40 protein-coding genes and 1 pseudogene (2 of these 41 only partly in view) are annotated in these 57,671 nt (G+C 41.3%); 31 read left to right on the top strand and 10 right to left on the bottom strand.

Annotation, left to right across the window (positions count from 1 at the left end; all coding sequences use genetic code 11):
- Window positions 1-464 carry the start of a uracil-xanthine permease family protein gene (locus GFH30_RS10350; RefSeq protein ID WP_153372376.1) on the bottom strand. It extends 907 nt beyond the left edge of the window, so 464 of the gene's 1,371 nt are visible here — the first part of the coding sequence; the start codon lies at window positions 462-464; its stop codon lies off the left edge, out of view.
- 174 nt (window positions 465-638) lie between these two features.
- On the opposite strand from GFH30_RS10350, the gene typA reads away from it, so the two are divergent.
- Window positions 639-2,474, top strand: a complete 1,836-nt coding sequence (typA, locus tag GFH30_RS10345; protein WP_153372374.1) for a translational GTPase TypA — start codon at window positions 639-641, stop codon at window positions 2,472-2,474.
- 185 nt (window positions 2,475-2,659) lie between these two features.
- Window positions 2,660-3,091 (top strand): large conductance mechanosensitive channel protein MscL, encoded by a 432-nt coding sequence (gene mscL / locus GFH30_RS10340; RefSeq protein ID WP_153372372.1) that lies wholly within the window; start codon window positions 2,660-2,662, stop codon window positions 3,089-3,091.
- Window positions 3,092-3,270: 179 nt separating this feature from the next.
- Here mscL and GFH30_RS10335 read toward each other — a convergent pair whose 3' ends face one another.
- On the bottom strand, window positions 3,271-3,552 hold the full coding sequence (locus GFH30_RS10335; protein WP_153372370.1) for a peptidylprolyl isomerase: 282 nt from the start codon (window positions 3,550-3,552) through the stop codon (window positions 3,271-3,273).
- Window positions 3,549-4,409, bottom strand: a complete 861-nt coding sequence (gene mutM / locus GFH30_RS10330) for a bifunctional DNA-formamidopyrimidine glycosylase/DNA-(apurinic or apyrimidinic site) lyase (protein ID WP_153372368.1) — start codon at window positions 4,407-4,409, stop codon at window positions 3,549-3,551. Before mutM ends, GFH30_RS10335 begins: the two co-directional genes overlap by 4 nt.
- 365 nt (window positions 4,410-4,774) lie before the next feature.
- On the opposite strand from mutM, the gene GFH30_RS10325 reads away from it, so the two are divergent.
- The 3 genes from GFH30_RS10325 to GFH30_RS10315 all read left to right on the top strand — a co-directional run bounded on the left by GFH30_RS10325 (window position 4,775) and on the right by GFH30_RS10315 (window position 8,245).
- Window positions 4,775-6,034, top strand: coding sequence for a carbohydrate porin (locus GFH30_RS10325; protein WP_153372366.1), 1,260 nt, complete (start codon window positions 4,775-4,777; stop codon window positions 6,032-6,034).
- Window positions 6,035-6,123: 89 nt separating this feature from the next.
- On the top strand, window positions 6,124-7,236 hold the full coding sequence (locus GFH30_RS10320; protein WP_153372365.1) for an NADH:flavin oxidoreductase/NADH oxidase: 1,113 nt from the start codon (window positions 6,124-6,126) through the stop codon (window positions 7,234-7,236).
- A 76-nt stretch (window positions 7,237-7,312) separates the two neighbouring features.
- Window positions 7,313-8,245 carry an AEC family transporter gene (locus GFH30_RS10315; RefSeq protein WP_153372363.1) on the top strand — a complete coding sequence of 311 codons (933 nt, stop codon included), beginning with the start codon at window positions 7,313-7,315 and terminating at the stop codon, window positions 8,243-8,245.
- Between the two features lie 61 nt (window positions 8,246-8,306).
- Here GFH30_RS10315 and GFH30_RS10310 read toward each other — a convergent pair whose 3' ends face one another.
- On the bottom strand, window positions 8,307-9,113 hold the full coding sequence (locus tag GFH30_RS10310) for a tetratricopeptide repeat protein (RefSeq protein ID WP_153372361.1): 807 nt from the start codon (window positions 9,111-9,113) through the stop codon (window positions 8,307-8,309).
- 251 nt (window positions 9,114-9,364) lie between these two features.
- On the opposite strand from GFH30_RS10310, the gene GFH30_RS10305 reads away from it, so the two are divergent.
- On the top strand, window positions 9,365-9,616 hold the full coding sequence (locus tag GFH30_RS10305; RefSeq protein WP_153372359.1) for a hypothetical protein: 252 nt from the start codon (window positions 9,365-9,367) through the stop codon (window positions 9,614-9,616).
- A gap of 47 nt (window positions 9,617-9,663) precedes the next feature.
- Here GFH30_RS10305 and ygfZ read toward each other — a convergent pair whose 3' ends face one another.
- Window positions 9,664-10,389 (bottom strand): CAF17-like 4Fe-4S cluster assembly/insertion protein YgfZ, encoded by a 726-nt coding sequence (gene ygfZ / locus GFH30_RS10300; protein ID WP_153372357.1) that lies wholly within the window; start codon window positions 10,387-10,389, stop codon window positions 9,664-9,666.
- Between the two features lie 264 nt (window positions 10,390-10,653).
- Between ygfZ and acnD the strand changes: the two genes are divergently transcribed.
- The 11 genes from acnD to GFH30_RS10245 all read left to right on the top strand — a co-directional run bounded on the left by acnD (window position 10,654) and on the right by GFH30_RS10245 (window position 21,217).
- Window positions 10,654-13,269 carry a Fe/S-dependent 2-methylisocitrate dehydratase AcnD gene (gene acnD / locus GFH30_RS10295; RefSeq protein WP_153372355.1) on the top strand — a complete coding sequence of 872 codons (2,616 nt, stop codon included), beginning with the start codon at window positions 10,654-10,656 and terminating at the stop codon, window positions 13,267-13,269.
- Between the two features lie 139 nt (window positions 13,270-13,408).
- Window positions 13,409-14,659 (top strand): AAA family ATPase, encoded by a 1,251-nt coding sequence (locus GFH30_RS10290; RefSeq protein WP_153372353.1) that lies wholly within the window; start codon window positions 13,409-13,411, stop codon window positions 14,657-14,659.
- Window positions 14,659-14,901, top strand: coding sequence for a zinc ribbon-containing protein (locus GFH30_RS13530; protein WP_406565750.1), 243 nt, complete (start codon window positions 14,659-14,661; stop codon window positions 14,899-14,901). Before GFH30_RS10290 ends, GFH30_RS13530 begins: the two co-directional genes overlap by 1 nt.
- A gap of 125 nt (window positions 14,902-15,026) precedes the next feature.
- Window positions 15,027-15,605 (top strand): DUF4126 domain-containing protein, encoded by a 579-nt coding sequence (locus GFH30_RS10280; protein WP_153372349.1) that lies wholly within the window; start codon window positions 15,027-15,029, stop codon window positions 15,603-15,605.
- A gap of 82 nt (window positions 15,606-15,687) precedes the next feature.
- Window positions 15,688-16,398, top strand: coding sequence for a hypothetical protein (locus tag GFH30_RS10275; RefSeq protein WP_153372347.1), 711 nt, complete (start codon window positions 15,688-15,690; stop codon window positions 16,396-16,398).
- A 129-nt stretch (window positions 16,399-16,527) separates the two neighbouring features.
- Window positions 16,528-16,776, top strand: a complete 249-nt coding sequence (locus tag GFH30_RS10270; protein ID WP_227551492.1) for a hypothetical protein — start codon at window positions 16,528-16,530, stop codon at window positions 16,774-16,776.
- A gap of 568 nt (window positions 16,777-17,344) precedes the next feature.
- On the top strand, window positions 17,345-18,010 hold the full coding sequence (locus GFH30_RS10265) for a pseudouridine synthase (protein WP_153372343.1): 666 nt from the start codon (window positions 17,345-17,347) through the stop codon (window positions 18,008-18,010).
- A 593-nt stretch (window positions 18,011-18,603) separates the two neighbouring features.
- Window positions 18,604-19,545, top strand: a complete 942-nt coding sequence (locus GFH30_RS10260; protein ID WP_153372341.1) for a hypothetical protein — start codon at window positions 18,604-18,606, stop codon at window positions 19,543-19,545.
- 153 nt (window positions 19,546-19,698) lie between these two features.
- Window positions 19,699-20,079, top strand: coding sequence for a ribonuclease E inhibitor RraB (locus tag GFH30_RS10255; RefSeq protein WP_153372339.1), 381 nt, complete (start codon window positions 19,699-19,701; stop codon window positions 20,077-20,079).
- A 276-nt stretch (window positions 20,080-20,355) separates the two neighbouring features.
- Complete coding sequence (locus GFH30_RS10250; RefSeq protein ID WP_153372337.1) at window positions 20,356-20,694, top strand: zinc ribbon domain-containing protein YjdM; 339 nt, start codon at window positions 20,356-20,358, stop codon at window positions 20,692-20,694.
- 145 nt (window positions 20,695-20,839) lie between these two features.
- Window positions 20,840-21,217, top strand: a complete 378-nt coding sequence (locus GFH30_RS10245) for a 5-carboxymethyl-2-hydroxymuconate Delta-isomerase (RefSeq protein ID WP_153372335.1) — start codon at window positions 20,840-20,842, stop codon at window positions 21,215-21,217.
- 66 nt (window positions 21,218-21,283) lie between these two features.
- Here the strand turns inward: GFH30_RS10245 and GFH30_RS10240 are convergent, their stop codons facing one another.
- Window positions 21,284-22,051, bottom strand: a complete 768-nt coding sequence (locus GFH30_RS10240; protein ID WP_153372333.1) for a hydroxymethylpyrimidine/phosphomethylpyrimidine kinase — start codon at window positions 22,049-22,051, stop codon at window positions 21,284-21,286.
- Between the two features lie 98 nt (window positions 22,052-22,149).
- On the opposite strand from GFH30_RS10240, the gene GFH30_RS10235 reads away from it, so the two are divergent.
- The 9 genes and pseudogenes from GFH30_RS10235 to GFH30_RS10170 all read left to right on the top strand — a co-directional run bounded on the left by GFH30_RS10235 (window position 22,150) and on the right by GFH30_RS10170 (window position 46,245).
- On the top strand, window positions 22,150-22,797 hold the full coding sequence (locus tag GFH30_RS10235) for an HAD-IA family hydrolase (protein ID WP_153372331.1): 648 nt from the start codon (window positions 22,150-22,152) through the stop codon (window positions 22,795-22,797).
- 528 nt (window positions 22,798-23,325) lie between these two features.
- A pseudogene (locus GFH30_RS13375) lies at window positions 23,326-34,071 on the top strand (Ig-like domain-containing protein); the annotation flags it as partial.
- Window positions 34,072-34,251: 180 nt separating this feature from the next.
- On the top strand, window positions 34,252-35,904 hold the full coding sequence (locus tag GFH30_RS10200) for a poly alpha-glucosyltransferase (protein WP_153372329.1): 1,653 nt from the start codon (window positions 34,252-34,254) through the stop codon (window positions 35,902-35,904).
- A gap of 11 nt (window positions 35,905-35,915) precedes the next feature.
- Complete coding sequence (locus tag GFH30_RS10195; RefSeq protein ID WP_153372327.1) at window positions 35,916-36,716, top strand: serine hydrolase; 801 nt, start codon at window positions 35,916-35,918, stop codon at window positions 36,714-36,716.
- Entirely contained in the window at window positions 36,713-37,774 is a 1,062-nt protein-coding gene (locus GFH30_RS10190) for a YheC/YheD family protein (RefSeq protein ID WP_153372325.1), read from the top strand. The genes GFH30_RS10195 and GFH30_RS10190 overlap by 4 nt, the downstream gene beginning before the upstream one ends.
- A 35-nt stretch (window positions 37,775-37,809) precedes the next feature.
- Window positions 37,810-39,318, top strand: coding sequence for a glycosyltransferase (locus GFH30_RS10185; protein WP_153372323.1), 1,509 nt, complete (start codon window positions 37,810-37,812; stop codon window positions 39,316-39,318).
- Between the two features lie 528 nt (window positions 39,319-39,846).
- Entirely contained in the window at window positions 39,847-41,106 is a 1,260-nt protein-coding gene (locus GFH30_RS10180; RefSeq protein ID WP_153372321.1) for a carbohydrate porin, read from the top strand.
- A 163-nt stretch (window positions 41,107-41,269) separates the two neighbouring features.
- A complete protein-coding gene (locus GFH30_RS10175) occupies window positions 41,270-43,672 on the top strand; it encodes a glucose/quinate/shikimate family membrane-bound PQQ-dependent dehydrogenase (protein ID WP_153372319.1) in 2,403 nt (800 codons plus the stop codon).
- Between the two features lie 386 nt (window positions 43,673-44,058).
- Window positions 44,059-46,245 carry a TonB-dependent receptor gene (locus GFH30_RS10170; RefSeq protein ID WP_153372317.1) on the top strand — a complete coding sequence of 729 codons (2,187 nt, stop codon included), beginning with the start codon at window positions 44,059-44,061 and terminating at the stop codon, window positions 46,243-46,245.
- 61 nt (window positions 46,246-46,306) lie between these two features.
- Here the strand turns inward: GFH30_RS10170 and GFH30_RS10165 are convergent, their stop codons facing one another.
- The 3 genes from GFH30_RS10165 to GFH30_RS10160 form a co-directional block, all read right to left on the bottom strand.
- Window positions 46,307-47,590 (bottom strand): ribonucleotide-diphosphate reductase subunit beta, encoded by a 1,284-nt coding sequence (locus GFH30_RS10165; RefSeq protein ID WP_153372314.1) that lies wholly within the window; start codon window positions 47,588-47,590, stop codon window positions 46,307-46,309.
- A 141-nt stretch (window positions 47,591-47,731) separates the two neighbouring features.
- Window positions 47,732-47,863: a hypothetical protein gene (locus tag GFH30_RS13505; protein ID WP_264766834.1), complete on the bottom strand. Its 132-nt coding sequence runs from the start codon at window positions 47,861-47,863 to the stop codon at window positions 47,732-47,734.
- Between the two features lie 414 nt (window positions 47,864-48,277).
- Window positions 48,278-51,112 carry a ribonucleoside-diphosphate reductase subunit alpha gene (locus tag GFH30_RS10160; protein WP_153372312.1) on the bottom strand — a complete coding sequence of 945 codons (2,835 nt, stop codon included), beginning with the start codon at window positions 51,110-51,112 and terminating at the stop codon, window positions 48,278-48,280.
- Window positions 51,113-51,680: 568 nt separating this feature from the next.
- Between GFH30_RS10160 and bfmR the strand changes: the two genes are divergently transcribed.
- Window positions 51,681-52,397, top strand: a complete 717-nt coding sequence (gene bfmR, locus GFH30_RS10155; RefSeq protein WP_153372310.1) for a response regulator transcription factor BfmR — start codon at window positions 51,681-51,683, stop codon at window positions 52,395-52,397.
- A 43-nt stretch (window positions 52,398-52,440) separates the two neighbouring features.
- Window positions 52,441-54,114, top strand: coding sequence for a sensor histidine kinase BfmS (gene bfmS, locus GFH30_RS10150; RefSeq protein WP_153372308.1), 1,674 nt, complete (start codon window positions 52,441-52,443; stop codon window positions 54,112-54,114).
- Between the two features lie 46 nt (window positions 54,115-54,160).
- Here the strand turns inward: bfmS and GFH30_RS10145 are convergent, their stop codons facing one another.
- Window positions 54,161-54,517 carry a hypothetical protein gene (locus GFH30_RS10145; RefSeq protein ID WP_153372306.1) on the bottom strand — a complete coding sequence of 119 codons (357 nt, stop codon included), beginning with the start codon at window positions 54,515-54,517 and terminating at the stop codon, window positions 54,161-54,163.
- A 406-nt stretch (window positions 54,518-54,923) separates the two neighbouring features.
- Between GFH30_RS10145 and ndhC the strand changes: the two genes are divergently transcribed.
- The 3 genes from ndhC to nuoC form a co-directional block, all read left to right on the top strand.
- Window positions 54,924-55,469: an NADH-quinone oxidoreductase subunit A gene (gene ndhC, locus GFH30_RS10140; RefSeq protein WP_153372305.1), complete on the top strand. Its 546-nt coding sequence runs from the start codon at window positions 54,924-54,926 to the stop codon at window positions 55,467-55,469.
- A 6-nt stretch (window positions 55,470-55,475) separates the two neighbouring features.
- Window positions 55,476-56,156 (top strand): NuoB/complex I 20 kDa subunit family protein, encoded by a 681-nt coding sequence (locus GFH30_RS10135; protein ID WP_153372303.1) that lies wholly within the window; start codon window positions 55,476-55,478, stop codon window positions 56,154-56,156.
- An 87-nt stretch (window positions 56,157-56,243) separates the two neighbouring features.
- A protein-coding gene (gene nuoC / locus GFH30_RS10130; RefSeq protein WP_153372301.1) for an NADH-quinone oxidoreductase subunit C/D crosses the window boundary here: on the top strand, window positions 56,244-57,671 show its 5' portion. The gene runs 360 nt beyond the window's last position; the window shows 1,428 of its 1,788 coding nt (coding positions 1-1,428); it begins with the start codon at window positions 56,244-56,246; its stop codon lies off the right edge, out of view.

The following is a 57,671-nucleotide window of genomic DNA, read 5'->3' as shown; positions in this document are numbered from 1 at the left end:
ACCAATGGTGTAATCAGTTTTTTTACCCAAGGCAAAATACGCGAAACGCCCATTTCAATGAAAGCACCTGCAATCACCACGCCAAAAATAGAGGCCATTACTGCTTCAACAGGGGTACCTGCGGCAACCATCGCTGAACCAATCCCGATGATGGGACCGATAAAGTTAAAACTTGTGCCTTGAACAATAAGAAGACCTGCGCCAAACGGTCCGACTTTTTTACATTGCAGGAAAGTTGCGATACCTGAGATCACCAATGACATGGATAAAATCATGTTGGTGTCTTCTTTAGAGACGCCCAATGCGAGGCAAATAAGTAGCCCGGGTGTAACAATAGGTACAATAATGGCAAGTAAATGTTGGAATGCAGCTAAAAAAGCGACCAACGGTTTTGGACGATCTTCGAGTCCATAGACCAAATCGAGTTCATCTTTTGACTGAGGAGATTGATTAAAATCAGACATGTGTGCATGCAAATTAAGGCTGGGTGGCGCTATTCTAATCTGTTTACACGCCATTACAAAAGCAAAAGCAAGCATTCATGAAAAAAAATCGACAATCACCACAAACTGTCACTGTCCAAACTTTGTATTTTTCTGTATAATTTGCCCTCAAATTTAAAGCGTATTGAATTATACATGTCAGATATTAAAACTCTCCGTAACATTGCCATTATTGCGCACGTCGATCATGGTAAAACGACTCTTGTAGACAAACTTTTACAGCAATCAGGTGCTCTTGGCGATCGCGCGGGCGAGATCGAACGTGTGATGGATTCGGGCGCTATTGAGTCTGAACGTGGTATTACCATTCTTGCAAAAAACACTGCAATTAAATGGACTGATGCTCGTACAAATACTGAATACCGTATCAACATCGTGGACACCCCGGGACACGCCGACTTCGGTGGTGAAGTTGAACGTGTACTTTCTATGGTTGACTGCGTATTGCTTCTTGTCGATTCACAAGAAGGTCCAATGCCACAAACTCGTTTCGTAACGCAAAAAGCGTTCGCACGTGGTTTGAAACCAATCGTAATTATCAACAAAGTTGATAAACCAAGCGCGCGTCCTGATTGGGTGATTGACCAAGTATTCGATTTGTTCGATAACTTAGGCGGTACTGACGAACAGTTAGACTTCCCAGTTGTTTATGCATCTGGTCTTCGTGGTGTTGCCGGTCCTTCTCCAGAAGAACTTGCTGATGACATGACACCATTGTTCCAAACAATCGTAGACATCGTTGAGCCACCAGCAGTTGACGTTGACGGTCCATTCCAAATGCAAGTGTCTTCACTTGACTATAACAGCTTCGTAGGTGTTATCGGTGTTGGTCGTATTCAACGTGGTTCAGTAAAATTGAACACACAAGTGACTGTTATCGATAAAGACGGTAAGACTCGTAACGGCCGTATCTTAAAAATCATGGGTTACCATGGTCTTGATCGTGTTGACATCGAAGAAGCAAATGCAGGCGATATCGTTTGTGTAACAGGTATTGATGAACTTCATATCTCTGACACAATTTGTGATCCGAAAAATGTTGAAGCACTACCTGCATTGTCTGTAGATGAACCAACTGTATCGATGACATTCCAAGTAAACAACTCACCGTTTGCTGGTAAAGAAGGTAAGTTCGTAACTTCACGTAATATCCGTGAACGTCTAGATCGCGAATTAATTCATAACGTTGCATTACGTGTTGAAGATACTGATAGTCCAGACCGTTTCAAAGTATCTGGTCGTGGTGAACTTCACCTTTCAGTATTGATCGAAAACATGCGTCGTGAAGGTTTCGAAATGGGCGTATCTCGTCCACAAGTAATCTTGAAAGAAATCGACGGTCAAATGCAAGAACCGTATGAAAACGTAACCTTTGACGTTGAAGAACAACACCAAGGTTCTGTAATGGAACAATTGGGCTTCCGTAAAGGCGAAATGACCAATATGGAAGTTGACGGTAAAGGCCGTATCCGTATTGAAGCAACTGTTCCTTCACGTGGCTTAATCGGTTTCCGTTCTGAATTCTTGACCATGACTTCTGGTACAGGGATCATGACGTCTAGCTTCTCGCATTACGGTCCAATGAAACAAGGTACTGTTGCGAAACGTCAAAACGGTGTATTGATTTCTATGGTTCAAGGCGTATGTCTTGGCTATGCGTTATTCACACTTCAAGACCGTGGTCGTCTATTTGCGAAACCACAGTTAGAAGTATATGAAGGTATGATCGTTGGTATTAACTCACGTTCAGACGACATGGCTGTAAACCCAACTAAAGCAAAACAGTTAACAAACGTACGTGCATCTGGTACTGACGAAGCGTTAACACTTGTTCCTGCAATTGAATATACGCTTGAACAAGCGCTTGAATTCATCGAAGATGATGAATTAGTTGAAGTAACACCTAAATCAATCCGTATCCGTAAACGTTGGTTGACTGAAAACGAACGTAAACGTAACCGTGGTAAATAATTTTTAAATTATTTATAGGTGAATGAAAAACCGCAATCTTTTCGAAGATTGCGGTTTTTTTGTATCAAAAATGCGCAATAATATTGGAAAATATTTTAAAAAGCGTAAATTAGAACGAAATGATATCCCTAATAAATAATGTATAATTCGTCACATATTTTGGAAAAATAAATACGAGGAAACCCATGAGTATTATTCAAGAATTTAAAGAATTTGCTGTTAAAGGCAATGTTATGGATTTAGCAATCGGTGTCATCATCGGTGGTGCTTTTGGTAAAATCATTGATTCAATGGTGAAAGACATCATCATGCCATTGATTAGCTGGATTTTAGGCGGTGAAGTTGATTATTCAAATTGGTTCTTAGTTCTTGGCGATAACCCAAACAATGTGACTCAATTGGCTGCTGCACAAGAAGCAGGCTTAAACGTCTTTGCTTATGGTAATTTCCTCACCATTTTAATTAACTTCTTGTTATTGGCATGGGTAGTATTCTTGCTAGTTAAAGTCATGAACAAACTACGCCGTAATGCACCAGAAGAACCAGCACCAGAAGCAACACCTGAAGATATTGAATTGCTTCGCGAAATTCGTGATGAATTAAAACGTAAAGGTTAATTCTTCTTATTAAAAAACGGCGCTATATGCGCCGTTTTTTTTAATCCTGAAGTTCCCTCTCCTTATAGGAGATGAGAAGCACTGCTTCGCAAGGGGAGAGGTTAAGCTATTTAAAAATAACCTCCCTTTACTAAAGGAGGAGAAGTCCTCCTTTAGTAAAGGGGGACTTAGGGGGATTATTAATCCATCCGAAATTTAATTTCCACCAAATGAAAACCAAACTGACTTTTCACAGGTCCATGCAAAACACGTTCAGCAGCAGTAAACACTAATTTATCAATGACAGGAACAAGTTGCCCTTTTTTTACTTCGCCAAGTTCTCCACCGCGTTTAGCAGAGTTACAGGTCGAAAATTGTTTGGCTATTTTGGCAAAGTCAGCGCCAGCTTGGATCTTTCTTTTAAGCTGTTCACAAGTCTCTTTATCTTTAACTAAAATGTGACGGACGATCGCAGATTTCATGATTTTTTGCCTCGCGTTTTAGCTAATTTTTTCACAGTTAATGCTGATTTTTTCAATGGTTGGCATTCCGGACAAAACACCGATGCACGTTGTCCCAATTTAAGATTTTGCAAAGTAGTTTCACAGTTCACGCACATTTCACCTGCACGACCATAGGCAAGTAAGGTTTGTTGAAAATAGCCATTTTCCCCCATAGCATTGGTGTAGTCGCGTAAAGTTGACCCACCTAAATCAATGGCTTGCTTTAAGATTCGCTTAATCTCAACCACCAATTGTTGAATTTGAGCAAAGCTTAAATCTGATGCCGGTTGTGCGGGATGAATACCTAAATTAAATAAACTTTCAGTCGCATAAATATTACCCACACCAACCACGACATGGTTATCCATAATAGCAACTTTAGTGCCAACCGATTTATTCTTCAATTTATCAAACAGATACTCTGCATTAAACTGTTCGCTCAAGGGCTCAGGGCCGAGCGTATCGAGTAATTTGCTTTGAGATTGTGCATCTAACCAGAGAATACAGCCAAAACGGCGAGGGTCATGATAACGCAGCTCAATATCTTCAAAGGCAATGACCAAATGATCATGTTTGCGTAAAGGCTCATTGGATTGACATAAGCGAAAACTACCTGACATCCCTAAATGCCACAGCATTGTGTCTTGTTCAAATTCTGCCAAAATATATTTTGAGCGGCGTGTCAGCTTCACCAGACGTTGACCTTTAATTTTGGTAATATCATCTGGAATTGCCCAGCGTAAACTTGATTGATAAACAGTGACTTTTAATACCTGCTGATCAATTAAAGGTAATAAACTGGTTTTTGTCGTCTCAACTTCGGGTAATTCAGGCATAGAAAAAAGATATAGTAAGGATGATGCATATATGGGGGAAGATGATCTTCAATACAAGTATGTAGCCTCGTTTCATCTCGGTTTATTTTATTATATCTAGCCGATCGATGACCAAACTTTAGTCTTATTTCATTATTGTTTGAATAAACTAAACGAATTTTTATCTTAAAAATAAATTTATAATAATCATAATCTTAAAATATTATAAATAATAAAAAGTGTAGATAAAATAATTTTATATAACTTAAAGTTTAATGAATGATAAAAAATAGACCGACATGATGTATGAAAATTTATGTAATTTATTAAGCTAAATGTAAATCAAAAAAATTGGTTTCACGTCTTATTCTGCATTTAGGTTTCTTATGAAAAATTTGCATCTGGCTTTATTGGCTTTAATTACTGGCTCCACTCAAATTCATGCTGAATCAGCATTTGATCCTCAAGGACAATATCTTTTTGGGGATTGGAATGGCAAACGTACAGAGCTTGCAAATCAAGGGATCAAGTTTGAAGCAAACCTGATGTCAGATACTGCGTATTTAGCGCACGGTGGTCGCGATGATGGTCAAGATCCGTTGACATCTGCACAACTATGGTTAGGTACTCAGTTAGATATGGGTAAACTTGTCGGCTGGAATGATGTGACTGTTCGTGCAGTGATGACAGCGCGTCAAGGTCAAAGTACCTCAATTCGTGATTTACAAGATCCGACTGCACCTCAACTTGCCAATGTCCAGGGTACTTTTGGTCGTGGTAATCAAGACAGTCGTTTAAGCGAATTATCAATCGAAAAGAATTTTAAAGAACAAGGCATCAGTGTAAAAGCAGGTCGTTTAGGTCTAGGTATGGACTTCAACGTAATGGCGTGTGACTTTGCCAGTACAGCATTTTGTGCCGCACAAATGGGTAAATGGCAGGGTACGATTTGGATGAACACACCTGTTGCGCAATGGGGCGGACGGGTAAAATACCAAATGAATCCTGAACTTGCTGCTCAAGTTGGGGTGTATGAATACAATCCTGATAATGGTCGTGGCAATGCTGAAGGTCAAGGTTGGAGCTTAGATACCGACAATGCTGATGGTGTAAGCATTCCTGTTGAAGTAATTTGGTCACCAAAACAAGCTGTAAATGGTTTGCCGGGTAGCTATCGTGTAGGTGGAATGTATAACACCGCAGATAAACCTGAAAACCAAAAAGATATTGCCACAGGCGCGCCAGAAGATCGTACATTTGGTGGTTGGATTGCAGTAGAGCAACAATTGACATCAACAGGTACGGGGCGTCAAGGTCTACATGGCTTTGCCAACTTTACATGGCATGATCGTGTGACCACCAAAGTCGATAATTCTCAACAAATTGGTGTGAAATATATTGGTTTAGTCGCTGGTCATCCAAATGATATTTTAGGTTTGGCTGCAAACCGCGTACATGTGAATAATCGTTTGAATCAAAACACGTTCGATGCAAGCGCTGAATATAACGTGGAGTTGAACTATAGCTATAATGCGACACCATGGCTCATGCTTCGTCCAAATGTACAATATGTGGTGAATCCAGGTTCAACCAACCGTGTAGATGATGCTTTCGTCCTTGGTTTAACCAGTCGAATTGTCTTCTAAATTAAAGACATTCTGGTAATAAAAAACAGGCTGAAAAGGCCTGTTTTTTGTGTCACATTAACGGACTTATTTGATTCGAGGGACGACAGATGGCTTTATTATTCAAACCGATTCATTTCGCCTCATTAACGCTGAGCAACCGCATTATTATTGCACCGATGTGTCAGTATTCGGCAACAGATGAAGGTGAAGTGACCTATTGGCATCAGCAGCAATGGGCAAATTATGCGCTCTCTGGTGCAGGTCTCTGTATCGTTGAAGCTACCGCCGTTCAAGCCAATGGACGTATTAGCTATGCGGATTTAGGGCTTTGGAATGATCATCAGGCTGAAAAAATCAAAAACCTACTCAATAAAATAAAAACCATTTCACCGATGCCTTTTGCAGTCCAACTGGCGCATGCCGGTCGTAAAGCTTCTGTAGAAAAACCGTGGGCAGGCGGTGGGCAAATTTCATCAAGTGACGCAAAGGGTTGGCAAACCGTGTCAGCCAGTGATCAAGCCTTTAAGCCTGAAGAACAGCCACCACATGCATTGAGCTTAGATGAGATTCAGCAGCTCATTCAAGACTTTGCAGCCAGTGCAAAACGTGCGGTGGAAGCAGGCTTTGAACTCATTGAAATTCATGCAGCACACGGTTATTTACTACATCAATTTTTATCACCACTATCGAATTTGCGTGAAGATGAATATGGTGGATCACTTGAAAACCGTATGCGTTTGGTGCTGCAAGTGGTTGAAGCGATCAAGAAAGTTGTGCCACAAGGTTATCCAGTCGGGATTCGTATTTCTGCAACAGACTGGATGGATGATCAAGCGAGCTGGGATTTAGAATCTTCAATTCAATTGTCAAAAGCTTTAGAAGCGTTGGATATTGCCTATATTCATGTCTCAACTGCGGGTTTACACCCAGATCAGCAGATTAAGGTTGGCGCGAGCTATCAGGTTGCTTATGCAGCCGCAATTAAAAAAGCAGTGAATATTCCTGTAATTGCTGTAGGTCTGATTACAGAGCCAAATCAGGCTGAAGGTATTTTGCAAAGTCAGCAAGCAGATGCCATTGGGCTTGCGCGTGCCATTTTATTTAACCCACGTTGGCCTTGGCATGCTGCAGCAAAATTAGGCGAGCAGATTCGCGTTGCCCCGCAATATTTACGCTGTGAGCCACATGAGTTGAAAAACTTATTACAGCCATTTTCTTAAAGCCATGCAGAGCGAAAGCTATGCCAAAAATAGTCAAGGATAGTGCGATGACATCGGCTCAAGGGCATTAATTTCGATGCTACTCAGTATATTATTTCCCATTTGTGCCATTGTTTTACTCGGGTTCTTGGCAGCAAGGACAGGTTTTATTCAGCCAAGCCTCATTACAGGCATGAGCCAATTTGTGATTAAAGTGGCTTTGCCTGCTTTTTTATTACAGGCATTGGCATCGAAAAATCTCAGTGAGATTTGGCATCCCCGCTATTTTATGGCCTATGCACTCGGCTCATTGCTGTTGTATGCCTTGGCGTTTTTCATTTGTCGTCGCTACTTTAAATCCAATTTGACTGAAGCGAGTGTTTTGGCAGTTGGTGCGTCCATGTCCAATACGGGCTTTATTGGAACCGCTGTTTTAACTTTACTGATTGGATCACATGCCGCGGTTTATTTATCGTTAACCTTGATTATTGAAAATTTACTCATTGTGACTTTAATGATGGTACTTGCTGAACGTGGTCTGCAAACAGGTTCAGCGCAAACATCACCGATACTGCGTGACACCCTAGTCCGAATTATTAAGAATCCGCTGATTTTAGCGATCGTGTTAGGAATGGCGTGTGTATTATTGGATGTACAACTGCCGAAAGTCCTTGCACATACCTTGACGATCCTTGGGCAAACGGCCTCACCCTTGGCATTGTTTGTGATTGGGGCTAGCTTAATGGGTATGACCGTCAAGTCGGTTAATACACATAGTTGGGTTTTGGTGCTGATCAAAGGACTGCTGATGCCTGCGGTCATATTTATATTGTTGTGGAGCTTTGGCGTAAATAACGAAACCTTGTACGTGGGAACGCTCATTGCAGCTTTACCGATGCCGATCGCTTTTGGAATTTTTGCCCAGCATTATGGTGTGCATGGCAAAGCCCTCGCGCCTTTGGTGATGAGTACCGTGTTTGGATTTGTGGTAACAGCGATTTGGTTGATGCAATCAGTGCATTATCTATAAATGATTTCATATAAAAAGCCCCAGAGATGGGGCTTTTTAGGCTGTATGATTTGCTTTTGAACTAACTCTTTTTCTGTGCTGCTGTACGACTAGGTGCTTTGGCTTGTTCTGCGATCATTTTATCGACAGCTGCTAAAGATTCTCGCGCTTGAGGCACGTTTTCTTTCGCTAAAGCTGCAAAGATTTTTTTCGCTTCAGGTAAGTTTTGCGGCACGATGTTGCCATTGGCAAAGATATTCCCAATGGCCATCAGGGCAGGGGTATAGCCTTTCTTCGCTAAATCTTGAATGCCATTTAAGCCTTTTTGTACGCTTTTTTCATCTTTATTTTTGAAGCCTAAACTAATGTCATATAAGGCTTTAACATGCATCGCTTGATAGTTGCCTTTTTTAATCAAAGGCTCAATTTTTCTGAGTGCCAACTTGTCAGATTCAGGCTTTGACTCAGCAAATAATAAGACAGCTAAATCAACGGTTGCATCATCGAAGTTCGCAGCAGAGGCACGTTCCAAATATTGTTTTGCTTTGGTTAAATCCTGCGGAAGCCCTAGTGAGCCTGCGGTGTAGTTTTTACCTAAAACATAGTTTGCAACGGGATAACCCAGTTTGGCTGCTTTTTCATAAAGCTCGATGGCTTTCTTTTCATTTTTGGCTGTCCCTTGACCGGTTTGCATCAAATAGCCTAAGTTATATATCGCTTGTGCATTGCCTTGTTGCGCCAGTTTATCTAAAGCATCATACGCGCCTTTAAAATTTTTCTGGGTCACCAATTGCTCAATTTTAGCAAACTGTGGGTCAACATCAGCAGGTGCTGCAAGTGTGATCTGGGTTGAAGCAGCAAGAAGTGCAGCAATGATTATTTTTTTCATGGTTCCAAAACCTATTATGAACAACACCTGATTCCATGGTGTTGTTTGAGTCTATTGTTTAAATCAGAGTCCATTACATCATAAAACGATTTTAGACTTTGTAAATATCCATTTTGTGACCGATGCAGCGCTCAGTCAACATTGCTTAACTCCAAATCATCAAAGGTCGTGTTATGAAAGCGAATACAACACTTTGCTTCGCGACGTTTCTCTGATTTAATCGCATTTTTGTTTTCAGTGAAGCTTGAGCCATGTTTATTAAAGGCATTAAACGTGCATACAATCAAATTAGTCAGGATGACAGCATTCCTGATGAAGATAAATTTGATGCATTGTTAATGGAATTGGGCAAAAACTTTTTGGTAAGCAATGAAGATCGCGTTTATATCTTTGAACATGAAGGAAAAACAGCACGCATTGATGCCAAACATGCACGCGCTTTTCATTTTAAAGATTACGTGATTAAAGATATGAACAAACTCTTTCACGATTTTAATTTGTAATTTAAAAAGCCTCCAATTTTGGAGGCTTTTTATGAATCTTTTATTTTTTAAGACTGTGGACGCGCGACATCACCGCTTAATGCTTCAGGCAAGGCAAGCACAGTCACGCCAATTTCCTCTAGCGCTTCAGGTTTTGCAACCACCAAGGCTTTATAGCCGCCCTCAATCGCAATGCTATTGACGACTTGCACATTATTATGGAGTTGTGCGCCAACATTTGGTGCAGCATCTGAGCCTTGAATCACATGTAACCATGCTTTTGGTTTTGCTTTAAACCATAAACGTGCAATGACTTCTTGACCCAAGTAGCACCCTTTGTCGTAGTGAATGCCTTCACGTTGATGTAATCGCAGTTCTTGTGGTTGGAACAATTTTGAACTTGCTGCTTGAATAAAGGCTTGACCAGACGCAATGGCAGCCAAACTCCATGCATGAATATCGGTTGCTTTAGCACTAAATGTCGTTTGATGACCATCAATATTTGGATATACCGTACCTGTATCTTCAAGCTTCATTTTTGAAAATGCACCAAACTTTTTCATATGTTTGGCAAAGTCTTCTGCTTGATCGCTTGTGGTCACAATCTCAAAGCTTTCGCTATTGATTTTGGTCAGCCATAAGCCAAACAAAATGCGACCTTTCAAATTACAAATCGCAGTATAACGTGTTGTATTTTCAGCAAGTCGTTCCACATGAAGTGTTACTTGACCTTGTAAAAATTTCTGTGCGTCTACACCGTTTAGCGTAAAAGAGGAGAAAGCTAATTCGCTCATGAATGACCTATTCGTATATGTTTTAAGACTAAAGAATGAGATCAATTTTGCGCTATTTTTCAAAAAAAATCACATTTTGCAGCCCAAATTATCCCAATGAACAACAAAATAGGCTAAAAAAATTCAAATACACTAGTAACCATATGATAAATAAAAGATTTGGGAAATGGTGTTTTGACAGTGTACTATGCCTGAACAAACAGGGTGAAACATCCATAAAAAACAGCGACAAAGAACAAATTGAATGACTCAGGCAGGAACGCTATGAACAATAACTACCGTAAACCACTCCAAGGAACCGAGCTTGAATATTTTGATGTGCGTCAAGCCGTTGAAGATATTCAGTCAGGCGCGTATGCGAAACTTCCATATACCTCAAAAGTGCTTGCAGAACAGTTGGTACGCCGTTGTGACCCTGCTATTCTAGAGCAGTCATTACGTCAATTAATTGAAGTCAAACAAGAGCATGATTTTCCGTGGTATCCAGCACGTGTGGTCTGTCATGACATCCTAGGTCAAACGGCCTTGGTTGACCTTGCGGGTTTACGTGATGCCATTGCTGAACAAGGTGGCGATCCATCTAAAGTCAATCCTGTGGTGCCGACACAGCTCATTGTTGACCACTCGCTCGCAGTTGAATTCGGTGGTTTCGACCCCGATGCCTTTGCAAAAAACCGTGCTATTGAAGACCGTCGTAATGAAGATCGTTTTCACTTTATTGAATGGACGAAAACCGCGTTTGAAAATGTCGATGTGATTCCTGCGGGCAACGGCATCATGCATCAAATTAACTTAGAGAAAATGTCTCCTGTCATTCAAAACCGTGGTGGTATTGCGTTCCCTGATACCTGTGTGGGTACAGATTCACACACACCACATACCGATGCATTGGGCGTGATTTCGATTGGTGTCGGTGGCTTGGAAGCTGAAAACGTCATGCTCGGTCGTGCATCATGGATGCGTCTACCCGATATTATTGGGGTTGAACTCGTTGGACAACGCAAGCCGGGCATTACCGCAACCGATATCGTATTGGCTTTAACCGAATTCTTGCGTAAAGAACGTGTGGTTGGTGCTTATCTTGAATTCTTTGGTGAAGGTGCAGACAGCATGTCGGTGGGGGATCGTGCGACCATCTCCAACATGACCCCTGAATATGGCGCAACGGCTGCAATGTTCTATATTGATCAAAACACCATTGATTATTTAACACTGACAGGTCGTGAGCCTGAACAAGTAAAATTGGTTGAAACCTACGCCAAAGAAATTGGGCTTTGGGCAAGTGATATGACAGCGGCACAGTATCCGCGTGTGCTTCGTTTTGATTTATCGACTGTGACCCGTAACATTGCAGGACCGTCAAATCCACATGCACGTGTGTCAACATCGGACTTAAAAGCGAAAGGTATTGCAGGCAATTTAGAGGCAGCACGTGCGCAAGAAGCTGAAGGTTTAATGCCCGATGGCGCAGTGATTATCGCAGCGATTACCTCATGTACCAATACTTCCAACCCGCGTAATACGGTTGCGGCAGGCTTACTTGCACGTAAAGCCCTTGAATTGGGTTTAACGCGTAAACCGTGGGTGAAATCATCATTTGCACCAGGTTCTAAAGCGGCAGCATTGTACCTAGAAGAAGCAGGTGTTTTAAAAGACTTAGAGCAACTCGGTTTTGGTATTGTGGCGTATGCATGTACCACTTGTAATGGTATGTCGGGCGCGCTAGATCCAAAGATCCAGCAAGAAATTATTGACCGTGATTTGTATGCCACTGCGGTACTGTCGGGTAACCGTAACTTCGATGGGCGTATCCATCCACAAGCGAAGCAAGCGTTCTTGGCATCTCCGCCGTTGGTGGTCGCTTATGCCATTGCCGGTACAATTCGTTTTGACATTGAAACTGATGCGTTGGGTACAGACAAAGCAGGCAATCCAATTTATCTCAAAGACATTTGGCCATCTGATGAAGAAATTGATGCACTGGTAAAAGTCGCAGTGAAGCCTGAACAGTTCCGTCAAATTTACATTCCAATGTTTGATTTGGGCGTGAATGAGAAGGCAGCAAGTCCACTGTATGACTGGCGTCCGCAAAGTACTTATATTCGCCGCCCGCCGTATTGGGAAGGGGCATTGGCTGCACCGCGTACTTTAGCCAATATGCGTCCATTGGCAATTTTGGGCGACAACATCACTACAGATCATTTATCACCATCTAATGCGATTGTGCTTGATAGTGCATCGGGTGAATATTTGAAAAAAATGGGTTTGCCTGAAGAAGACTTTAACTCGTATGCAACGCACCGTGGCGATCACTTGACCACGCAACGTGCCACTTTTGCCAACCCGAAATTGTTTAATGAAATGGTGGTTCGTTCTGACGGTACGATTAAGCAAGGGTCTAAAGCACGTGTTGAGCCTGAAGGCGAAGTGATGCGAATGTGGGAAGCCATTGAAACCTATATGAACCGTAAACAGCCTTTGATTGTGATTGCAGGGAAGGATTATGGTCAGGGTTCAAGTCGTGATTGGGCGGCTAAAGGTGTACGTCTTGCAGGTGTGGAAGCCATTGTTGCGGAAGGTTTTGAGCGTATTCATCGTACAAATTTGGTCGGTATGGGGGTGTTACCGCTTGAGTTTAAAGCAGGTGTTGACCGTAAAACGTTAAAACTCGATGGTACGGAGCTGTATAGCGTGATTGGGAACATTGCACCACGTTCGACCTTAACTTTAGTCATTGAGCGTTCAACGGTTGACGGCAAGAATGAAATTGTAAAAGTGCCTGTCACTTGTCGTTTAGATACCGAAGAAGAAGTGTCTGTGTATGAAGCGGGTGGGGTGTTACAACGCTTTGCACAGGATTTCTTGGAAGGGAATGTTTAAGAATCTCCCCTAACCCCTCTTTACGAAAGAGGGGAAACCCCCTCCTTTTTTAAAGGAGGGTTGGGGAGGATTAAAGTTATTGATATTGTTTAAAAAACACTCTAATGTGAATTGGAGTGTTTTTTATTTGGGGGAGTGTATGAATGAAGTGATAGTAAATTTATGTGATGCTTTAGATGAGCTTTCAGAACATGTTTTAGGATGTTGGAATGATGATCGGGTATTAAGAGATGTATATGGATGGGCACATCCTCCATTAACAAGGCATGATTTAGCAGATATCCCTTTTAAAATAGCAGAAAGTATTCGAGCGTTAAAACTAACTAATATTGATGAAGAAACTCAAAAACAGTTAGAGGAATTACCATCTCGATTGCAGTTGATGTACAGTGAGACTGTGCCACATATGTTCAATGGCAATGGACCGCAAGCAATCCCTGTTTATTTTTCTACACTTGATTGGATTAGACAAATCATCTCACCTTTAATGAGTTGGGAAACATTACAAGATAACAAAGCACTGCCAAAAGCATTATCGAGTCGTTTAAGAAGTATTCAAACAGAGTTAGATAACTTAATTCCAAATAAAGATTTATTATCTGATCAAATACAATTAATAAAGGATGCTACAGAAGCGGCAGAATCATTACCTACAGACTTACATAATCTGAAAGAAGCAAGAGCAAAAGTTACAGAAATTCATGAGGATTCATCTTTTGATAGAAAGAAAATTACAGAACATAAAACTTCTGTAGAGGCTCAGTTAAAATCTATTATTGAACTAAATGAACAAGCTAAACAGTTGATAAAAAATTGTGAAGAGGCATATCGTATTACAACGACAAAGGGCTTGGCTTTAGCTTTCGATCAAAGGGCTTCAAGTTTAAAATGGTCAATTCGTTTATGGGTAGGTGGATTATTATTTGCATTAGGCGTTGGAGCTTGGATTGGTCATCAGCGTATTCAAGTATTAACTACGTCACTTACTGAACCAAATCTGAATTGGGGGATTATCTGGATTCAAATAATTTTATCTCTTACTAGTGTTTTAGCTCCATTGTGGTTTGCTTGGTTAGCGACTAAACAGATTAGTCAGCGCTTTAAACTTGCTGAGGATTATGACTTTAAAGCATCTGTTGCCAAGGCATATGAAGGCTATAAAAAAGAAGCAGCAAAAATTGATCCAGAGTTTGAAGCTAGACTATTTAATGTGGCGCTTACTAGACTTGAAGAAGCACCCTTAAGGTTAATGGATTCAAATAATCATGGTAGCCCAACTCATGAGATTATCGACAAAACTGGTTTAAATAAAGTAAGTGAAAAGATTATTAATAAGGTTGAAGATGTTATTGATTCTATAACACCTGCGAAAGCGAGTAACGATAGTTAATCTTTTTCGCCCAACTGCCACAATCCCATAACAAAAAGGTCAATCTAAGTTACAGACGACTTGTCTATACTCGTTCAACCATTTCTAAAACAACATGGAGAACGAAAATGGTAATAGCTGGCTCTAAACCCGGAACAGGCTTCTATTTTTGTATTCAGTGCGGACGCCGCGCTTATTTAGAAATTGGTACAGACCGTTTACCCCCGTGTACCAAGTGCCATGGCAATGAATTTAAAAAATAATATTGCCTAAGCCACACAACAACTAAAACAGACACCCCCTGTTTTAACCAAAAGCCCTATTACTCCATAGGGCTTTTTTGTTAGCCTAATATCATAAAATTCATAACAATGATGGGGCGCGTAGCATGGAAACAATCTTAGGTTTATGTATTGGTATTGGACTGAGTGCAGCCTGCGGTTTTCGCGTATTTGTGCCTTTACTGGTCATGAGCGTGGCATCCTTGGTCGGTTGGTTTGAACCCATGAAAGGTTTTGAATGGCTTGCGATACCATCGGTATGTATCGCATTAGCGGTGGCAACAGTCTGTGAAATTGCTGCGTACTATGTTCCTTGGGTCGATAACATCTTAGATACGGTTGCAACACCTGCGGCAATGGTGGCAGGCACATTAACCACCATGGCAGTGAGTAGCGGGGAAATGTCTCAGTTTGCCAGTTGGGCAGCAGCAATTATTGTCGGGGGCGGAACAGCAGGCGCAGTGCAAATGAGTACCGTCGCGGTTCGTGGTTTATCGACGGCAACAACAGGCGGTTTAGCCAATCCTGTGGTGTCGACAGGCGAATGGATGGGCGCATTGCTGCTTTCAATATTGTCCTTTTTAGTGCCGGTTTTAGTGGTTATTGTGGCTGTCATCGCACTGATTTGGGCGGTACGTTGGATACGCATCAAGAAACAACAAAATCTCAATCATTCAGTGAGCTAAAGATTAATCTCATCTTGAAGATAACATTGATATGCCGCTTAAGCTGTGCCAAGACCATTAAAAATCAATAAGGAATAACAAGATGATGAAAAATAAAATGAGCGGCATCATGATGGTGATCATGCTCGGACTTTTGGCACAAACAACAACAGCAAAAGAAGTGCTCAGTGCTGAACAAATCCAATTACAAAAGGACACTGCGCGTTTTCAAAGTTATATTCCAAAATATTACAGCCTATTTAGTGCTGTACATGGCGATTTAAACAAAGATGGTCTTAAAGATACGGTACTCATTGTGAAAGCAGCTGACCCGAAAAAGGTGGTGCGCAATCGCTTTGATGAAGTCGTAGATCGTAATCGCCGTGGCATCATTGTGCTGTTGGGGCAGAAAAATAAAATCGCATATCAAACGCTGGTCAAAAATTTAAACTGTTTTAGTTCCGACCAAGAAGACGGTGGGGTGTATTTCGCGCCGGAGTTATCTTCTGAAATTAAAAACGGCATTTTAGAACTTCATTATGGACATGGTCGCTACGGCTATTGGGGCTATAAATTCCGTATTGAACACAATGATATGCGATTGATTGGTTATGACCATTCAAGCAACTACGGACCTATGGTCGAGTCATTCACCAGTCTCAATTTCATAACGGGCAAAAAACTGTATAAAGACAATATTAACAAAATGAATCCAGAGCAGCCTGAACGCTTTAAAGAAACATGGTCGAATATTCAAATCGCACCGATGTATTTATCAAAGATTAAAGACTTTGATGAAATTTCATTTGAATAACGCCGTCGTGCAACATTGGCGCAAAAATTGCTAAATAGATCTAAAGCACAGCATGATCTTTATCCAGTGGGATATTTTGATGCATCACAGTGCATATTTGAGTAATTAAAAGAGAGCCGCAGCATGGACATGACACATCAAAGCGCAGAATCCAACACATTGACGAAATCCTCGCACCTCTATGCAGCATGGCCGTTGTTGTTTGTGCCTTTTTGTGGTGTCGTGGGTTTAGCTTATTTTGCACTCGCTTATGTCATTAATATTAAGGTACTCAGTTCGCCACTTTCAAAAATGAACAAAGTCCTTGCAACCATCATGTCGGGGATGTGTGCATTAAGTGGTTGGTGGTTTACCGCACAGTGGTTACAGACCTTATAAAGGCACATTTTTTGGATAAAAATTTCCAAAAAGATGTCTTTTTAAGAAATTAAAAAGCTTAAATAAAGCAGTTTGATCGTATTTTTTCATTTACACCTATGTTTAAGAAATAATTTTTCAAAAATAGTCAAAATTAAAAAAACAAAGGAAATTAATCCCACAGCGCTTTGGCTACTATAGATCTCAAGGGTGTGATGGGATCGAAAAGAGTAGCATGCTGTGAGCGGCGCAAAACGCGAGTGCAGTACGAACCCAAAAGGTCTCGATTCGGCTTAGGACGCTATAGACCACAAGTTTATAGGCTATAAGATCAAGTCTTACCAAGATTGATAGTTGAAGTAAACCATAATCAGTTTTCCCAACCCCTTAAAAATTTCTTGATAGAATAATAAAATAAAACAGACTTTCGAATAATATGCACACTTTCTTATGATGTTCATCATTCAAAACCCATCCTGATCGTCTTCATCTTGTCATTCATCTCTCTAAAACTGAAAAATTCAAAGCACGATTGACAGCCTGCATTCACCTTGTTATTTTGCGCTTTTTCGCCCATAGCGCATCTCCCATGCCATTAGATAAAAGCTTTGTTTATACGCCACCGCAAGGCGCCTTAAAGATTCTGTTTGAAGATGATGATTTACTGATTATTGATAAACCTGCAGGATTATTGTCAGTGCCAGGACGTTTGCCAGAACATCATGACAGTGCTTATTTACGCGTACTCGCTCAATATCCGAATGCCAAAATTACCCATCGTTTGGATATGGCAACCTCAGGCATTCTCATGTTTGCCAAACATCGTGATGCAGAAGTCGCGATTAGTAAAATGTTCCAAGCACGCGCGGTCTCTAAGCAATATATTGCATTGGTGCAAGGGCATGTCATTGAGTCGGGGAGTGTGGATGTGCCTTTAATCACGGATTGGGAGAATCGTCCGCGACAAATGGTGCATTTTGAATTGGGCAAGCCCTCTAAAACGTTGTATCAACCACTGACATACGATGCCGAAGATGACATCAGTCGGGTTTTGCTTACGCCCATTACCGGACGTTCACATCAGTTGCGGGTACATATGATGCACATTGGACATCCCATTACAGGTGATCAGATTTATCATCCTGAACCCTATAAAAGTCAGCTAAAACGTATGGCACTGCATGCAAGTTCTTTAAGCTTTCAACATCCGATGTTAAAACAAGCAATTGATATTCGAGCCAATCCTGAGTTTTAAGATGTGAACTTCAGTTTTGCATAAAAACAGTTGAAGTTCGCTCCGATACCATTCAGCCTTTATTTTTGTTATTGCAGCAAAAATGGCGATTTAAGTGTGAGTAAATGTTACAAAAGACAGGGTGAAAACTGCTATGAAGATCACTCTTTTTTCAATAAATTTATCTTAAATAAGCAAAATTTCTGCTTTATGTTGTGTTGTGTAACTCATGTGTAAATTAAAACAGTAAGAATGATAGCGAGTACTGAAGGTAAGGTTTTGGGTGAATTTATCTTGTTCTATTTATTTTGGTTTTAATGAAAACGTTGAGTATTCGATGTTTTTAGTTTCATTTAAACGCTGTGAACCGCTTTTAGATCAGACATTGTGTGCATTCACTGAATGAATAATACGTTGATGCTATTCCTTTTTTAGTAATACTTTAAAAACAAGAATAATCATTTAAATGTTAATGTATTACTGAAAGAAACATCAGATGATTGGCTTTGAGCTGAGCGCATAGACTGTGTCAAAATTGTAAGATTCATCATGTCACTTTATTTTTACATGGTGCTTTTTTCTTTTTGGGTTTCAATTTTAAATAGGAACGAAGCATGTTGAGTATGGGTTTATTCGTTCTCGTCATTGTGCTGATGATCGCACTGGTTTGGGTGCTTGCTCGGACAAATTCTTGGCGAACTAATCATAAAGTTTTACAAGAAAATCTCGATCACGCACGTATAAAACTGGCCGAATACGAGGCGAAAACCGATGATCTCAATTATGAATTGACGCAACTGCGTGTACAAAGCAGCGGGCTTAAGACTGAACTCAATAAATTCAAAAAATACCAAGATATTTGCGATATTGAACAGTACGTTATGAGTCGACAACTGCAAGCCGACAACTTTGTTGAAGTGACCAAACTGAATGCTTCAATTATGATCGAGGATATTAAAGCTTACATTGAACGGGTCAAAGACTACGTAAATCAATACCAAAAACAAGCTTTATTCGATGTAGATGAGCAGGCAAGAGTAAAATTACAAAGCTATTATAAGCAAGCTGAAGAACAACATCGCTTACAAGAAGTTGTTGCTGCTTTAGAACATAAAGTGCATGGCTACCCGACTGTATTAAATGTATCGGGAAATACTTTAGTCCATCAATTAATTGAAAATTATAGTGAACATGATGCTGCACATCGTCTGGCTCAAATTCGTGCACAGATTCAAACTGCTCAGGATCACAATCAAGTGGCAAGCTGTAATTATGTTGATGATAGCCGCCGTCATAGCACCATTGAGTTACTCAGCATGGCATTTAATACGAAAGCGGATTTATATTTAGCACAGTTAAATGGGCATAACTTGGCTGAGATGTTGCAAGCGCTACAAGATGACTTTGTTTTGATTAATTATAAAGGGATTGATTTAAGCCAAGCTATGATTCAGCAGTCGTATTTAGATTTGCGTTTAGAAGAATTAAAATTCACCGCCATTCTTAAGCAGTTACAGCAGCAACAGACAGGATCAAAACAGCGACAACATGCATAGATATTGTATTCAATCATTGAGCATATTCACACTTCATTATGTATTCAAGCCAAAATTATTTTAATGGCTTATCTCGAATAATCTAAAAAAATACGTTAATCTGAATTGTAGAAAAAAACAGCACTATAATTTTAATAGAACAGGGATTCGCACATGTCTCGTGATTATGAACAGTTTCCAGAAGATGAAAATGGTGAAGTACTTTGGCAAATGCACAAAGATGGTGATGATTTAACAGAACCACATGAAATTGAGTTTTCAATTGCATTTACCACCGAAGAAAATGCCGACCGTTGTGCCTTACATTTACTCAAAGAAGAGCAAAAAATTAGCTTGTTTCAAGATGAGGAGAGCGATCGTTTAGAGTGGGTCATTACGATTTATGTTTATTTAGAACCGTGCTATGAAGATATTGTAGATTTAGAACAATGGTTCACGAAAATTGCCAGTGATTTCCAAGGTGAATATGATGGTTGGGGCTGTATGGCGTATGTCTATGACGATATTGATGATGAAGATATCTTGACGAGTTAATACGATGGATCATAAAAGCTCAGTGCGCTGAGCTTTTTTTGTACCGATCAGAATGCCGCTGATCACTTATGTCATTCGCTTTTCGAGCTTTTCACACCTTAAATGATTGGATTGAAAACGCTCATTTAATTTTTGCCTGCATTTCTCTTGTACAGATAATCATTTTTTACCTATTTATTCTGTTTAGTACGCGTCGAAACTTTAGGTCATTCATTCAACTGATCTAAAAATGTTATAGTCGATCTTTGTACTTATTTTAATTTTTTGAGAATTTTTATGTCCTTACCACACTGTCCAAAATGTACTTCAGAATACACGTATCAAGATGGTGATTTATTGATTTGCCCAGAATGCGCGCATGAATGGAAAGAGGGCGAAGACACCGAAGTACAAGTGGTGATTAAAGATGCCCATGGCAATGCGCTTGCTGATGGGGATAGTGTGACTGTCATTAAAGACCTCAAACTGAAAGGGTCATCTGCTGTGGTCAAAGTAGGCACTAAAGTCAAAAGTATTCGTTTATTACCTGATGCAACGGATGGTCATGATATTGATTGTAAAGTTGAGGGCATAGGTGCAATCAAATTAAAATCAGAGTATGTGAAAAAAGCTTAAATTCACCCTAAAAATGCCTGTGATTATAAAAGGAGACCTCGGTTCTCCTTTTTTTGATTAAACTATAAAGAACCAGCATGTTGAATCGCAGTCTTGGTTGCTTATCTATGATATAAAAATAAAAAATTTCTGCTGAAGATTCACGATGCCGCATATCCACTTAGAATATTCTGATAATTTAACTGAACTTGATCCCAAGCCTTTACTAACCGCCATCCATGAAAAAATGCTAGCAGGCCATTTTGTCCAATCGGCAAAAGAGCTGAAAAGCCGTGCGATTAAACAAAGCAACTATCTGATTGGTTTAGGTGAAGAAAATGATGCGTATTTACATGCCAAAGTTTCAGTTTTAAGTGGTCGTGATGAACCTACTAAAATTGCGATTTCGCAGGAAGTGTTAACTGCGATACAAGAAAGTTTTACACAACCTGAAAATCTGAATGTGCAAATCTGTGTTGAAATCATTGAAATGCCAAAATCAACGTATAGCAAAGTAGCGTTGAGCGCGAAACATTCTATTTAACAGATAAAACAGCCTGAAAATATTCAGGCTTTTTTCATTAAGATCATCTTTACTTGAGCAAAAAAATTAAAACCGTTTAGGGATCTTTTGACCATTTTTCACAGGTGATTCAGCTCGCTTGAGTACCCCAAATAACCACGTTTCTGCATGTTGCACAGCGGTCTTTAAGTTGTCACCAAGTGCTAAACGACCCGCAATGAAACTGGCTAATGAACAACCTGAACCATGATATTCGCCTTCTAAACGTGGGCAACGTGTCTCACTGATTAATTCACCTGAAATATATAAGCGATTTTGAATATAGTCTGGCGTATCTTCATGTCCACCTTTGACCAAAACCGCTTGAGCACCCATTGCAAATAACTTTTGTGTCGCTAATTCCAAATCTTCAATGCCTGTCAAAGCCCGTAGTTCAACCGTATTTGGCGTAATTAAGCTCGCATAAGGAATCAGCGTTTCAAATGCTTTGACCAACGTAGCTTGATGACCTAATGAGCCACCACTGTTTGCAACTAAAACAGGATCAAGCACATAAACATAATCAGGATGTTCTGACAGAAAACCTGCTAAAGCAATAATATTGTCTGTCGTACCCAACATGCCTGACTTTACACAGCGAATAGGCAAATCATTGACCACGGCATTGGCTTGAGCCAGCAGCAAATCTTTTGGAGTCGGTTCAAAGCCGAAGACTTGCTGTGAATTTTGTATGGTCAGCGCCGTGCAAGCAATTGCAGCATGTGCACCACTTTGTCCAACGGCTTCAATGTCTGCTTGTAATCCCGCTCCACCGGAAGGATCTAAACCTGAAAAACACAATACTGTCGGGCGCAAAACCATATCCTTGATTGAATAAACTCGGCTAGTATAGGCAAAATTTTGGTAACACTCGATACTCGTAGAATATTTGAGTGCAGATAAGGTGGAGCACAGTGATAAAAAATCTTTTGATTGATTTAGATGGGACATTAACAGATCCCAAAGTTGGTATTACCACCTCAGCGCGATACGGTTTAGCGAAAGTAGGCTTTCCGATTGCAGATGATGTGAATATTGACTGGATCATTGGTCCACCACTCAAAGCATCGTTGGCACAACTCCTTAATGTTGATGCTCAGGATCTGTTAGCTGAGCAGGCTTTATTAGGATATCGTGAGCGTTTCGCGGTCACAGGTTTATACGAAAATCAGGTTTATCCAAACGTTGCAGAGACTTTGCAAGCGTTGAAAAAACGAGGTTACCGTCTATTTATTGCCACGGCAAAACCAACCATTTATGCGGTACAAATTTTAGAGCATTTTGAACTTGCGCAATACTTTGATCATATTTATGGAAGTGAACTGAATGGTGAACGAACCAATAAAGGAGAGTTAATTCAATATCTGCTTGAAAAAGAAAATCTTAATGCAAATGAATGCTTAATGATTGGTGACCGTGAGCATGATATTTTAGGTGCACGCCGTAATGGTATTGAAACGATTGCAGTGACTTATGGCTATGGTACAGTCGAAGAACATGAGCAAGTAATGCCGAAGCACAGAATTAATGCCTTTAATCAATTACTTGAATTTTTAAAATAATAAATTTTTAGAGGTTGTTATTAATATAGTAATAACCTCTAATTTTTTTAAATATTAATCAGAATATGTATCTAAATATTATCAATGATTATACAAATATGTTAACTATTCACTTAAAAAATGAAATGATTGTTTTGGTTGTGTTGCCTTGTTTGTTTCTATAGTAAATGCTTGAGTTAATATGGGTTAATTTTGTGTAAGTTTATGTGTTTAAATTACAATTTAATATTAAAAATATATGCCACGTGTACAAATATTTAAAATGTTCTATTTCAATAATATACAAAATTAAAAATTTTATAATCCATCTAAATGTAGAGTTATAAATACTTATATAAATTATTCACTTAATTTTTAAATCAATGAGTTATCGTATTTAAAATCAAAATAAGAATAAACAGTGTTGAATGAATCACAGTTTGCTGAGGGTTTTATCGACTACTCCTTGCTGTTAATAATAATCGATGCGTGCCTAGCATTTGATCATTATAACAAACAAGCATCGGAGTTTTCCCTATGACGCAGGTAGACATAATATCCAAAAATAATGGGGGGGTACTCGAAAGTACCACCTCGAATAAAAATATTACCCTTAATCAGGAGTCGGTTGTAAAAATTAAAGCCAATATTGAGGATGTGGAAAGTATTACACGCCAAGGTAATGCGGCTGTTGTTACACTCAAAAATGGCGAACAAATTATTGTAGATAATTTTTTTGTAGATAATCCAAATGCCAATCTGCTTGTATTCGAAAGTGAAGGGAAGCTGTACTGGGCAGAGTTTGTCGACGGTGCAGATCAACTTTTAACGACAATTACCTATCATCCGTTAGAGGGTGATTTGGTTGCATTGTTGGGCACTAGTGCAAGTGCCGCTTTACCATGGGGTGCAATACTGGGTGGTCTATTGGGTGTTGGAGTAGTCGCAGCGGCTGCTCATAATAGTTCAGATAATAATAATTGGCAAGGCGATAAAACTCCTCCAGCAGCACCTATTGTTAACCCAATCAATCAAACAGATCCGATCACAGGTACAGCAGAACCTGGTTCTAAAGTTACAGTAACGTTCCCAGACGGTTCAAAAGCGGAAACAACAGCAGGTCCTGATGGTAAATGGTCAGTACCAAATCCAGGACTAGAAGATGGCGATGTAATTAAAGTCATTGCTACAGATCCTGCGGGTAATCCATCTGCTGAAACGACATCTACTGTAGATGGCAAAGCTCCAGATGCACCAAGCGATGTTGTAGTGAGCGAAGATGGCTCAACTGTGACAGGTAAAGGAGAGCCGGGCTCAACCATAACGATCACTGACAAAGATGGCAATGTAATTGGTGAAGGCACTGCTGATGAAAATGGTGACTTTAGTGTTGAACTTGATAAGCCATTAACCAATGGTGAAGAAATCAATGTTACAGCGAAGGATCCAGCGGGGAATGAATCAGATCCAACAATAGTTAATGCACCAGACACAACTGCACCAAATGCACCTGAAGTCACTGGTTTTGATGGTAAAACCGTCGTGGGTAAAACTGAGCCAAATGCCAAAGTCACCATTAAGGACCAAGATGGTAATGTAATTGGTGAAGGCACAGCCGATGCCAATGGTGATTTCAAAGTTACTTTAGATACGCCTGTTGAAGATGGCACAGAAGTTGAAGTTACTGCAACAGATGCTGCGGGTAATGAATCTGAACCAGCGATTGCAGTTGCAGATACCTCTACAGACACTACGCCACCAGAAGCGCCAAGTGATGTTGTAGTCAGCGAAGATGGCTCAACTGTGACAGGTAAAGGAGAGCCGGGCTCAACCATAACGATCACTGACAAAGATGGCAATGTAATTGGTGAAGGCACTGCTGATGAAAATGGTGACTTTAGTGTTGAACTTGATAAGCCATTAACCAATGGTGAAGAAATCAATGTTACAGCGAAGGATCCAGCGGGGAATGAATCAGATCCAACAATAGTTAATGCACCAGACACAACTGCACCAAATGCACCTGAAGTCACTGGTTTTGATGGTAAAACCGTCGTGGGTAAAACTGAGCCAAATGCCAAAGTCACCATTAAGGACCAAGATGGTAATGTAATTGGTGAAGGCACAGCCGATGCCAATGGTGATTTCAAAGTTACTTTAGATACGCCTGTTGAAGATGGCACAGAAGTTGAAGTTACTGCAACAGATGCTGCGGGTAATGAATCTGAACCAGCGATTGCAGTTGCAGATACCTCTACAGACACTACGCCACCAGAAGCGCCAAGTGATGTTGTAGTCAGCGAAGATGGCTCAACTGTGACAGGTAAAGGAGAGCCGGGCTCAACCATAACGATCACTGACAAAGATGGCAATGTAATTGGTGAAGGCACTGCTGATGAAAATGGTGACTTTAGTGTTGAACTTGATAAGCCATTAACCAATGGTGAAGAAATCAATGTTACAGCGAAGGATCCAGCGGGGAATGAATCAGATCCAACAATAGTTAATGCACCAGACACAACTGCACCAAATGCACCTGAAGTCACTGGTTTTGATGGTAAAACCGTCGTGGTAAAAACTGAGCCAAATGCCAAAGTCACCATTAAGGACCAAGATGGTAATGTAATTGGTGAAGGCACAGCCGATGCCAATGGTGATTTCAAAGTTACTTTAGATACGCCTGTTGAAGATGGCACAGAAGTTGAAGTTACTGCAACAGATGCTGCGGGTAATGAATCTGAACCAGCGATTGCAGTTGCAGATACCTCTACAGACACTACGCCACCAGAAGCGCCAAGTGATGTTGTAGTCAGCGAAGATGGCTCAACTGTGACAGGTAAAGGAGAGCCTGGGTCAACGATCACGATCACTGACAAAGATGGCAATGTAATTGGTGAAGGCACAGCCGATGCCAATGGTGATTTCAGCGTAGAGCTTGAAGATCCATTAACCAACGGTGAAGAAATCAACGTCACTGCCAAAGATGAAGCAGGCAACGAATCTGATCCAACAGTAGTTAATGCACCAGATACCACAGCACCGGATGCGCCTACAAATGTAGCGGTAAGTCAAAATGGTCTAGAGGTGACGGGTAAAGCTGAACCTAATTCAATTGTCACTGTAAAAGACGAGGATGGTAATACCATTGGAACGAGTCAAGCTGATGCTAATGGTGACTTTAAAGTTACCTTAGATAGTCCATTAGTAGATGGTAATGCGATTGATGTGACAGCAACTGACGCAGCAGGCAATGCATCTGATCCAACGAATCTAATCGTAGACTTTGGTGATGCCGATGCCGATGCCGATGCTGATGCGGATGCGGATGCGGATGCCGATGCTGATGCTGATGCCGATGCTGATGCCGATGCCGATGCGGATGCTGATGCTGATGCTGATGCTGATGCTGATGCTGATGCTGATGCTGATGCCGATGCGGATGCGGATGCGGATGCCGATGCGGATGCTGATGCCGACGCGGATGCCGATGCTGATGCTGATGCCGATGCGGATGCTGATGCCGACGCGGATGCGGATGCCGATGCGGATGCCGATGCCGATGCCGATGCGGATGCGGATGCCGATGCCGATGCCGATGCTGATGCCGATGCCGATGCCGATGCTGATGCCGATGCCGATGCCGATGCCGATGCGGATGCGGATGCCGATGCTGATGCTGATGCTGATGCTGATGCTGATGCCGATGCGGATGCCGATGCGGATGCCGATGCCGATGCCGATGCTGATGCCGACGCGGATGCCGATGCTGATGCCGATGCCGATGCTGATGCTGATGCTGATGCCGATGCTGATGCCGATGCTGATGCTGATGCCGATGCCGATGCGGATGCGGATGCGGATGCGGATGCCGATGCTGATGCGGATGCTGATGCCGATGCCGATGCGGATGCCGATGCCGATGCGGATGCGGATGCCGATGCCGATGCTGATGCGGATGCGGATGCGGATGCTGATGCCGATGCTGATGCCGATGCGGATGCCGATGCTGATGCCGATGCCGATGCCGATGCCGATGCGGATGCGGATGCGGATGCCGATGCCGATGCTGATGCGGATGCTGATGCCGATGCGGATGCCGACGCTGATGCGGATGCGGATGCCGATGCCGATGCTGATGCGGATGCTGATGCCGACGCGGATGCCGATGCCGATGCCGATGCGGATGCTGATGCGGATGCCGATGCTGATGCCGATGCCGATGCGGATGCTGATGCCGATGCGGATGCTGATGCCGATGCTGATGCCGATGCCGATGCTGATGCGGATGCCGATGCGGATGCTGATGCCGATGCGGATGCTGATGCCGATGCGGATGCCGATGCCGATGCGGATGCCGATGCAGATGCGGATGCCGATGCTGATGCCGATGCGGATGCGGATGCGGATGCCGATGCGGATGCGGATGCCGATGCTGATGCGGATGCCGATGCGGATGCTGATGCCGATGCGGATGCCGATGCCGATGCGGATGCCGATGCAGATGCGGATGCTGATGCGGATGCCGATGCGGATGCTGATGCCGATGCGGATGCCGATGCGGATGCGGATGCTGATGCTGATGCCGATGCGGATGCCGATGCCGATGCTGATGCCGATGCCGATGCCGATGCTGATGCCGATGCTGATGCCGATGCGGATGCCGATGCGGATGCAGATGCAGATGCCGATGCGGATGCTGATGCCGATGCCGATGCCGATGCGGATGCGGATGCCGATGCCGATGCGGATGCGGATGCGGATGCTGATGCCGACGCGGATGCCGATGCCGATGCCGATGCCGATGCCGATGCGGATGCCGACGCGGATGCGGATGCGGATGCTGATGCTGATGCCGACGCTGATGCCGATGCCGATGCTGATGCCGATGCTGATGCCGATGCTGATGCCGATGCGGATGCGGATGCAGATGCCGATGCGGATGCTGATGCGGATGCCGATGCCGATGCCGATGCCGATGCCGATGCGGATGCGGATGCCGATGCTGATGCTGATGCCGACGCGGATGCCGATGCCGATGCGGATGCTGATGCCGATGCCGATGCCGATGCCGATGCCGATGCGGATGCTGATGCCGATGCGGATGCCGACGCAGATGCCGACGCTGATGCCGATGCCGACTCTGATTCCGACAGTGACTCTGACTCAGACAGCGACAGCGATTCTGACTCTGACAGCGACTCTGACTCTGATAGCGACAGCGATTCTGATTCTGATAGCGATAGCGACTCTGATTCTGACAGCGATTCCGACTCTGATTCTGACAGCGATTCTGACAGCGACAGCGACTCTGACTCAGACAGCGACAGTGATTCCGATTCTGATAGCGACAGCGATTCCGACTCAGACAGCGACAGTGACTCTGATTCTGATAGCGATAGCGACAGCGACTCCGACTCTGACAGCGACAGTGATTCTGACTCTGATTCCGACAGCGACTCTGACTCAGACAGCGACTCTGATTCTGATAGCGACTCCGACTCTGATAGCGACAGTGATTCTGATTCTGACAGCGACTCTGACTCCGATAGCGACAGCGACTCTGACTCAGACAGCGATAGTGATTCCGACTCAGACAGCGACAGTGACTCAGACAGCGATAGTGATTCTGACTCCGATAGCGATTCTGACTCTGATAGCGACAGCGATTCCGACTCTGATAGCGACAGCGATTCTGACTCTGACAGCGACTCTGACAGCGACTCTGATTCTGATAGCGACAGCGACTCCGACTCTGACAGCGATAGCGATTCCGATTCTGACAGCGATAGCGATTCCGATTCTGACAGCGATAGTGACTCTGATTCTGACAGCGATTCTGACTCTGACAGCGATTCTGACTCTGATAGCGACAGCGATTCTGACTCTGATAGCGATTCCGACTCTGATAGCGATTCCGACTCTGATAGTGACAGCGATTCCGACTCTGACAGCGACAGTGATTCTGACTCTGACAGCGACTCCGATTCTGACAGCGACTCCGATTCTGACAGCGACTCCGATTCTGACAGCGACTCCGATTCTGATAGCGACAGCGATTCCGACTCTGATAGCGACAGCGACTCTGATTCTGATAGCGACAGCGATTCTGACTCTGATAGCGACAGCGACTCTGACTCAGACAGCGATTCTGACTCTGACAGCGACTCCGATTCTGATAGCGACAGCGATTCCGACTCTGATAGCGACAGCGACTCTGATTCTGACAGCGACAGCGACTCTGACTCTGATAGCGACAGCGATTCCGACTCTGATAGCGACAGCGATTCTGACTCTGACAGCGATTCTGACTCTGATAGCGACAGCGATTCTGACTCTGATAGCGATTCCGACTCTGATAGCGATTCCGACTCTGATAGTGACAGCGATTCCGACTCTGACAGCGACAGTGATTCTGACTCTGACAGCGACTCCGATTCTGACAGCGATAGCGATTCCGACTCTGATAGCGACAGCGATTCTGACTCTGACAGCGACTCCGATTCTGACAGCGACTCCGATTCTGATAGCGACAGCGATTCCGACTCTGATAGCGACAGCGACTCTGATTCTGATAGCGACAGCGATTCTGACTCTGATAGCGACAGCGACTCTGACTCAGACAGCGATTCTGACTCTGACAGCGACTCCGATTCTGATAGCGACAGCGATTCCGACTCTGATAGCGACAGCGACTCTGATTCTGACAGCGACAGCGACTCTGACTCTGATAGCGACAGCGATTCCGACTCTGATAGCGACAGCGATTCTGACTCTGATAGCGACAGCGACTCTGATTCTGATAGCGACAGCGATTCTGACTCTGATAGCGACAGCGATTCTGACTCTGATAGCGACAGCGACTCTGACTCAGACAGCGATTCTGACTCTGACAGCGACTCCGATTCTGATAGCGACAGCGATTCCGACTCTGATAGCGATAGCGACTCTGATTCTGATAGCGACAGCGATTCTGACTCTGATTCCGACAGCGACTCTGATTCTGATAGCGACTCCGACTCTGATAGCGATAGCGACTCCGATTCTGATAGCGACTCCGACTCTGATAGCGACAGTGATTCTGATTCTGACAGCGACTCTGACTCCGATAGCGACAGCGACTCTGACTCAGACAGCGATAGTGATTCCGACTCAGACAGCGACAGTGACTCAGACAGCGATAGTGATTCTGACTCCGATAGCGATTCTGACTCTGATAGCGACAGCGATTCCGACTCTGATAGCGACAGCGATTCTGACTCTGACAGCGACTCTGACTCTGACAGCGACTCTGACTCCGATAGCGACAGCGACTCTGACTCAGACAGCGATAGTGATTCCGACTCAGACAGCGACAGTGACTCAGACAGCGATAGTGATTCTGACTCCGATAGCGATTCTGACTCTGATAGCGACAGCGATTCCGACTCTGATAGCGACAGCGATTCTGACTCTGACAGCGACTCTGACTCTGACAGCGACTCCGACTCTGATAGCGACTCCGATTCTGACAGCGATAGCGATTCCGACTCTGACAGCGACTCTGACTCTGATAGTGACAGCGATTCTGACTCAGACAGCGATAGTGATTCCGATTCTGATAGCGACTCTGACTCTGATAGCGACTCCGACTCTGATTCTGACAGCGACAGCGATTCTGACTCTGATTCTGACAGCGACTCTGATAGCGACTCCGATTCTGACAGCGATAGCGATTCTGACTCTGATAGCGACTCCGATTCTGACAGCGATAGCGACTCCGACTCTGATAGCGACAGCGATTCTGACTCTGACAGCGATTCTGACTCTGACAGCGATTCTGACTCTGACAGCGATTCTGACTCTGACAGCGATTCTGATTCTGATAGCGACAGCGACTCTGACAGCGACAGCGATTCCGACTCTGACAGCGACAGCGATTCCGACTCTGACAGCGACAGCGATTCTGACTCTGATAGCGATTCCGACTCAGACAGCGACAGCGATTCTGACTCAGACAGCGATAGCGATTCCGACTCTGATTCTGATAGCGACAGTGATTCCGACTCTGACTCAGACAGCGACAGCGATTCTGATTCCGATAGCGACTCTGATTCTGACAGCGATAGCGACTCTGATTCTGACAGCGACAGCGATTCTGACTCAGACAGCGATTCTGACTCTGATTCTGACAGCGACAGCGATTCTGACTCTGACTCAGACAGCGACAGCGATTCTGATTCCGATAGCGACTCTGACTCTGACAGCGATAGTGACTCTGACAGCGACTCTGACTCTGATGTGGAATCAGACATCGATGCAGTTGACGACCTAGATTCAGTGAATTTAAGTGACGCTACTGTAGTCAACAATATACTTATGACAGGCAGTTCATCGGCATTCTTAGAGCTTGATGCGCTTGCAGAAATAATTAATGTGAGCTTGTTGCCAACAAATAATCCTCTTAACTTTACTGTTGCCCCAAATTCAACGCAGGACATAACTGTTGATGTGACGGGCCAAACCGGTTCTGTAAGTATTGAGGCTTTAACAGGAATAGTCGATGGATTATTGAGCTCATTGTTATTTGGTCAAAGTCCTAGCACTTTTGCCGACCTTCTTATTATCGATCGTGATACTGGTGATATTGTGGCCGTTGCACAGGATGCAGTAACCTTAACTCCTCAGCTTGTTGGTAATGGAGGTCTAGTTACAACTACAATTACAGCCAACCAAGTTAATTTTGAAGGTTTACCTCCAGGTAATTACACAGTTGCACTTTCTTCAACTGAAGTAGGTGGTTTATTAACTGCTTTAACTGGTCTTGTTGCTGGTACAGGTTTGTTATCTGGACTGGAAATGGAGATTTCAGCATCTCTTCAACATAATCAGATTCAAACGCAAGGTAATGTATTTGAAAATGGTGAAAATGGTTCTGGACAAGATGACATTAATGGAGAGTTACATGATGCGACTGCAACATTAGTGGCAATTACATCAGAAGTCGTGACAGCTCCAGTAACAGTCAATGAGTCAGGAACCGCCATTCAAGGTCAGTATGGTACTTTGACGATCTTTAGTAATGGTTCATACACTTATGTCTTAGATCCATTGTCGGGAGATGTAACTGGTAAAGTAGATACCTTCACTTATACGATTGATGATGGTCTGCACACAGATACTGCTAATCTAAACATTCGTATCACCAAAAATGGTGTCACAATCGATTGGAATGAGAATGATCTAAGTGCGGATGGTGTAATTCCAGAAGATATTGCAGCAGTGGATGATCTATATACAGCAGTTGCTTTCGATGAGCAGGATAATCTAAACGGTAAAACTGGGGATATTTTCGCCTTAGGAGCAGTTTCTGTTTTAGGACAAACCATTGATGTGAAATTATTACCTAGAACGACTGCACTGACGTTTGAAGTTAAAGAGAATTCATTCCAAGATATTACTGTTAGAGTGGATGGTAGTCTGACAGATCTTGGTTCTCTTGTAGGTTTACTAGATGGGGCTTATACAGTTGACCTAAATGTCATTGATATTGTTACAGGTGAAATTGTAGCGATAGCTCAAGATGCAGTAACATTTACTCCGCAAGGTCTAAACACAAATATCTCTGCGATAAATGTACAGTTTAATGACATACCAGCAGGTCTATATACTCTTGCGCTTGCTCCACCTGAGCCAGGACCTATTACAGATTTGTTAACCAGTTTACTGAATGTAGGTGTGTTGAGTAATACTGATATCACGATCACAGATTCAACTTTACATGATTATGGTCGTGTAGAGGGCAATGTATCTTTAGACAATAACGGTATAGGTGCTGATGATTGGGTTGCTGAGGCACATGGTAGCACTGCGGTATTAACCCAAATTGCTTCGGAAACAGGTACGACAGCATCTGTCACTGCAGCAGGAACAACAATTGAGGGTGCACATGGTACGCTCACCATTAAACCTGATGGTTCATTTAGCTATGTAGGTAATGGGCAATCATCTTCTTATGGCAAGGTAGATAGCTTCACCTATACCATTGATGATGGCTACCATACTGAAACTGCAGTCCTTAATATTCGTGTTGATGCTGATGGTACTGAAATTGTTTGGGATGATGCAAATCCTGCACAAGACGGTACAGTGACGGTTGTTGAAGCAAATCCTGATGTGAATGCAGTAGCAGTCTTGACCAATGATCGTTATGATTTTATTGATCTCACCTTTGCTAATAGTGTTAGTACTGCAACCACTTCAGGGCAAGCTTCAGGCGGTGGTTCAACATCATTTACATTAGGAAATGAGATAAGTAATGCAACGCTGACCCTTGAGACATCAGGAGTAGTTAGTTCAGCAACTATCACGGTTACGTATCGTTTATTGAAAGATAACGTTGCTGTACAAAATGCTAATTTTGGTGGTACCTATAATGCTAGTACGGGTTATTATACGAAGGTACTCACTACTTCAGAAAAAACTCTTGGAGCTTCTTTAATAGATATTGACCTATCTACTTTAGAGGCAGGTAATTATAGTTTTGACTATAATATTCAGAAGGGTTCAACGACATTGAGTTCTTCTGCTCCAAATCTGCAAGTAGATATTACTGGTAGTACTTATGTTATTGCGGATGTAGTGACTAAATCACATCCAACAGTAACAGGTAACCTGTATGATGGTGCAGGGGCTGACATCACAAGTGGTGGCTTTACTAAATTGACCATTGGTGGCGTTACTCTAGGTAGACATGACACAGAGACCATTGAAACAGCACAAGGCTTCTTGACCGTTTCTGGTAATGGTGACTATAGCTATACCAATAAAGTAGGTGTAAATGTTGCTGATGTTGCTGATGATGTAATTGCTTACACCATCACTGGTATTGATGGAAGTACATCAAGCTCAACGCTCAGCATTGACATTACAGCGACTAAAGAAGGTCAGTTTGTATTCAGTACATCTGCTAATGATACCTTTACCACAGGCCTAGGCGCAGATACGGTGATCTATGATCTGTTGGCGAATACTAGTAGTGGAGGTAACACCAGTACATTGGGTAACGATGTATGGACAGACTTTAATTTCGCACAAGGCGATACCCTAGATCTGAGAGGCTTACTCAAAGAGAGCGGTGTTGATGCAGGTAATATTGAAGACTTCGTAACAGTTACTCAAAGCGGTGCGAACGCTGTAGTTAGAGTAGATTTAGATGGCCCAGGCTTACTAAGTGGCGCTGCTACTAACTTGGTTGTTTTAAACAATACAACGGTAAGTCTTGCTGATTTACTTGAAAACAATCAGCTGCTCTATTAATTAGTAAATTGACAGTAAAAGAGAGAGGCCCCTAGGGGCCTCTTTTTTATGCGCTTTATTTTGACTCGAATATAGATATACATAAATAAACAAAACATACATAAAATAACATCGCCAAAAAAAATAAGTCATGTTAGCTTTTAATTACAAAATTCTTTAAAAAATAGACATGTACAGGTCATGAAAATCACTACTCAAAGTCAATATTTAAGCTTTAAAGAAAAATTAAAAGATTGGTTGAATCAAGAGCTCATCACAATTGCACAAGCACCTTATGTGGTGTTTATTTCTTATGGTGAACCGACTACACGTTGTAAAGTATGGAGTACGAATGCACCCGATGCTAAAACAGCATTAAATAGAACGCTTAATTTTTTGGACAAAATGTACGATAAAAAAAGAGGTCTACCTGAGTATTTAAAGTTTGATATCGCTGTGAATATTAAGCAAAAGTCATGGCAAGATGTTAAACAAACACTGAACACCCAAATGCATAATAATCATTTTAGGAAAGGTGTAAGTTTCGATTCAAAGTTTGAGATTTGCTTCTTAGAGCAAGAGCTATATGGAAAAGCGTTAATCCGGGGCATTGTCTACAATCAGCCTACCTTTTGGGATCAAGACAATGTAAATCGCGCACTTCATTCTAAGTATCCAACAATCACTAAAAATTTAGAATTAGATCAACTTAAGCACGTTTGGTTATTTGATACAGTTTCAGCATTTTATGAAGATGAGAAAATGCTGAACTTGCAAAGTACAGGACCAGTTAATGGTGTGCGTGAGCTAGATTCGGACTTAAAAACACATATACGTTCTTTAGTTCTAGAAAATGCCACGTTTTTACATAATGAACTTCAAGAAGATGGGAGGTTTATTTATGGATACTTCCCAGCTTATGATCGCGAATTAAAAAGCTATAATACGGTGCGCCATTGCACGGCAGTCTATGCTTTGTTAGAAACGCTAGAAGTTGATGATAAGGAAGAATATTTAACAAAAATCCGACTTGCAATCGAATACGCCATTCAAGTTTTCTACAAAGAAGAAAAGTCATGTGGGTTTATGATTGATGGTGAAGATGAAGCTGAAATCAAGCTTGGCTCAAACGCAGCTGCCATCTTCATGTTTGCTAAATACCAAGAGATTACGCAAGACGCTCAATATCAATCTGTTGCAGAGAAGTTGGCTGAAGGCATTTTGTATATGGTTGATGATCAGGGTAAAACCACCCATGTTCTCGACTATCCGAGTTTAGAAACTAAAGAGCAGTTCCGTATCGTTTACTATGATGGAGAAGCAGCTTTAGGACTGCTAAGACTGTATCAGATTAATCAAGATGCCACATTACTTCAAACTGTAAAGTTGATGTTTGAGCATTTTATAGAGAAGAAATACGATAAATATCATGATCATTGGTTAAGTTATTGCACCAATGAACTTACAAAAATATGCCCAGAAGAAAAATATTTTGAATTTGGGTTAAATAATTATTTAAAACATATGAAGTTTATTGCAGAGCGCAAAACAGCTTATGCGACTTTTTTAGAGATGATGATGTCTGCATACAAAATGGTGATTCGTATGCGAGAACAAGGATTTGATGAGCTCTATGAAAAATCAAAATTTGAAGAGCTTAAGAAGCTCATTGAGCAACGCGTCGAATTCCAAAGAAGTGCAGGCTATTTCTATCCTGAAGTTGCTATGTATATGGCAAAACCTGAAAAAATATTAAATGCCTTCTATGTTCGCCATGATCGCTTTAGAACACGTATTGATGATCAAGAGCATAATTTGTCTGGCTACATTGCTTACTTAAACTATTTTGAGTGAGTGCTTAGTAAATGCAGAATATTCCATTAATCGAAAAAATGGCTAGACTGTCAGATAGTTTGAATCAGTCACTTACAGGCAAGCATATCCTCATTAGAATGTATGAAAAGGGTGGGAATTTTACCTTGTATCAAAAGAATATTGATCGAAAGGTGGTGCCTGCTTCAACAGCTAAAATTTTTCTGCTCGATAGATTACTCAATAGTAATATTGATATGGATGAATATCTGGAAGTCACTGAAGATGATGTAAGAAAAGGCAGTGGTAATAACCTAAAAGTAGGTGAGCTGTACCGTGTTCAAGACTTAATCAAAAATTTAATGATTGCTTCGAGCAATACATCGGCTGCGGTCTTAAGGAAATATTTAGAAAAAGTCCAAGACTATAACTTTATAAGCTATATCAATCAGTACAATAGCACGCGTGGAATGATAAATACCCATCTTGTCAATGAGCATGGACTTGCTGATCGACTGCAATATACAACTTTATCAGATTTAAAAATTATTCTTGATGCGAAATTAACGGATGCTCGATTTCAAGCAATGTCTAACATCACGGAACATGTATTTTATTCTAAAAGTGGTGATGAGATTCGGGTGAAAAATACCTATGAATCTGAGCTGAAAAATAAGATAACGGCTGTTAAAACAGGAACCCTCGTTCCAGGTATTTTTAACATATTAATATTTTTCAAATTAGAAAAATGTAAAGGTTATATTGTTGACTTCTATAATGAAAATATAGAGTTGAGAAATAAAGATATTACAAATGCTTTAATGATAATTCAGAAATGGAGCGATGAAAAATGATTTTTGGTGTATTAAAACCGAATATGGTGATAACCGATATAGAGAAAATTTTTATTTCAGTTGCTCAGCAAAAAAAACATGAAGCTTATGTATTCATTGCAAAAAATATTGATTTTAAGAATAAGAGAATTAAGGGCAAAACTTTAAGGAATAATAAAGTTGTTGAAGAGATTTTTGATTTTCCAGATGTTGTGCAGAATCGTTTGGCTGTGAAAGAAGAGGATATGGAAAGCTACTTAAAGTTAGCAGAGCTTATTCCTTTTGCAAATAATCGGATTGGTACGAAGGAAACGGTTTATAAAATTATGAATAAGGTTGAACCGTTGAGGAAGTATTTAATCGAGGTTTTAGAGCTTAATGATTTTTCAGTGATTAAAAATAGCCTAAATAAATATAGCAAGATTATTTGTAAACCCGATGCAAGTAATCAGGGTAAGGGAATTGTTACAATTAAAAAGAATGCTGATGTATATATAGTAAAACAAATGCAAGAACAGCATGAATATAATTTAAGTGAATTAGAAGAATTTACAAAAAAAAATCTCAAAAGAGGTTATACAGTTAGTCCATTTCTAAAAAGTGAAACTCATTTAGGACAGACGACTGTTTTTAGAATGCATATTACACGTGGGAAAGAGGGCAAATGGCAGCTCATTAAATTTTTCCCTTACGTGAATCTAAACAAAGAGATTGATATTACAAATGGTATGCTCGGGGCATTAATCACCACTCGAGAACAGCTATTTTTAGAGCAATACTACCCAAGTAGCGTGGATAAAATTAATCTAGGTATCAGACAGTTATTTGATGATTTTAATCAAAATTTCCAAAAACAATTTGCGTGGAGATTGGATTCAATTGGGCTGGACCTTGGGATTACACAAGATGGAGATATCTATATTTACGAGGTTAATGTTGGGCCTGGTGTTGGCTTTATGGCATATTCCGTTGCATGTGCGCAGGTCGATTATTATGAATGGTTAGCAATTAAGGCTCAACCACCGTATAAGAATAATTTTTTACCGCAAAACTTACGTAAAAAAATTGCCAAGATATAGTGTTGTTTTTAGATAAAAATCTATATGGATACATAATGAATATGAGCAATAAAGAAATATTTATGCTTTACCCTAAAATATCAGAAAATAAGACAGGTATTGTAGTTTCAATGTTGCGTCGAGCAGAGTTACTCGCAAATTATGGTTACAAAATAAAAATTTTAACCATTGAACACGATTTGAATACACGTGCAAATTTTGAAAAATTATATAGCGATTGTTTATTAAAAAATACAAAAAATATCGAATTGATTAATCTTTTTTCATATTACCAAAAGAAGTCATCCGATTATTTTTGTTCAATCGCCGCATGTGTTGAAAATGGTGTTGAATTTGATTCAATCAATAATCGTATATATAAAGATACATCGGGTAGAACCAAACGCTATGAAGTATTTAAATCCTCTAAGCTCATTCATATCAACTTTTTTGAAAATGGACAAGTCGTAAGTCGTAGTCGTTACGATGACTATGGAAAGCTATGTTCAAATCAAATTTTGAATGAAAAAAAAGTTATTGCTGAGAGTTTTTTTGATGTGAATGGCAAACTCGTTATCCAAGTTCATTACGGCTATAACAAGGATAAACGTGTGATTCAGAATCTACATTTATTCGATGAACACGGGATGGTCATCCAAAGTTGTCAGAGTTTGATCGAATTGGCTCAATATACAATTCAGCGAAAATTATGTATTGACCCGCGGAAGAAATATCTTTTCTTGATCGACCGTATAAATGTTTTTAATCTTTTACTGAAGGATAATATTCCTTCGAATTTCTTCATGTTTGGTACAATTCATGCAGCGCACTATAATAATCCAAATGATATAAAAAGTTCACCGAATAAAAATTACACACCATATTTTAGGCATATCGATAAATTATCTGGTTTGATCATTTTGACTCACCGACAGAAAAAGGATATTGAAGAACTTTATGGTGCACATAATAACTATAAAGTGATTCCACATGCATTGGCGCATAGACCTGATGATTATTATCTTACATTTGATCCCTATAAATTCGTTTCTTTGGCACGGTATGACAAAGTAAAACGCTTAGATTTACTCATTTCAATTTTTGAACGTGTAGTTACGCATCATCCACAAGCGACCTTAGATTTATTTGGTTTCGGACTAGAGTATTCGAACTTAAAGAAAATGATTAAAGACAAAAAACTTGAAAATCATATTTTCTTAAAGCCCTTTGTTTCGGATGTAAATCAAGTGCTCCAAGAAGCTTCAATGTTGTTATTAACCAGTCAGAGTGAATCCTTTTGTTTGGTGATCATGGAAGCGCTTGCTAATGGCTGTCCTGTGACTTCATTCGATATTCGTTATGGACCAAGTGAAATGATTCAACATAACCAAAATGGCTATTTGATTGCAGATGGTGATGTAGAGCAATACGCTCAAAAAATTATTCAATACTTGAATGATCAACAGAATATGAGTCATATTCGCGAACAAGCCAAATTACTGAGTCAAAACTTTTCTAGTACTAGTATTCTAAAAAAATGGGTAGAGCTCTTTGAGTCTATTTAGATGAATAAAAGGTCTAAGGGTGCAATATTTGGCAGCTCAAGTCGCTTCAATAAGACACAGTGTTTAGTTTACCAGAAGTTTAATAGAAAAATCCTACTCAGAGGGAGCTTGATGTAATAGATTTTATTTTTTGAAATTAAGTAATACTTAATATTTATGTTAAATAATGATATATGGGCATAAGCTTACAAGGCTGTTTTTTTAGCTAAGTTAAGAAAAAAGAAGTAACTAGCAATCTTTTTAAATTCAAGATTTTTGGTGAATTTCATAATAAATTTTTATTGGTTATATAATTAAAATTTATATTAAATTTATTATTTATCTTTATTTTATATAATTGATTTGAGAGTCGCTATCTTTTAAAAATAGCTGAATCAATGAGATGTGTATTTACATAAAACCACAAACTAGATAACTTTCTTATAAGAAAACCACATATGTTTAATACTTATTATCTATTATTTACATCAAAATGAAAAAAAAGGTGTACTATAAGCATACTTAGAATGTGTTTTAGGCAATCTTTTAATGAATCTCTCCCCATTAACCAAAGCGGTGTACACCTCTTTGGCGGCTTTGCTATTGTCAAATACTGCTACACATGCTGCAGATGCATTTAGCGCAGAAAGTCCATGGATGCTTGGTGACTGGAATGGTCAACGTACTGAGCTGCAACAAAAAGGTGTTGATTTCAGCTTTGGTTATACAGGCGAAATGGCAACTTTACTTGATGCAAAAAAATCATCAAGCCATGGTACTGAATACGCTGACCAAATCGCACTTGGTGCACATTTAGACCTCGAAAAAATCGCAGGTTGGAAAGATACCGAAGCACAGATTACAGTGACTGAGCGTAATGGTCGTAACCTGTCAAATACTTCTGATGCTTTAAATGGTCATTTGAGTTCTGCTCAAGAAGTGTGGGGCCGTGGTCAAACTTGGCGTTTAACTGATTTTTGGATTAAGAAAAAATTCTTAGACCAAAAATTAGACGTTAAAGTGGGTCGTTTCGGCGAAGGTGAAGACTTCAATAGCTTTGATTGTGATTTCCAAAACCTTGCACTTTGTGGTTCACAAGTGGGTAACTGGGTTGGTGATGAATGGTATAACTGGCCAGTATCACAATGGGCTGCACGTGTGAAATACAACATCACACCTGAAGTTTATGCGCAAGTGGGTGCTTATGAAATTAACCGTGAGAACTTATCACGTGGTAAAGGTTTCAACCTTAGCACTGATGGTTCTGAAGGCGCGATGATTCCTGCAGAAGTGGTTTGGACACCGAAACTTGGTGCACAAAAACTTCCTGGTGAATACCGTGCTGGTTACTACTACAGTACTGCTGATGCAAAAATCTTTGATGGTGTAACACCTCAAGAACTTCAAAATCAAACTGATCATCATCAAGGTGGTTGGGTTGTTGCGAAGCAACAATTGACTGCACATAAAGGTGATGCTTCTCGTGGTTTAACAGGTTTTGTGAACGTAACTGTTCATGACTCTAAAACTAACGAAAAAACTGACATGCAAAACTTGGGTCTTGTTTATAAAGGCGCAATGGATTCTCGTCCTAAAGATGAAATCGCTGTCGGTGTTGCACGCATCAATATGAATGATGATGTACTTGGCAATCGTAGCCAAGAAATCGATGCAGAAATTTACTACGGTTTACATGCAACCAACTGGTTAACGATCCGTCCAAACGTTCAATATGTTCGTCATGTTGGCGCGTATAAAAACGGTGAAAATGCTTGGGTTGGCGGCATTAAATTCAGTACAGCGTTCTAATTTAAAGTTACATGTTGCAAATACACTATTGAATCTTTAAGCATTTTGATGCATTGATAATTGATGCATGCTGAAGGTATTGCTGTATTTACAACTAAAACAATATGGTGCCTATGAGTCTCCCACTCATGGGCTTTCAAAGAATCTAAAATAGGTGTTCGATATGAATACTTCATCATCAGGTTCGGTACTTAAAACGATTGTAGCGGTTGTTGCCGTTATTTTTGGTTTGGTACTACTGATTGGAGGGATTTATCTTGCAGTGCTTGGTGGGTCTTGGTACTACATCATTGCAGGTATTCTCTTTATTGCTACGGCAGTATTATTACAAAAGCAAAAAAGCAACGCGCTGGTGGTCTACGCTGTTCTCATGTTGGGTACAGTGGTGTGGGGCCTATGGGAAGTTGGTTCTGACTTCTTCGCGCTTGCGCCTCGTTTAGACATCCTAGGTGTCTTTGGTTTAGTGTTACTTATCCCTGCGGTTACTCGTGGTTTCGATAATACTAAAACTGCGAAAATGGCTTTAGGCGGTTCATTAATTATTACGATTTTAGTAATGATTTATGCTGTCTTTAATGACCCACAAGAAATTCGTGGCGAATTAAAAACTCAACAACCTGAAAAACATCAAGCAATTGCTGGTGTGGCTGATGAAGATTGGCCTGCATACGGTCGTACACAGTCTGGTCTACGTTATTCACCGTTAAAACAAATTAACTCTGAAAACGTTAAAGATCTTCAAGTGGCTTGGGAATATCACACTGGCGAATTCAAAACTGAAAACGACTCAGGTGAGACTACAAACCAAGTAACACCAATTAAAGTGGGTAACAACATGTACATGTGTACTACCCACCAAAAATTGACTGCACTTGATCCTGCGACTGGTAAAGCAAAATGGACTTACGATCCTGTATTAAGAGCAGATAACACATATCAACATTTAACATGTCGTGGTGTGTCTTACTTTGATGCAAACAACACTGTTGGTTTCGAAACAAGTCTTGCTGCTAAGAAAACTGTATCTGCTGAATGTCCACAGAAAGTGATTCTTCCTGTGAATGATGGTCGTCTTGTTGCGGTAAATCCAAACACAGGTAAACCATGTTCTGACTTCGGTAAAAACGGTGAAGTTGATCTACAAAAAGATATGCCATTCCCTTATCCAGGCGGCTATATCCCAACTTCTCCTCCAGTGATTACTGGTACAACAATTGTTATCGCAGGTTCTACTACCGATAACTATTCTACTGAAGAACCATCTGGTGTGATCCGTGGTTATGACGTAAACACTGGTGAACTTCTATGGGTATTTGATACTGGTGCTGAAGATCCAAATGCGATCCCTGCTCCTGGTCAAAAATTCGTACACAACTCACCAAATGCTTGGGCACCTTTAGCATATGATGCTAAATTGGATATCGTATATATTCCAACGGGTGTAGGTACTCCGGATATCTTCGGTGGTCACCGTACTGAGTTAGATGAACGTTATGCAAACTCTATGCTTGCGTTAAACGCGACAACTGGTAAGTTGGTTTGGAACTTCCAAACAACACATCACGATTTGTGGGATATGGACGTACCGTCACAACCTACATTGGCTGATATCAAAGACAAAGATGGTAAAACTGTTCCAGCAATCTATGTATTGACTAAAACAGGTAATGCCTTCGTTCTTGACCGTCGTAACGGTAAAGCAATTGTACCTATTACAGAAAAACCAGTTCCACAATCTGTGAAACGTGGTCCTCAGACTAAGGGCGAGTTCTATTCTAAAACTCAACCATTCTCTGACTTTGATATGGCACCAAAAGAGAAATTGACTGACAAACAAATGTGGGGTGCCACTATGTTTGACCAATTGATCTGTCGTGTATCATTCCATAAATTGAACTACGATGGCATTTATACGCCACCATCTGAAAACGGTACTTTGGTATTCCCAGGTAACTTAGGTGTGTTCGAATGGGGCGGTATGTCTGTAAACCCAGACCGTCAAATTGCTGTAATGAACCCAATTGGCTTGCCATTTGTAACTAAATTAATCCCACAAGATCCAAACCGTCCGCAAACTGCGAAAGGTGCGGGTACTGAAGCGGGTGTTCAACCAATGTATGGCGTGCCTTACGGTGTTGAAATTAGTGCGTTCTTATCTCCATTCGGTTTACCTTGTAAACAACCTTCATGGGGCTTCGTGGCTGGTGTTGACTTAAACACTCACGAAACTGTATGGAAACGTCGTATTGGTACAATTCGTGACAGTATGCCTGGTATTCCATTACCTCCGTTCAAAATGGGCGTTCCAATGTTGGGTGGTTCTATCTCAACTGCGGGTAACGTAATGTTTGTTGGTGGTACTCAAGATAACTATATCCGTGCAATCAACGTAACTAACGGTGATGAGCTTTGGAAAGGTCGTCTTCCTGCAGGTGGTCAAGCGACTCCTATGACTTATGAACAAAATGGTAAACAATACGTTGTTATCATGGCGGGTGGTCACGGTTCGTTCGGTACCAAAATGGGTGACTCTGTTGTTGCTTACGCATTACCAGATCAAAAATAATTGAGTTTTTAACTCAGTTTAAAAAAGCCTGATTCGTCAGGCTTTTTTATTATCTTGTTTCTTATATTGCCCATTTTATGGTTCATAGAGAAATGATGTGAATTTGTTGCTGAAGCATCAATTTTGTTCAGGTCATATTAAAATAGTCATTGATATATGGCTGATTTTTATTGCCATTTAAACCAAGCCAACAATTCGTTTAAATGTTGGTGATACAGAATTTTAAAGCCAAATCCGAATGATAAATGGTGTGATCTAAACATTGTATTGAGATACATCTTTTTAATGCTCGATGATAAAAATCAAGACGTTGCAGCATGAGTTGTGAATGGCATCTCGTTGATGTACTCAGTGAATTAAACTATTTTTAAATAAGGTTTGTCCCTATGTCGCAAAGCCCGAAATTTCCATTTGTAAGAACGACCTTGTCTTGCTTAATCGCTTGTATTGGTCAACAGGTATATGCAGAGAATGAAGCGCAAGCAGTTCAAACGCTAGATACAATTGTGATCGAAGCGACTCGTACAGATCGTGATGTGATGTCAACACCTGCATCTGCTTACTATCTGACCCAAGAGCCGCAAAAAGGCATGAATGTTAACCTGTCGGAAACCTTAAAAGGTGTGCCAGGTTTACAGCTCAATAACCGCGAAAACTATGCACAAGACTTGCAAATTTCAATGCGTGGCTTTGGCGCACGTTCAAGCTTTGGTGTGCGTGGTGTGCGTTTATATGTCGATGGTATTCCGGCAACCATGCCTGATGGTCAAGGTCAAACCTCAAATATTGATTTAAATAGTTTAGATCATATTGAAGTTTTAGGCGGTGGTTTATCTTCACTGTATGGTAACTCATCGGGTGGTACAATTTTGACTACAAGTCGTGAAGGGCAAGGGAATGACTCGATTACCCTTGGTTACTCGGGCGGCAGTGAAAATAAAGGGCAAGCCAATGTTGTCCTGCAAGGTGGCGCGAAAAATGCCAATGAACCGAGTTATATCTTAAGTTCATCTTATTTTGATACCGATGGCTTCCGCGATCATAGTGGTGCAAATAAAATTTTGAGTAATGCCAAGCTCACTTGGGATTTGGATGATGGCTCAAAAATTAATTGGATTAATAACTACGTTAAAATTGAAGCAGATGATCCGGGCGGCTTAACACGTGCCCAATGGAAAGAAAATCCAAAACAAGTTGTTGGAAATGTGACTAAATACAATGCACGTAAAGAAATTGAACAGGTGCAAACAGGTTTAACGTGGAATAAACCAATCAATGATCAGAATGACATTTATGCGATGGTCTATGCAGGACAGCGTTCTGTGACACAGTATCAGTCAACGCCTAAATGTGCTTATGTTGATGAAACGGATATTTGTAAGCCAAATACGGTTCAACTCGGTAAGAAGCATGCCGGTGGTGTGATTGATTTTGATCGTAATTTTTACGGTACCGACATTCGTTGGACAGGCAAAGAAGTTTTACCAAATTTAAAATTGATCGCAGGTGTTGCCATTGATGGAATGAGTGAAGAGCGTAAAGGCTTTCAAAACTTTATTGGCGATACACAATATGGTGTTAAGGGTGAACTACGCCGTAATGAAGATAACACTTTATGGAATTTAGATCCCTATTTACAAGCGTCTTATGCTGTGAATGATGCTGTAAATGTGGATGCAGGCTTACGTTATAGTAATGTACATTTTAAATCAGAAGATCATTATATTACTAAGGATAATGGGGATAACTCGGGTAAAAATGATTATCAAAAATTATTGCCATCTTTAGCAATCAGTTGGAAAATCTTACCTGAGCTGATGGCATATGCAAGCTATGCACAAGGTTTTGAAACACCAACCTTTACTGAAATGGCATATCCTGCTGATACTGATTCGGATCAAAATTTTAATCTTAAAGCTGCCGAAAGCGATACTTACGAGCTAGGATTAAAATCTTCAAATATGCTTGGAGACTTTACTGCAGCAGCATTCTATACAAAAACTCAAGATGATATCGTCGCAGCAGCGAGTGATTCTGGTCGCTCAACATTCCGTAATGCAGATCAAACTGTAAGACAAGGTGTAGAGTTGTCTTGGAACAAAAATGTATGGCGTGATTTAACCGCACAAGCAAGTTATAGTTATATTGATGCAAAATTCGATGCGGATATTCCAGAAATTTTAGATAAAGATGGCAAAGTAACTGTAGCTGAAATCCCGAATGGAAATTATATTCCGGGGATTGCGAAGAATCAGGCATTCTTAAGCTTGGGCTGGAAACCTGAAAATGGTTTACGTGCGGGTGTAGATGTTCGTTATAGTGATAAAATTTACGTTAATGATGGCAATTCAGATGCAGCACCAAGCTATGTCGTTGCAGCAGCCAATATTGGTTATAACTGGACGGTCAATGATTGGGCATTCAATACTTTTGCTCGAGTGGATAATTTGTTTGATAAAGATTATTCAGGTTCTGTAATTGTGAATGATTCAACTAAGCCTATTGGTCGTTATTTTGAGCCAGCAGAAGGGCGTAACTGGAGTGCAGGTTTGAGTGTGACCAAAGCATTTTAAGTCTTATGTCTAGATAAAAAAAATCCCGCTACTTGAGCGGGATTTTTTTATCATCTTTCGATTACCAGCTTAACGCACCACCAGTTTGGTAATCCGTAACACGAGTTTCGAAGAAATTCTTCTCTTTACGTAAATCCATCATTTCTGACATCCACTGGAATGGATTATTCACACCAGCAAATTGTTCAGGTAAGCCCAATTGACTTAAACGACGGTTTGCAATGAATTTTAAGTATTCTTCCATCATTGCAGCATTCATACCAAGTACACCGCGTGGCATCGTGTCACGTGCGTATTCGATTTCTAGCATTGTACCTTCAAGAATCATTTGAATGATTTCTTCTTGGAACTCAGTTGTCCACAGGTTTGGATTCTCGTTCTTGATTTGGTTAATCATATCGATACCAAAGTTCAAGTGCATCGATTCATCACGTAAAATGTACTGGAATTGCTCAGCAACACCATTCATTTTGTTACGACGACCCATCGACAAGATTTGTGAGAAACCACAGTAGAAGAAGATCCCTTCAAGTACACAGTAGAACGCGATCAAGTTGCGAAGCAAGATTTGGTCATTTTCAGGTGTGCCTGTCTTGAAGGTTGGATCGCTTAACTGTTGCGTATATTTCAGACCCCAAGCTGCTTTACGTGCAACTGATGGAACTTCACGGTACATATTGAAGACTTCGCCTTCATCCATACCTAATGATTCGATACAGTATTGGTACGCGTGCGTATGAATTGCTTCTTCAAAGGCTTGACGTAAAATGTATTGACGGCATTCAGGGTTGGTAATGTGACGGTAAATCGCCAATACCAAGTTGTTTGCAACCAATGAATCGGCAGTCGAGAAGAAACCAAGTGAACGCATTACAATTGTACGTTCGTCTTCAGTTAAGCCATTTTCAGACTTCCAAAGCGCGATATCGTGATTCATGTTCACTTCTTGCGGCATCCAATGGTTTGCACATCCGTCAAGATACTTCTGCCACGCCCATTCGTATTTGAACGGTACAAGTTGGTTCAAGTCAGCACGACAGTTAATCATTGCTTTGTCGTCAACTTGTACACGTTGCGCGCCCATTTCAAGCTCTTCTAAGCCCGGAGCAACATCAAGTTGTTCTAGGGAAGCAGATGCTCTTGCCAACGAATCGGTTGGATTTGATCCTCGGTTTTGAGTGGCTCTAATGGGTTGTGTAGCTGCCACATTCGACGGTGCGTTGTGTGCATCAGATACCACTTGTGTATGAGCCGCTTTTTGCGGTTCGACGGGCGCAGACTGGAGTTCAGGTGCAGCCGATTTTTGCGAATCATCTTCGAAATCGTCCCAACTTAGGATAGACATATCAATTCTCTCTACGTTGCTTATATCTTTTATTTAGACATCCAGCAACGCTGAGATGTCCTACTATACGCTCATCTAGGTGTAAGCAAAATTAAGTTTTGTCGATAAACGCCTTAAAATTGTTCTGTGGCGCAATCCCCACTACTTATTTTGATTACGCTTTGCCTTTGCAGATTTCAACCAGAAATAGGCAACAGGGACGTAAAACAAAACGGCAAAGGAAATGACCAGGGCTGCAAGTCCTAACATATAGTTTGGGGTAATTGGATCCATGGTCATTTCCTTAGTTATTGGTAATCCTTTCAAATGAAAGGATTACTCATATTGCTTAAATAGATTGCCAGCTTTACCGAAAAATATGGTAGCGCTATAGCAATACTGAATTCCCATAGTCTTTTAATTAATTTGATTAGTTCAAAGCAAATCAATTTTAAGGACTTAAACAAAGTATGCGCTAGATAAGAATTTTTAAATCTTAACGCCCATAGGATTGTTATTGTAAAACTTACAACCATTTGAAGAGACTTACGTTCTTCTTTGGTTAAATCAATTTTTCTACCAAAGATATCTTTTCTTTTTTTCATAATTTTTCCTCTCAGAAAAATTACGCTACACGTAGCCACGTTTAGAGATTTTCAGAGAGGCTACGTCAGTAGCCTAATTTCTGATTTCGATACCTTTAGTTAATTATTGACAAGCTTCACAATCAGGATTGTCAATTGAACATGCCAATGGCACTGGTGCTGCTTGAGCAAAACCATCTTCTTCAACAGCTTCAGGTTTTTTCGCTTCAACTACAGGAGCAACTGCTGCAACAGGCGCTGCCGCTACAGTTGATTTCACTGCGTTTAACGCGCCAGTATTAATGGTTGATTTCTCAGCAGATGTCGCACCCAATGCACGTAGGTAATAAGTGGTTTTAAGACCACGTAACCACGCCATTTTGTAAGTCATATCCAATTTCTTACCGTTTGCACCAGAGATGTAAAGGTTAAGAGACTGTGCTTGGTCAATCCATTTTTGACGACGTGAAGCAGCATCAACGATCCAACGAGGTTCAACTTCGAACGCAGTTGCAAAGATTGCTTTTAATTCATCAGGAATACGCGCAATTTTTTGTACTGAACCTTCAAAATGTTTCAGGTCGTTGACCATCACTGAATCCCAAAGACCACGTTCTTTCAATGCACGAACAAGGTAAGGGTTGATGACAGTGAATTCACCAGACAAGTTTGATTTCACATATAAGTTTTGGAATGTTGGCTCAATCGATTGAGACACGCCACAAATATTTGAAATGGTTGCAGTTGGTGCAATTGCCATCACGTTCGAGTTACGCATACCGTCTTTTTGAACTTTGGCACGTAACGTGTCCCAATCCAAACGAGTTGTACGGTCTACTTCGAACATACGTTCAGGACGTGATTTTGCCACGATGTCTAACGAGTCGATTGGCAAGATGCCTTGATCCCATAGTGAACCTTTGAAGGTTTCATACGTACCACGTTCAACAGCCAAATCGCTTGACGTTTGAATTGCGTAGTAAGAAATCACTTCCATCGATTCATCAGCAAACTCAACGGCAGCTTCAGAACCATACGCAAGATTCATTTCATACAATGCATCTTGGAAGCCCATGATACCCATACCGACAGGGCGGTGCTTCATGTTTGAATTGCGTGCTTGTGGAACAGCGTAATAGTTAATGTCAATCACGTTATCAAGCATACGAACCGCAGTTTTCACTGTGCGTGCTAGTTTTTCGCGATCAAGATTGCCACCTTTTACGTGTTGTACAAGGTTGATTGAACCTAAGTTACATACCGCAATTTCATCTTTGTTTGTGTTGAGGGTAATTTCAGTACACAAGTTAGATGAGTGAACCACGCCAACGTGTTGTTGTGGTGAACGTAAGTTACATACGTCTTTGAATGTGATCCACGGGTGACCTGTTTCAAACAACATCGACAACATTTTGCGCCACAAGTCTTTCGCACGAATGACTTTGTGTAGCATATTATTTTCTTTGGCAATGGCTTCGTAGTGCGCATAACGCTCAGCGAATTCTGCACCTGTTAAATCATGCAAATCAGGTGTTTCAGAAGGCGTGAACAGTGTCCAATCGCCATCTTCAAAGACACGTTGCATGAATAAATCTGGAACCCAGTTTGCAGTATTCATGTCGTGCGTACGGCGACGGTCATCACCTGTGTTCTTACGAAGCTCTAGGAATTCTTCAATGTCCAAGTGCCAAGTTTCAAGGTATGCACAGACTGCACCTTTACGTTTACCGCCTTGGTTTACCGCAACAGCTGTATCGTTCGCCACTTTTAGGAATGGAACAACACCTTGAGATTTACCGTTTGTACCTTTGATGTAAGAGTTCAATGCACGAACTGGGGTCCAGTCGTTACCTAAACCGCCTGCCCATTTAGACAACATTGCGTTATCACGCATTGCGCCATAAATGTCATACAAGTCATCATCAATGGTTGTTAAGTAGCAGCTCGACAACTGTGGACGTAACGTACCTGAGTTGAATAGGGTAGGCGTAGATGCCATGTAGTCGAAGCTTGACAATAAGTTATAGAACTCAATCGCTGATGCTTCGCGGTTTGCTTCATTTAACGATAGACCCATCGATACGCGCATGTAGAACAATTGCGGTAATTCGAAACGGATGCCATCAGAGTGAATGAAGTAACGGTCAAATAACGTTTGTAGACCTAAGTACGTAAATTGGTTTGAGCGTTCAGGTTTGATTGCAGCAGCCAATTTTGCAAGGTCAAAATTAAGAAGTTCTGGAGAAAGTAGATCAAGCTCGATCCCTTTCTTTAAGAATGTCTCTAAAGCATCGCCTTCATTGGTGTCTGTAGGTAGACCCAAGAACTCAAGACCTGTAGCCACTAAGTTGTCACGAAGTAAACGTGCAGTGACATAAGTGTAGTTAGGCTCTTGTTCAATACGGGTACGTGTTGCCATCATCATTGTGGTTGCAATGTCTGACTCTTTTACACCGTTATATAAGTTCTTAACCGTTTCATCGACAATGGCTTGAACGCTAATCCCTTCAAGACCTTCAGCTGCTTTTTCAACATGTGCAGTTAAAGCACCTAAGTCTAAAGGCTTAAGTTTGCCGTCTGCATCTGTAATTTGTAATGTAGGGTGATGATTTGCACCCAATTCTTTACGCGCTTCAGCACGTTGATCGCGATAAATGACATAAGCACGCGCAACTTTTTGCTCGCCAGTACGCATTAGCGCAAGTTCAACTTGGTCTTGAATTTCTTCAATATGAATCGTGCCGCCAGAAGGCAAGCGACGGTTAAAGGTGTTCATTACCATTTCCGTCAGTTGCTCAATACGGTCGTGAATACGACTCGAATCAGCACTTTGTTGGCCTTCAACAGCCAAAAACGCTTTACCAATTGCCACAGAAATTTTTTCTGCATCAAAAGCGGCAACATCGCCGGTGCGTTTAATCACCTGAAGTTGACCAGGAGTTGAAGTGATTACGCTCATTTTAGCATAGCTCCATTGTCATCTATTTTTATGTTTATGGACCGTTTGAACTGAGCAAAAAACATGCCACAGTGTTTGAGGGATAAACACAAGACCTAGTGGTTTATAAATTAATTGAACACAAGATACGGGAAAATTAAGGGTAGATCAATATTGACATTCGCCTAAAAATTTTGATCAAACTTGTTGAGAATCCATCTCAAAATTATCCTTGTTTTTATCATTTTCATGTAAGCCTTGTTGGGCAAGGTGTAGGATAGCAAAGCTAAATAAAAGTGCTTATAGATAACATTGTGGATAAGTGAAAAGAGTTGAATCGTGTTTATTTAAGTAAACACTTTTTGTGCAGTTGATATCACGCTAAATCATTCAGTTGAGGAAAATGACAGCAACTAAACGCGAACTTTAAATATTTATTCAAATAAAATATTACAAAATGCTACTTTGATGTATCGGTTTGGTGAACGCTATCTTGTTTACAATGTAAACGTGTGTATATTGCAGTTAATATTCAATCGTATCTATTGGATTTCTAAAGGATACGTCCAATTAATAAAGGGACAAACATATGAGTCAAGAAGAAAAGTTACCCAAGATTTTAATTGTGGAAGATGATGAGCGTTTGGCTCGTTTGACACAGGAATACCTGATTCGCAATGGTTTAGAGGTTGGGGTAGAGCCAGATGGTAATCGTGCGATTCGTCGTATTGTTGCTGAACAACCTGACTTGGTTGTACTTGATGTAATGTTGCCGGGTGCGGATGGTTTGACTATTTGCCGTGAAGTTCGTCCACATTATCATCAACCGATTCTGATGTTGACTGCGCGTACTGAAGATATGGATCAAGTCTTGGGTCTTGAAATGGGCGCGGATGATTATGTCGCTAAGCCTGTTCAACCGCGTGTGCTTTTAGCGCGTATTCGTGCATTGTTACGTCGTACAGACAAAGTGCCTGAAGATGAAGTTGCGCAACGTATTGAATTTGATGACTTAGTGATTGATAACGGCGGTCGCTCAGTTACACTCAATAACGAACTCGTTGATTTCACCAGTGCAGAATATGACTTATTATGGTTGCTGGCTTCAAATGCGGGTCGTATTTTATCGCGTGAAGATATTTTTGAGCGTTTACGCGGTATTGAATATGATGGTCAAGACCGTTCAATCGATGTGCGTATTTCACGTATTCGCCCAAAAATTGGTGATGATCCGGAAAATCCAAAACGTATTAAAACCGTACGTAGTAAAGGTTATTTGTTTGTCAAAGAAACCAACGGTATGTAATGCATACCGTTTCAATGGCTAATATAAGTGAGTAAAACCCTAGGTGTTTAAACACAGTATATTTTTGCGTATCTATGCAGGGCTTGTCATCCTCGTGGTGTTGGTGGCACTGTTCGGCTATCTGTTGGTACAGATTATTAACTACCAACGTGCGCAAGAGTATCGTGAGTCCTTGACTGATGGTATTGCATTTATCATTAGTGAAGGTGTAGCACGGCAACCCAACGCTCAACAAAAAATAGATTGGATTTCAGATGCATCAGATTTGCTGGAATTGCCGATCTATTATGTCAAATCTGACAAAGTTGAGCTGACACGTGCGGAAAGGCGGCGTATCAACGATCGTCGTGCGGTTGTGCGTTGGGATGCGCAAACCAGCGTTGCTTATATTGTACTGGGCTTGAAGGATGATCCAGATCATTATCTTTATATCAAGGCAGATAATCTGACTGAACGCCAAATGAAGGCGTTGCCGGTCTTTATTTTAGATTATTTGGTGTATTATCCGGGTCAAGAAAAAGAATATCTTGCCAAAATCCAATCTCATTTTTCTTATCCGATCGGTATTGAAAGTGTTCAAAGCCTGCCGCTCGATTCAGAGCAAATTGGTCGCTTACGTTTAGATCACAGTATTATTTTGTATCGGGATAGTGCCTCGATTCGCGGTACCACCATTTCAATTGTTTCGCCTATTCCAAGTTCAACTTCTGAAGTGTTGGTGATGGGTCCTGTGCCGTTGTTTAACTGGATGCCTTTCCAGTTGGCGGCAGGTATTACCTTGCTCAGCTTATTTGTACTTAGTCTTGGTGTGTATGGTCTATTGCTGCCTTTACAGCGTAAGCTGCGTGAAGTGAGCTACGCTTTAAACAAAATGAAGTCCGGTAATTTATCGATGCGTCTTGAAATTGACGGCAAAGATGAAATGGCTTTACTGGCATCGAGCTATAACAAAATGTCAGATCATATTCAGCGTTTGATTGAGTCGCAGCGCGAATTGATGCGTGCAGTGTCTCATGAGTTACGTACCCCAGTGGCACGCATTCGGTTTGCCATGGAAATGCTTGCTGATGAAGATGATTATGAGTATCGATTGCAGCAAGTGGAGCAAATTGATAAAGACATTGAAGCGCTGAACACCTTGATTGATGAGATCATGACTTATGCCAAGCTTGAGCAGGGGACGCCATCGCTTGATTTTGAGCAGGTGATTTTGTATGACGTACTTGATCAGGTCGTGGTTGAGACTGAAGCCTTAAAGACTCAGAAAAAAATTGAACTCCTGCCTATGCCTGAGAACTTTGTGGTGGATGCAGAGCGTCGTTACTTACATCGCGTGATTCAAAACTTGGTAGGTAATGCGATTCGTTATTGTGATGAGCGTATTGTGGTCAGTGGTGGGCTTGATTATCAAGGTCAAGCTTATATCTGTGTTGAGGATGATGGGGCAGGTATTCCAGAAGAAGACCGTCAACGGATTTTTGAGGCATTTTCGCGATTAGACGATAGTCGTACACGTGCTTCAGGTGGTTACGGTTTAGGCTTGTCTATTGTGAGTCGAATCGCCTTTTGGTTCGGCGGAACCATCACTGTGGATGAAAGTCCGACCTTGGGTGGAGCGCGTTTTACGATGAGTTGGCCGCCACATCGTTATCGCAAAAAGAACAAGCATAAATCTAGTGATGAGCACAAAGAAGAAGTGCCCTTGATTGAACCTTAAACAAAAAACGATGCATCGGCATCGTTTTTTTGTTTAGAAAATTTAATTATTCGTGCAAATTGGCATCAGGTGCAATGATGCTTTTACCTGCACGTAAACTGGTTAATGCGTGTGCATTAAGTTCGAGTAGGAGTGTGTTGTTTTTAGCATTAATTTGATAGCTTTGAATGATCTTTTGGTCGCCTTCTAAGGTGTCGACTTTATATTCATCTGCAATATTCAAAATGCCGTCAAGGTTTGTGGTTGCTGAGGCTAAGTCCTGACGGAACAGCTCGTAAATATCGCGTAAATCAAAAATTGCATTGTCAGCTTCAGGGTGCTTTTCGACGTAAGTTTCAAGGTGGCGAATGAAAAGTTGGGCGGATAAGAAATAATCAGGTTTGTGAGTGAAATCTAAACTCATAGAATGTCGACCTTATTGTGATTGTTGTGTTTCACTACACAAATATCACAATCTGATGCTAGGTTGAAGAATCTGAGACCTCTTGTTGCAAAAACCAAACAAATGATTGTAAATCAGTATTTTTTATTAGTGATAAGCATTGTTTTTATAAGCGCTTGAGTTTGGAAAAAATAATTAAAAAATGATTTTTTATTTGTTAAATCGATTGATTGGTGCTGTATGTCATACAAAGCTTTACCAAAGAGCATTTGCATAAAAAAACATCTAAAAGACTAAGGCTTATAAACTAGCAAGTGAAATCTAAAATCAGGTACAATTGGCGGGATTAATTTTGTGTTTGGTGTATTCGAAGGCCAATACATACATTCTTTTGTTAATAAATAGGCCTGCCAGGAGTTATCCCCGCATGAGTGCCATTACTCCATACGATTGGGCAATTATTGCCTTCGTGATCGGCGTTACATTTTTATGCGTCTTCATGCTCACAGTTCCATTACTCCTAGGGGGTAAGTCATGGGGCCGTGCTAAGCAGGAGCAGTTTGAGTCAGGTGTAGTAGGTGCAGGTGGAGCTCGTATCCGCTTGTCTGCGAAATTCTATTTAGTGGCGATTTTCTTTGTCGTTTTCGATATTGAAGCACTTTATCTTTATGCATGGTCTACTTCTGTGCGTGAAGCAGGGTGGTTCGGTTTCACAACTGTGGTTATTTTTGTGGTCGATTTATTGATTGCATTGATTTATGCCGTGAAAGTGGGTGCGTTGAATTGGGCGCCGACTGACAAACGTAAAGCTGCTGGTAAGGCGTTCAAAATTGGTTCGCCAAATATGGATCTTGCAGAAATTACGCGCTTTAACTCAATTGAAGAATTGGTAACAGACCCGACTGGTCAAATCCCAGCTCAATCCTCTGGTCGTGTGAAATCTTCACCGGCTACATCATCTGATAAGGAGTAACTCGGGATGAAATATACTTTAACCCGTGCGAATCCGGATGCTGATCAATATCCACTTCAAGAGCGTATTCCGGTAGAAGATCCGCTTTTACAAGAAGAAGTGAATAAAAATGTGTTCATGACTCGTTTAGAGGACGTGATGCACACAGCAGTAAACTGGGGTCGTAAGAACTCGGTTTGGCCGTTTAACTTTGGTACATCTTGTTGCTATGTTGAATATGCAACAACGTTAACAGGCGTACATGACTTGTCACGCTTCGGTGCAGAGGTTATCCGTGCTTCACCTCGTCAAGCAGATTTGATGATTGTTGCTGGTACGTGCTTCGTGAAAATGGCGCCAGTGATTCAACGTTTGTATGAACAAATGTTAGAGCCAAAATGGGTCATTTCAATGGGTGCATGCGCAAACTCAGGTGGTATGTACGACATTTATTCGGTTGTACAAGGCGTGGATAAAATCATCCCAGTCGATGTTTATGTTCCAGGTTGCCCACCACGTCCTGAAGCTTTAATTCAGGCATTGATGTTGTTGCAAGACCAAATTCAACTCGAACGTCGTCCGCTTTCAGCGGTCATTGGTGACGATCTTAAGCCAGTTTATAAGCCAAAGATGATGCCTGAACGTGACCGTAAGAAAGAACAGCGTGTTGCTGTGAAAAATCTACGTTCGATGGATGAAATTAAATAATTTAAGCGCGCTATGTTGATGCACCTAATTGAGGGTGTCATTGTCGTTTAAGTTGACTGAATTTGTATTAAATAGGAAGCCAAGCTAATGGCTGAAACTGACATTGCTATGCCAGAATCAACGCCGGTTGATTCCCGCCCTGCATTTGCAATTGTAGAAGAGCTCAAAACCAAGTTTGGTGAGAACTTCTATGTGCAAAAGACTTTCGAGGATTTCCCGACAGTTTGGGTTGAGCGCGCACGTGTGCAAGACGTCTTAATGTTCTTGCGTACTGTATCGCGTCCTTACGTGATGCTATTCGATTTGTCAGCGGTAGATGAGCGTCTACGTACGCACCGTGATGGATTGCCTGCATCTGACTTCACAGTGTTCTATCACTTGTTGTCTTTAGAGCGTAATACCGATATTCGTATTAAAGTTGCGTTAGCTGAGAGTGATCTTAATCTTCCAACAGCAACCAACATTTGGCCAAATGCCAACTGGTACGAACGTGAAGCTTACGATATGTTCGGCATCAATTTCGAAGGGCATCCAATGCTCCGTCGTATTTTGTTGCCAACCTATTGGGAAGGTCATCCACTTCGTAAAGAATATTCTGCACGTGCGACTGAATATACGCCGTACATGCAAAACCAAGCGAAACAAGATTACGAGCAAGAGCATCTTCGCTTCGTACCTGAAGATTGGGGTATGAAACGCGGTAATAAAGATGAAGACTTCATGTTCCTAAACTTGGGTCCGAACCATCCATCTGCGCACGGTGCCTTCCGTGTCATTCTGCAGTTGGACGGTGAAGAAGTGAAAGACTGTGTGCCTGACATCGGTTATCACCACCGTGGTGTGGAAAAGATGGCTGAACGTCAAACTTGGCATTCATTCATTCCGTATACAGACCGTGTCGACTACTTAGGTGGTTGTGCGCAAAACATGCCTTACGTGTTAGGTGTTGAGCAAATGGCAGGGATTACTGTTCCTGACCGTGCACAATGTATTCGCGTGATGATGTCTGAATTGTTCCGTATCAATAACCACTTATTGTTCATTGGTACTGCAATTCAAGATGCCGGCGGTATGACACCTGTGTTCTACATGTTCGCCGATCGTCAAAAAATCTATGACGCGATTGAAGCGATCACCGGTTACCGTATGCACCCAGCATGGTTCCGTATCGGTGGTACAGCACACGACCTTCCAAACAACTGGCAACATTTAATCCGTGAAATCTTGGATTGGATGCCTAAACGTTTGAAGGAATACCATACTGCAGCGCTGAAAAACTCTGTATTTATTGGTCGTACCCGTAATGTTGCGCAATACGATGCAAAATCAGCATTGGCTTGGGGTGTGACAGGTACAGGTCTGCGTGCGACAGGTATCGATTTTGACGTACGTAAGTACCGTCCATACAGTGGCTACGAAAACTATGATTTCGAAGTACCACTTGAGTATGAAGGCGATGCATATGCACGTGTCATGGTTCACTACCGTGAAATCGAAGAATCGCTGAAAATCATC

This window comes from Acinetobacter wanghuae, from assembly GCF_009557235.1.
GTDB lineage: Bacteria > Pseudomonadota > Gammaproteobacteria > Pseudomonadales > Moraxellaceae > Acinetobacter > Acinetobacter wanghuae.
Note: the sequence above shows the minus strand (reverse complement) of the source record. Positions and strands in the feature narration are given on the sequence as shown.

Excerpts from the sequence above, each read along its gene's own strand:
- typA (WP_153372374.1), top strand. The coding sequence starts at position 639 with ATGTCAGATATTAAAACTCTCCGTAACATTGCCATTATTGCGCACGTC.
- mscL (WP_153372372.1), top strand. The coding sequence starts at position 2,660 with ATGAGTATTATTCAAGAATTTAAAGAATTTGCTGTTAAAGGCAATGTT.
- GFH30_RS10335 (WP_153372370.1), bottom strand. The coding sequence starts at position 3,552 with ATGAAATCTGCGATCGTCCGTCACATTTTAGTTAAAGATAAAGAGACT.
- mutM (WP_153372368.1), bottom strand. The coding sequence starts at position 4,409 with ATGCCTGAATTACCCGAAGTTGAGACGACAAAAACCAGTTTATTACCT.
- GFH30_RS10325 (WP_153372366.1), top strand. The coding sequence starts at position 4,775 with ATGAAAAATTTGCATCTGGCTTTATTGGCTTTAATTACTGGCTCCACT.
- GFH30_RS10320 (WP_153372365.1), top strand. The coding sequence starts at position 6,124 with ATGGCTTTATTATTCAAACCGATTCATTTCGCCTCATTAACGCTGAGC.
- GFH30_RS10315 (WP_153372363.1), top strand. The coding sequence starts at position 7,313 with ATGCTACTCAGTATATTATTTCCCATTTGTGCCATTGTTTTACTCGGG.
- GFH30_RS10310 (WP_153372361.1), bottom strand. The coding sequence starts at position 9,113 with ATGAAAAAAATAATCATTGCTGCACTTCTTGCTGCTTCAACCCAGATC.
- GFH30_RS10305 (WP_153372359.1), top strand. The coding sequence starts at position 9,365 with ATGTTTATTAAAGGCATTAAACGTGCATACAATCAAATTAGTCAGGAT.
- ygfZ (WP_153372357.1), bottom strand. The coding sequence starts at position 10,389 with ATGAGCGAATTAGCTTTCTCCTCTTTTACGCTAAACGGTGTAGACGCA.
- acnD (WP_153372355.1), top strand. The coding sequence starts at position 10,654 with ATGAACAATAACTACCGTAAACCACTCCAAGGAACCGAGCTTGAATAT.
- GFH30_RS10290 (WP_153372353.1), top strand. The coding sequence starts at position 13,409 with ATGAATGAAGTGATAGTAAATTTATGTGATGCTTTAGATGAGCTTTCA.
- GFH30_RS10280 (WP_153372349.1), top strand. The coding sequence starts at position 15,027 with ATGGAAACAATCTTAGGTTTATGTATTGGTATTGGACTGAGTGCAGCC.
- GFH30_RS10275 (WP_153372347.1), top strand. The coding sequence starts at position 15,688 with ATGATGAAAAATAAAATGAGCGGCATCATGATGGTGATCATGCTCGGA.
- GFH30_RS10270 (WP_227551492.1), top strand. The coding sequence starts at position 16,528 with ATGACACATCAAAGCGCAGAATCCAACACATTGACGAAATCCTCGCAC.
- GFH30_RS10265 (WP_153372343.1), top strand. The coding sequence starts at position 17,345 with ATGCCATTAGATAAAAGCTTTGTTTATACGCCACCGCAAGGCGCCTTA.
- GFH30_RS10260 (WP_153372341.1), top strand. The coding sequence starts at position 18,604 with ATGTTGAGTATGGGTTTATTCGTTCTCGTCATTGTGCTGATGATCGCA.
- GFH30_RS10255 (WP_153372339.1), top strand. The coding sequence starts at position 19,699 with ATGTCTCGTGATTATGAACAGTTTCCAGAAGATGAAAATGGTGAAGTA.
- GFH30_RS10250 (WP_153372337.1), top strand. The coding sequence starts at position 20,356 with ATGTCCTTACCACACTGTCCAAAATGTACTTCAGAATACACGTATCAA.
- GFH30_RS10245 (WP_153372335.1), top strand. The coding sequence starts at position 20,840 with ATGCCGCATATCCACTTAGAATATTCTGATAATTTAACTGAACTTGAT.
- GFH30_RS10200 (WP_153372329.1), top strand. The coding sequence starts at position 34,252 with ATGAAAATCACTACTCAAAGTCAATATTTAAGCTTTAAAGAAAAATTA.
- GFH30_RS10195 (WP_153372327.1), top strand. The coding sequence starts at position 35,916 with ATGCAGAATATTCCATTAATCGAAAAAATGGCTAGACTGTCAGATAGT.
- GFH30_RS10190 (WP_153372325.1), top strand. The coding sequence starts at position 36,713 with ATGATTTTTGGTGTATTAAAACCGAATATGGTGATAACCGATATAGAG.
- GFH30_RS10185 (WP_153372323.1), top strand. The coding sequence starts at position 37,810 with ATGAATATGAGCAATAAAGAAATATTTATGCTTTACCCTAAAATATCA.
- GFH30_RS10180 (WP_153372321.1), top strand. The coding sequence starts at position 39,847 with ATGAATCTCTCCCCATTAACCAAAGCGGTGTACACCTCTTTGGCGGCT.
- GFH30_RS10175 (WP_153372319.1), top strand. The coding sequence starts at position 41,270 with ATGAATACTTCATCATCAGGTTCGGTACTTAAAACGATTGTAGCGGTT.
- GFH30_RS10170 (WP_153372317.1), top strand. The coding sequence starts at position 44,059 with ATGTCGCAAAGCCCGAAATTTCCATTTGTAAGAACGACCTTGTCTTGC.
- GFH30_RS10165 (WP_153372314.1), bottom strand. The coding sequence starts at position 47,590 with ATGTCTATCCTAAGTTGGGACGATTTCGAAGATGATTCGCAAAAATCG.
- GFH30_RS13505 (WP_264766834.1), bottom strand. The coding sequence starts at position 47,863 with ATGGATCCAATTACCCCAAACTATATGTTAGGACTTGCAGCCCTGGTC.
- GFH30_RS10160 (WP_153372312.1), bottom strand. The coding sequence starts at position 51,112 with ATGAGCGTAATCACTTCAACTCCTGGTCAACTTCAGGTGATTAAACGC.
- bfmR (WP_153372310.1), top strand. The coding sequence starts at position 51,681 with ATGAGTCAAGAAGAAAAGTTACCCAAGATTTTAATTGTGGAAGATGAT.
- GFH30_RS10145 (WP_153372306.1), bottom strand. The coding sequence starts at position 54,517 with ATGAGTTTAGATTTCACTCACAAACCTGATTATTTCTTATCCGCCCAA.
- ndhC (WP_153372305.1), top strand. The coding sequence starts at position 54,924 with ATGAGTGCCATTACTCCATACGATTGGGCAATTATTGCCTTCGTGATC.
- GFH30_RS10135 (WP_153372303.1), top strand. The coding sequence starts at position 55,476 with ATGAAATATACTTTAACCCGTGCGAATCCGGATGCTGATCAATATCCA.